The organism is Rhodanobacter sp. Soil_C_14 (genome assembly GCF_057657335.1).
Genome location: NZ_JBDGIQ010000010.1, coordinates 1 through 41,797, shown reverse-complemented (window position 1 = coordinate 41,797; position 41,797 = coordinate 1). Strand labels below are relative to the sequence as shown.

The window sequence follows — 41,797 nt, the reverse complement described above, 5'->3', positions numbered from 1 at the left end:
CGTTTCGTCCTAGGTGAGCCGCCCATTCTACATCGCTTTTCCTCTCCGTCAACACCCTCGTGAAAGCTTTTTTCGAGGTCCCGGCGGTCCGTCTTGCGACGTTGGGCGACTGCGGGCTGCGAATAATACGATGTGTTTTCGGTTTGGCAAGCGCTTCTTCAGAGAAACCTTGCAGATGTTGCGCAAACCGCTGAGCCGACGCGAAATTTAATTTTCGCGTCCACCGAACGCAGCGCTGGAACGACGCCCCGGTCAGCCCTGGACCAATCGCACGCGGGCGAAATTGCGCTTGCCAACCTGCAGTACGCCTTCGAAGCCTGCATGGAAGACCCGCTGCGCATCCTCGACCACCTCGGCATCGATGCGCACCGCACGCTCTTTCAGTTTCCGATTCGCTTCGGAGTTGCTCGCCGTCAGTCCGGCCGCAGTGAGCAAAGCCCCGAGGCGCAGACCCTCGCCGGGCACGACGACATCCGTCTGCGGCAACAGCGAGGTGTCGCCCTCGCCACGCACCACCGCATGCCAACCGGCGATCGCGAGTTCGGCGGTCGCCGCGTCGTGGAAGCGTGTGGCCAGCTCGCGGGCCAGACGCAGCTTGGCGTCGCGTGGATTCAGTGCACCGCTGGCGATGTCCCGCTTCATCTGGGAAAGCTCGTCCAGCGACACCTCGAAGCTGAGCAACTCGAACCAGCGCCACATCAGCTCGTCGCCGATCTTCATCGTCTTGGTGACGATGTCGATGGCCGGCTCGTTGATGCCGATGTAGTTGCCCAGCGACTTGGACATCTTGTTGACGCCGTCCAGCCCCTCCAGCAAGGGCATGGTCAGCACGACCTGCGGCGGCTGGCCGTGGTGCTCCTGCAGCGCACGGCCCATCAGCAGATTGAACTTCTGGTCGGTGCCGCCGAGCTCGACGTCGCACTTCAGGGCCACCGAGTCGTAGCCCTGCACCAGCGGATACAGGAACTCGTGGATCGCGATCGGCTGCTGCGCCGCGTAGCGCTTGGTGAAGTCGTCGCGCTCGAGCATGCGCGCCACGGTGTGCTGCGCCGCGAGCCTGATCATGTCGGCCGCGCTCATCTTGCCGAACCACTCGGAGTTGAAACGCAACTCGGTCTTCTCGCGGTCCAGTACCTTGTAGACCTGTTCCGCGTAGGTCTCGGCGTTGGCCAGCACGTCTTCCCGGGTCAACGGCTTGCGGGTGACGTTCTTGCCGGTCGGATCGCCGATCATGCCGGTGAAGTCACCGATCAGGAAAATCACCTGGTGTCCCAGGTCCTGGAACTGGCGCATCTTGTTCAGCAATACGGTGTGCCCGAGATGCAGATCCGGTGCCGTCGGATCGAAACCCGCCTTGATCCGCAATGGGCGGCCGATCTTCAGGCGCTCGGCCAGGTCTTCCCGCTTGATGATTTCGTCGGCGCCACGGGCAATGGTGGCCAGCGCCTGCTCAAGCTCGCTCATGTGTTTTCTTTCTCTTCTGGTGAAAAGTGGGCCGCGGCAGACAATGTGACCGTGCCGTCAACGTTAATTGTGTGTTAACAAGGAATGTGTTGCAAACCCTTGATGGGAAAGGCATTGACGCCCTTTACACATGACCGTTATGGTACGCGCAGTTTGTACTTTGTAACGCGGGCGATACAGCATGGCAGAAGAAAAGCAGGGGGCGCGGCAAAACCGCAAGCAGGCGATCTGCCGCAAGGCACAGCGCCGACACTCCAACTTTTACGAACGCTGTGCACATTGGTCGTTCAATCGCTCCGGCGAAATCGAACCGATCCGCTGGCATCGCGAACGCCTGGTGTTGGCCGGTACCGCCCTGCTGATTACCGCCCTGTCCGGCTTCATCATGCCCGCATGGGCCAGCGCCATGCGGCCGGCGCCGACACCGGAAGTCCACGCCTTGCTTCCGCTTGCGCTGCCCAAGGCGGTGCCATCCAGCATCACCAGCCCGACCGTGGACGACTGGCAGGTAGTGCGGGTGCAGCCCGGCCAGACGCTCTCCGACATTTTCAACGCACGCGGCCTTGGCATGGCGGACCTGCAACGCGTCATGGACGCTGCCGGTTCGGCGAAGTCCGCATTGCACAGCATCCGTCCGGGGCAGGAGTTCGACTTCCTGCTCGGCAGCGACGGCAGCCTGAAGGGTTTTCGTTTCGACCAGGACCAGGCCAGCCGCGCGATCGTTCGACTCGATGGCGCACAGCCGACGCTGGCGATCCAGCAGCGTGACATGGACCTGCGCGAACAGGTCGCCCATGGCGTCATCCGCAGCAGCCTCTATGCCGCCGGCGACCAGGCGGGCATGGACGCGGCGATGGTGGGCAAGCTTGCCGACCTGTTCAAGTACGACATCGATTTCGTGCAGGACATCCGCGTCGGCGACAGCTTCACGGTGATCTACGACGACATCTACCGCGATGGCGTGCGTTACGGCCAGGGCAACATCATCGCCGCCGAGTTCATCAACCAGGACAAGCGCTATACCGCGTACCGCTTCAAGAAGGCCGACGGCAGCTACGGCTGGTACAGCGAGGACGGCCGGCCGATCCAGAAGTCGTTCCTGCGCATTCCGGTCGACTTCACCCGGATCTCCTCGAAATTCACCACGGCAAGGCTGCACCCGATCCTCGGTCGCATGCGCGCGCACAAGGGCGTCGATTACGCCGCTCCAAGCGGCACGCCGATCCACGCAGCCGGCGATGGCGTCATCAAATATCACGGCTGGGAGCGCGGCTATGGCAACTTCGTGGTGATCCAGCACGACAAGACCATCAGCACTGCGTACGGCCACATGTCGCGTTTCGTGAAGGGCCAGCATGTGGGTGAACGCGTGCGCCAGGGCGAAGTGATCGGCTATGTGGGCATGACAGGGTTGGCCACCGGCCCGCACCTGCACTACGAGTTCCGCGTCAACGGCCAGCAGCGCAATCCGCAGACGGTTACCCTGCCGAAGCCCGAACCGTTGCCCGCCGCGCAAATGGCGCGCTTCAAGGCTGACGTGGTCAAGCCGCAGCTGGCGCGCCTCACCGAACTGGACTCGCGCATCAAGCTGGCTCGCGCCAGCACTCCTGCCAACCACGACAACTGAGCATCCCCATCCGTGGATGACGATGCGTCGGCGACTTATCTCGGGCTGATTTCCGGCACCAGCGCAGACAGCATCGACAGCGTGCTGGTCAGCTTCCACCGCGGCATGCCCCAGTTGCTGGCCAGTCACTCGCACCCCTGGCCCGGCGCGTTGCGCGAGCGGATGCTCGCCCTGGCGCAAGGCGAGAGCGCGCCGGATCTGGACGCGCTGGGACGACTGGACGTGGAGATCGCCCACGGCTTCGCCGAAGCGTCGCTGGAGCTGCTCAAGCGCAGCGGCACGCCGGCGTCGGCTGTCCGCGCGATCGGCTCCCATGGCCAGACCTTGCGTCATCGGCCCGGCGGCGATTATCCGTTCACCCTGCAATTGGGCGACCCCAGCGTCATCGCCGAGCTCTGCGGGATCGATGTGGTGGCGGATTTTCGTCGCGCCGACATCGCCGCCGGCGGGCAGGGCGCACCGCTGCTGCCTGCCGTGCACGCGATGCTGCTGGCCCGACCGGGGCACACGCGGGTCGTGCTGAATCTGGGCGGCATCGCCAACATCACCGTGCTCGGCGCCGATGGCAGCGTGCTCGGTTTCGACACCGGCCCGGCCAATGGCCTGCTCGACGCGTGGTGCCTGCGCCAGCGCGGCGAGTCGTTCGATCGGGATGGCAGGTATGCGGCCAGCGGCCAAGCCGACCAAGCCCTGCTCGCGCAGCTGCTGGACGATCCCTACTTTGCACTGGCGCCACCCAAGAGCACCGGCCGCGAATACTTCCACCTGGACTGGCTCGCAACCCACGCGCGGCTGGCGGCGCTGCAACCGGCCGACGTGCAGGCCACCTTGCTGGAGCTGACCGCGCGCAGTGTCGCCGCGGCGATCACGCAACACGCGCCGGATGCCCGCGAAGTCCTGGCCTGCGGCGGCGGCGTCCACAACGGCGCGCTGATGCGGCGGCTGACGGAGCTGCTGGCGCCCCGGGCGCTTCTCAGCACCTCGCGTTACGGCGTCGACCCCGACTTCCTGGAAGCAACCGCCTTCGCCTGGCTGGCGCGACAGCGGCTGCTGGGATTGCCGAGCAACCTTCCGTCGGTCACCGGCGCACGCGGTCCCCGCGTGCTGGGCGCCATCTATTCCGCGCCGGCGGCCGGTTCGTCGTAACGAATCCGCTCCGGAGCCAGCTGGGTCGGCCGGGTATGCGCCAGCGCGCGCAGGGCTTCCTGGAACACGCCCTGCTCGGCATCTTCCCAGTGCCCGTCGAGACTGCCGAAGGCGTCGGGGTCGCGCTGGCTTTCGCTGAAGTGATGGGCCACCGAGATGCCCAGTCCGCTGCGCAATGCCTGCAGCATCACGTCGTTGATGGAGCAGTGGCGATGTTTGGCCAACGCCCTGATGCGCTCGGTGAGCAGGCTGTCGACGTGCTGCAAGATCATGTCCGGCACAAGCGTCACTCCATGTTACACATGCCCTGTACCACCGATGTTTGCATAGCCATCAGCGGGCAGGGCGCCGGAAGCAGGAATCCGTGGACTGCTTCGCAGTCCGCTTGTGCGCGTTGTCGCGTCCGGGCCCGTGGGACAGGACTTGTCTTCAGTTGCCCGATTCGTTCGCCAGCCGTTCGCGCTCGGCGCCGCGGAAATACCGCCACAGCCACGCGAACAGCATCATCGACGGCAGCACGGCCAGCACGGTGATCACGAAGTAGCCGCCGTATCCGGTGGCGGTGGCGATGCCGCCGGCGAAGAATCCGAGCAGTTTGCCGGGCAGGTTCACCAACGAACTGAGCAGCGCGTACTGGGTCGCCGTGTGCTGCCGGTTGACCAGGGAGGAGAGGAACGCCACGGTCGGAGGACCCAGCATGCCCAGGGTGAGGTTTTCGCCGGAAATCACCAGGGTCAGCACCAGCAGGTTGCCGGGATGGGCGATCAACAGCAGGTACAACAGGTTGCTGCAGCCGCACAGCACGATGGTGACGCCCAGCGGCCGCCAGGCGCCCCAGCGGGCTACCGCGGCGCCGCCGAGGAACACGCCGACAATGCCGATCCAGATGCCGTAGATCTTGGTGATCGTGCCGATCTCGGTCTTGGAGAAACCCATGTCGCGGTAGAACGGGCTCATGATGCCGCCGATGGTCGCCTGCTCCGGCATCTTGAACAGCAGCAGGAACAGCAGCGTCACCAGGGCAAGCACCCAGCCGTAGCGGCGGAAGAAATCGGCGAACGGATCGATCACGCTTTCGCGCATGGCATCGCGCCAGCGCGCGGCACGCACCCGCAGCACCTCGGGTTCGCGCGCCATCAAGGTTGTCGCAACGGGCACCGCCATCGCCAGCGCCATCAGCGCATAGACCGTCCGCCATGGCAGGTGGTCGGCCAGGATCAGCGCCACCGCACCGGCCAGCAGCAGACCGATCCGGTAACCCAGCGAGTAAGTCGCCACCAGCGCGCCCTGCGCCTCGATCGGAGCGATCTCGATCCGGTAAGCATCCACCGCGATGTCCTGGGTGGCGCCGAAGAAGGCCACCACCAGCGTGGCCACCACGAACAGGGGCAGTTGCGCCGGCGTCAACAGCGCCATGGCGAGCAGCCCGATCACCACGCCCAGCTGCGCAAACAACAACCAGCCGCGGCGCTGGCCGAGCCGGGCGAAACCGGGAATCCGGCCATGGTCGAGCAGGGGCGCCCAGACGAACTTGAACGCATAGGTCATGCCCGCGCTGGCGATCATCGTGATGTCCGCCAACTTGATGCCGTTTTCCTTCAGCCAGTACGCCAGCGTGCCGGCCACCAGCAGGAAGGGCAGCCCCGAGGAGAAGCCGAGCAGGAACATCGTCCACGCCGCCGGCTGGGCGAACGCCCGCCAGACCGACGGCTTCGCCGGCTTGGGCGCGCCCGACTCAGTCGGCATAGTCGACGATGTACGGCGCGTGATCGGAGAAGCGCTGGTCGCGATAGATCGAGCACGCCTGCATGCGCTCGCGCAGCGAAGGCGTGCAGACCTGGTAGTCGATCCGCCAACCCACGTTGTTGGCACGCGCCTGGCCGCGGTTCGACCACCAGGTATATTCGACCGCCTCGGGCTTGATCGCGCGAAAACTGTCGACCCAGCCGCGCTGCTGGAACAGCAGGTCCAGCCACGCGCGCTCTTGCGGCAGGCAGCCGGAGTTCTTCTGGTTGGATGCCCAGTTCTTGATGTCGTTCTTCGTGTGCACGATGTTCCAGTCGCCGCAGATCACGTAGTCGCGGCCGCTCTTCAGCCACTGGTCGAAGATCGGCGTGATCCACTCCATCGCCTTGAACTTGAACTGCTGGCGCTCGTCACCGGAGGAACCGGACGGGAAATACAGCGAGACCACGCTGAGGTTGCCAAAGCGCGCCTCGATGTAGCGGCCCTCGTTGTCGAATTCGTCCCAGCCCAGTTCGGTCAGCACCTGGTCGGGCTCGCGCCTGGCATAGATCGCCACGCCGCTGTAGCCCTTCTTGCTGCTGGCGTCGCGGTAGAAGCAGTGATGGCCGTCGGGGCGGAACATCGGGTCGCTCAGCTGGTTTTCCTGCGCCTTGGTTTCCTGCAGGCAGACCACGTCCGCGTCCTGCGTGCGCAGCCAGTCGAACACGCCCTTGGTGGCGGCCGAGCGGATGCCGTTGGCATTGAGGCTGATGATGCGCATGGATGCTCCCGAAGCGGATGGACCATCATAACAAGCCTGTCTTCCGGACTCGCCATCGGCATCACCGGGACACCGGCTGTACCATGGCGCCCGCCACGCGTTCCGCGGTCTGTGGAACGCGCTGCATCGAAACCGACCTGCGCGAGACGACCATGCACGATTACCAACGCGACTTCATCGAACTGGCCTTGCAGCGCGAGGTGCTGCGCTTTGGCGAGTTCACCCTGAAGTCCGGACGCCAGAGCCCGTACTTCTTCAACATGGGCCGGATCGATTCCGGGGCCGCGCTGGCCCAGCTCGGCCGCGCCTACGCTGCCGCGCTGGTGAATGCCGACCTGCCGGTGGACATGCTGTTCGGTCCGGCCTACAAGGGCATCGCGCTGGCCGCCGCCACCGCCATCGCGCTGGCCGAGCAGCATCGGCGCGACCTGCCCTGGGCGTACAACCGCAAGGAGGCCAAGGAGCACGGCGAGGGCGGCGTGCTGGTTGGCGCCCCGCTCCAGGGTCGCGTGCTGATCGTCGATGACGTGATGACCGCCGGCACCGCGGTGCGCGAATCGCTGGCGCTGATCCGCGCCCACGGCGCCACGCCCGCCGGCGTGCTGATCGCGCTGGACCGGCGGGAACGCGGCCTGGGCCAGCGTTCGGCCGCCCAGGAGGTGGCTGCCGATCACGGCATTCCGGTCATCGCGATCACCAGCCTCGACGACGTGCTGGCCTACGCCAGCGAGCACCCGCAACTGACCGCCGAGCACGCCCGACTGCTGGCCTATCGGCAGCAGTACGGGGTTCAGCCTTGAGTTCAGCCCTGGCCCATAGACTGCAACGACACCGGTCACAGTAGTCGCGATTGCCCGTGCATCCCGCCGGGCAGCGGCTAGCCAGTGTGACCGGCGCGGCTATACTGGCCGGCAAGAGGGAAATCCATGCGTAGACCATTGCTCATCATTGCTGCCATCGTGCTGTGCGCGAGCGCTTCGGCGTACGCGCAGAACACCGGCCTTCGCTACAAATGGCACGACGGCCAGGGCCTGGTGCATTTCAGCGACAGCCTCACCACCGAGGCGATGAAGTACGGCTACGAACTGGTCAATGATCGTGGCCTGGTGGTGCAACGCGTGTCGCGCCAGCTGAACGCGCAGGAGCGGGCAGCCGCCAACAAGCTGGCCGCCGAACAGGCCGCGAAGGACCGCGCCATCCAGGAGCGCGCGAACGCCGACGCGCAGATGCTGTCGGCCTATCCCGATGAAGAGTCCTATCAGATCTCGCTGCAGCAGGCGCTGGACACCTACGACCAGCAGATCAACACGACGCGGATCAACCTGCGCAGCCAGGAGAAGGCGCTGACCGACCTGCTCGGCCGCGCCGCCGACATCGAGAACGGCAAGGAAACCGTGCCGAAAACCCTGGTCGACAACATCGCCAGGCAGCGCAACGTGGTGGCCTCGCTGCGCGATACCCTGCAGCGCCAGCAGACGGCGCGTGCGCAGTCCGTACGGCAGCAGACCCAGCTGATGGCGCATTACCGCGAGGTCAAGGCCGCCCAGGACAAGGATCGCTCGGGCGAGTAGGAAGCTCCGGGCCGCACGTTCCACTTCGCGGCATTGCAGTGACCGCTGCCCTACGGGAAGGGCAGCTTCAACCTGGGATCCACCGCGAGCAGCTGCTTGCGGAACACCTGCTGGATGCGAGTCAACGCGGCCGCATTGTCCGCCTCGAAGCGCAATACCAGCGCCGGCGTGGTGTTCGATGCACGCACCAGACCCCAGCCGTCAGACCAGTCGGCGCGCACGCCGTCGATCGTGATCAAGGTGGCGTCCTCGAACGTCGCCTGCTGGCGCAGCTTGTCCATGAATCGGTAGTGCTCGCCTTCGGCCAGCTCGACCTTCAGCTCCGGCGTGGAGACGCTCTTGGGCAAGGTCGCGAAGACCTCTGCGGGGCTGCGCCCCTGCAGGTCGCCGGCAAGGATCTCCAACAATCGCGCGGCGGCGTAGATGCCGTCGTCGAAGCCGTACCAGCGCTCCTTGAAAAAGAAGTGCCCGCTCATCTCGCCGGCCAGCTCCGCCCCGGTCTCGCGCATCTTTGCCTTGATCAGCGAATGACCGGTGCGCCACATCAGCGGACTGCCGCCGGCGTCGAGCACCTGGCCCTTCAGGTGGCTGGTGCATTTCACGTCGTAGATGACGGTGGCGCCGGGCTGGCGCGACAGCACATCGCGCGCGAACAGCATCAACAGGCGATCCGGATAGATGATCTCGCCGGACTGGGAGACCACGCCGAGGCGGTCGCCGTCACCGTCGAACGCCACGCCAAGATCGGCGCCGGTCTGCCTGACGGCGAGTATGAGATCTTCCAGGTTGGCCGGGTCGGACGGGTCCGGATGATGGTTCGGGAAGCTGCCGTCGACATCGCAGTACAGCGGCACCACCTCGCAGCCGATACCTTCCAGCACCTGCGGCGCGATCGCCCCCGGAATGCCGTTGCCGCAATCGACGACGATCTTCAGACGGCGCTCGGCCAGCACGTCGGAGACGATCTTCTCGATGTAATCCGGCGCCACGTCGACCTGGCGCAGCCCACCGGAGCCGCCACTGGCCAGCGCGCCGCTGGCGATGCGCTGGTACAGGTCCTGGATCGCACCCTCGGACAAGGTCTCGCCACCGACCACGATCTTGAAACCGTTGTAGTCCGGCGGGTTGTGGCTGCCGGTGACGGCTACGCCGCAGCCGGTATTGAAGCGATAGGCCGCGTAATACACCACCGGCGTGGGCACCGCGCCAATGTCGATCACGTCGATGCCGGCGTCGCGCAGGCCGTCGGCCAGCGCAGCGGCGAGCTGCGGGCCGGACAGCCGGCCATCGCGGCCAACCACGATTTCGCGCAGGCCCTTCTCGCCCATCAGCGTGCCGATCGACTGACCGAGCAGGCGCGCCACGTCCGCGTCCAAGGTCTTGCCGACCACGCCACGGATGTCATAGGCACGGAAGATGGCGGGGTCCACGCTGGTCGTCGCGGGCACCGGGGCGGCCGCTGGCGGCGGCGACGGAGCTGCCGGCGAAGTGCGGGGCCGCCTCGCCGTTTCCGGGGCGGCAGGCACGGGTGTCGCCAGCGGCAGCTCGTCCTCCTCCGGCTCTGCCAGCACCTGCTGGCGACGCAGACGCAGCCAGCTCAGGTAGCCGCCACCGCCAAGCCCGAGCAGGGCCAGCAGCGCGCTCAAGATCACCGAGCGTGGCAATACGATGAACGCCCGGGGAAGACCGACGCCCACGCTGAAGGCACTGCCGGCGACCGGCTTGCCGGTGGCCTCGATTTCGGCCGAGTTCGAACCGTTGGAAAACAGCTGGATGTAGCCACTGTCGTCGCCCTGGCGCAGCTCCAGCCGGCCACCCTCCGGCGAGATGGCGTCGAAGCGCTGCTTCATCGGCGCGAACGGCAGTTCGACCCAGGCCCACGCCTGGGTCTGTTGCGGCAGACCCAGCGGAATCACCAGGCTCAACCGGCGATCCCCGCTGCCGTAGGAAACACTCTGTGCCGGCGGCACCCCGTCGGCACTCTGCGCCGCCATCAACTGGGCGGCCTTGGCATAACCGAATTCGCGGTAGTTCGCGCGCAACACCTCGGCCAGGTCACCGCTGTACAACTCGAGCTTCCTGGCCTGGGGCAACTGCTGGCGCAGGGCGGCGGCGGATTGCGCCGGATCGCTCATCAGGGTGGCCGGGTCCACCCCGGCCAGTACCTTCTCGATCGAACGGCGCTGGTTGACGATCTCCTCGGACATCGCCCTGACCGCCTGGTCCTGGGCCTGGTGAACCCGATTGATCGCACCACCCTCGTCGGCGATCAGCCAGGTCTGCCAGGCGCAGAACAGGCCCACCAGCAGCAGCACGGTGGCGCCGACGAGCGGCAACAGTGTCGACCAGTCGACCCTGAGGTTGCTCAAGCGCTCTTTTGCGATGTTCAACGCCATTTCCGCCCCCGCGGCTGAAGCTGCAAGCCGGTTCGGTCCATCCCGAACCGACTCGTCGATCTATCGGATACCGGTCGAACCGAAACCGCCCTCGCCACGCTGGCTGGCTGCGAACTCGGTGACCACATGCAGTCGTGCCTGCGCCACCGGCACCAGCAGCAATTGCGCGATGCGATCGCCCACGGCGATGGTGTAGGACTCGCGCCCGCGATTCCAGCAGGAAATCATCAACGGCCCCTGGTAGTCGGCGTCGATCACCCCGACCAGGTTGCCCATCACCAGGCCATGCTTGTGACCCAGCCCCGAGCGCGGCACGATCAGCGCGCACCAGCCGGGGTCATCGATATGGATCGCGATGCCGCTGGGCACCAACGCGCTTTCGCCCGGCGCCAGGGTCAGAGGCTGTTCCAGCGCGGCGCGCAGGTCCATGCCCGCGCTGCCCGCGGTCGCCGCCTGCGGCAGCGGAATGCTGTCGCCCAGGCGCGGATCGAGGATCTTCATCGCCACATCGATGTTCATGCACGGGTGGCCCGGTAACGCTCCGCCACCCGGGCGACCAACTGGCGCGCCAGCTCCGTCTTCGCCGCTCGCGGCAGCTCGATCGAGCCGTCGGCCCAGTAGAGCGTCAACGCATTGTCGGCCGCCTCGAAACCGAGGCCACCGCCCACCTGATTCGCCGCAATCATGTCCAGCCCCTTGTGGCGCAGCTTGCCCTGCGCATACGTGGCCACATCATGCGTCTCCGCGGCAAATCCGACCAGGAACGGGTGCGCGGTTTCCGCCGAAAGGCTGGCCAGGATGTCCGGATTCTCATCGAGATGCAGGACCAGCTCGCCGCCGTCGCGCTTCTTGAGCTTCTGCGCCGACACTTCCTGCGGGCGGTAATCGCCCACCGCGGCCGCACCGATATAGATGTCCGCACGGGTCGCCGCCTCGAGCACCGCCGCATGCATCTGCGCCGCGCTGCGCACATCCACCCGCCGATGCACGCCCGCCGGCGTGGCCAGGCTGACCGGCCCGGCCACCAGGGTCGCCTCGGCGCCGGCCGCGACCGCGGCGGCAGCCACGGCGAAGCCCATCTGGCCCGAACTGCGATTGCCGATGAAACGCACCGGATCGATGTCTTCATAGGTCGGTCCGGCGCTTACGACCACCTTGAGGCCGGCCAGGCAGCGATCGCCGAACGAGGCCAGCAGGGCATCGCGCAGCTCGTGCGGTTCCAGCATGCGCCCGCTACCGATATCGCCGCAGGCCTGGTCGCCCACCGCCGGCCCCAGCACGCGGGCACCGTGCCGGCGCAAGGTGGCCATGTTCGCCTGCACCGCCGGGTGCGCCCACATCTGCTGGTTCATCGCCGGCGCCAGGTACAGCGGCGCGGCGCTGGCCAGGCACAGCGTGGTCAGCAGGTCGTCGGCCATGCCGTGGGCCAGGCGCGCCAGCAGATCGGCACTGGCCGGCGCCACCAGGATGCGTTCGGCCCAGCGCGCCAGCTCGATGTGGCCCATCGCGGCCTCGGCCTGGGCGTCCCACAGGCTCACCCGCACCGGCTGTCCGGACAGCGCCTGGAAGGTGGTCGGACTGACGAAATGCGTGGCGCCCTCGGTCATCACCACGCGCACCTCGGCGTCGAGGTCGCGCAGCCGGCGAACCAGCTCGCAGGACTTGTAGGCGGCGATGCCGCCGGACACTCCCAGCAGGATGCGGCGTTGGGCAAGACTCATATGTAAGGCGGGCCTGACAGTCGGGCAGTGACCTAGCTTACCGGATTCATCCCCGCCCACCGCTGCCTGCTGCAGGCCTGCTCCGGCAACGTCCGTGCATGAGCATTCGCGACTGGCCCGAGGGCGAACGTCCCCGTGAAAAACTGCTGGCGCGCGGCAGCTCCGCGCTGTCCGATGCCGAGCTGCTGGCGGTGCTGCTGGGCAGCGGCAGCCGCGGCAAGGATGCGCTGGCGCTGGGCCGCGAGCTGCTTGCCAACGCGGGCAGCCTGGGCGCGCTGCTGGCACGCCCGGAACAGCAGATCCGGGTCGGCGGACTGGGTCCGGCCAAGCGTTCGCGCATCGCCGCGGCGCTGGAACTGGCCCGGCGCAGCCTGGCCGAACAACTGCAGGACAAGCCCAGCCTGGGCAACCCGCGCGACAGCGGCGACTTCCTGCGCGCGCGCCTGCGCCACCTGCCTTACGAGGTGTTCGGCTGCCTCTATCTGGACAACCGCCACCGCGTACTCGCCTTCGAGGAGTTGTTCCGGGGCACGGTCGACGGCGCCAGCGTGCACCCGCGCGAGGTCGTGCGCGCCTGCCTGCAGCACAACGCCTGCGCCGTGATCTTCGCGCACAACCATCCTTCCGGGGTGGCCGAACCCAGCGCCGCCGATCGGGCCATCACCCATGAATTGCGCAACGCGCTGCAACTCGTCGGCGTGCGGGTGCTCGATCACCTGGTCATCGGCAGCGGCGAACCGGTATCGATGGCCGCCCGCGGCCTGATCTGAACGGGCGCGTCTGCCAGGCATCGGTCCACAAAAAGACGGCGTGGCAAGAGCCACGCCGTGAGGCCGATTGGGGAGTGAGGAGAGAGCGGCATCTCCGTTTGCCAGGATCTGGAGGGGAGGTCATCTCATGGCCTGGCCAGTGTCGCAGCGCCGCATGACAGGTCGATGACGATTCCCCGCCGCAAAGATGCGGCCAAGTTGCCGAAACTTATGCACAAAACGGTGATACCAACCCTTGCCGGGCAAGCTCGCCGATTCACCTGAGTTTTATTCATCAAGCCAATGAAATAATTGAATAATTTCTTGCGACAGCGGAACCGGATGGCGTCAGGGGCCGGCCGCCGTTTGCGGGACGCAGCTTTCCCCACAGACTTATCCACAAGCCGGTTCGCGGCGCCGCAGCAAGACGGGATCAGCAGCCACCGGCTGTCATCGGTGCCCATACGGGCGCGTTTCGCCGCCGTGACGGTCTGTTAGGATTGGCGGTTCCATCACGAAACCGACCCCACCCGTGAAAGAACAGCTGCGCGAACTGGTGCTGCAGGCGATCACGTCCCTGCAAGCCGATGCCATCCTGCCCACCGATCTCGAATTGCCGGGCTTCGTGATCGAACGTGCACGCAGTCGCGAACATGGCGATTTCGCCTGCAATGTGGCGATGCTGCTGGCCAGGGCCGCGCGCGCCAAGCCGCGCGAACTGGCCGAGAAACTCGTGGCCGCACTGCCGGCCAACACGCTGGTGGCGAAAGTCGAGATCGCCGGCCCGGGCTTCATCAATTTCTTCGTGGCTGCCGGCGCCTACCACGCCGAAGTGCGTCGGATCATGACCGAAGGCGACGCCTACGGCCGCAATACCAGCGGTGCCGGCAAGACCGTGGGCGTGGAGTTCGTCTCGGCCAACCCGACCGGCCCGCTGCACGTGGGCCACGGCCGCAATGCCGCGATCGGCGATTGCCTGAGCCGCCTGCTCGACGCCAGCGGCTGGGACGTGAAGCGCGAGTTCTACTACAACGACGCGGGCGTGCAGATCGCCAACCTGGCGATCTCGGTGCAGGCGCGCGCGCGCGGCATCACGCCGGAAGACAGCAACTGGCCCGAGAACGGCTATCGCGGCGACTACATCGCCGAGGTGGCGCGCGCCTATCTCGATCGCGAATCGGTGGTGGCCGACGGCGAAACCGTGGTCGGCGCGGGTGACGTGGACGACCTCGACGCGATCCGCCGCTTCGCGGTGGCCAGCCTGCGTCACGAGCAGGACCTGGACCTGCAGGCGTTCGCCGTGGGCTTCGATACGTACTACCTGGAGTCGTCGCTGTACAGCGACGGCAAGGTCGAGGAGACCGTGCGCGAACTGGTCGCCCACGGCCATACCTACGAGGAAGGCGGCGCATTGTGGCTGCGCACCACCGAGTTCGGTGACGACAAGGACCGCGTGATGCGCAAGTCCGACGGCACCTATACCTATTTCCTGCCCGACGTGGCCTACCACCTGTCGAAATGGCAGCGCGGCTACGGCAAGGCCATCACCGTGCTGGGCTCGGACCACCACGGTTCGCTGGCGCGGGTGAAGGCCGGCCTGCAGGCCCTCGATTGCGGCATCCCGAAAGGCTACCCCGACTACATGCTGTACCAGATGGTGACGGTGATGAAGGGTGGCGAAGAGGTTAAGATCTCCAAGCGCGCCGGCAGTTACGTCACCCTGCGCGACCTGATCGACGAGGTCGGTCGGGATGCCACGCGCTACTTCCTGATCTCGCGCAAGAGCGACTCGCAGCTGGTATTCGACATCGACCTGGCCCGCTCGCAGTCCAACGACAATCCGGTGTACTACATCCAGTACGCGCACGCCCGCGTCTGCAGCGTGCTGCGCCAGGCACCGGAAAAGGGCTTCACGGTGGACGTCGCCGACGGCCTGGCCCACCTCGACCGACTGGACAACGAACACGAACAGATCCTGCTGACCGAGCTGTCGAAGTATCCGGAAGTGGTCGAGGCCGCTGCGGCGAGCCTGGAGCCGCATCTGGTCGCCGCGTGGTTGCGTGAACTGGCCAACGCGTTCCACACCTACTACAACTCGTATCAGTTCCTGGTCGAGGACGCGGACCTGCGCAACGCGCGCCTGGCGCTGGTGGTGGCGACTCGGCAAGTGTTGAAGAATGGTCTGGATTTGCTGGGCCTCGGTGCCCCGGAGAAGATGTAATGGCAGCACGCAAGGGCAAGGGCCGACAGGCCGTGCGCAATGGCAGCAGTGGCTTCCCGGGATGGGGCTACGCCGTCATCGGCCTGCTGGCCGGGGTGATCCTGATGGCGGTGATGATGCGCGGCAGCCTGCTGACCAGCCTGCGCAAGGCCGACGGTCCGCAGGCGAACCCGCAGGCCACCGCCGAGCGCGGCAGCGCGCCGGGCGTGCTCGAATCCGGCGCCAGCGACACGGCGCCGAAGAAACCGCAGTTCGACTTCTACTCGGTGCTGTCGGAAAAGGAAGTGCGCATCCCCGACGCCGAGATCAGCGCGCAAGCGCGCGTCGAGCAGCAGCAGAAGCAGGCGGCCCAGCTGCAGGCGCAACAGGCGGCGCAGGCCGCGGCGCAGGCAAATGCACCCCAGGCGGTCACCCAGAACGTCACCGCGGCGCCGGCCAGCGCCGTGGCGCAGCCCGGTGCCGGCAGCGGTTACCTGCTGCAGGTGGGCGCCTTCCCGAACGCCTCCGATGCGGAAACGCTGAAGGCGAAGCTGGCCTTGCAGGGCTTCGTGGCCAACGTGCAGTCGGTCAGCATCGGCGGGCAGACCTATCACCGGGTTCGGCTGGGGCCGTTCCGTTCGGCCACCGACCTGGAATCGACCAAGCAGCGCCTGGCCGGCGCCGGCATCAACGCGATCGCGCTGAAAGAAGGTCGCTGAGCACTCCCTGGAAACACTGCGCATGACAAGCAAGACCGCATGGATCACCGGCGCCAGTTCCGGCTTTGGCGCCGCCGCCGTGGAACGCTTCGTGGCCGGCGGCTGGCGGGTGATCGCCAGCGGCCGCCGCGCCGAGCGCCTGCAGCAGTTGGTGAACCGGCACGGTGCCGACAAGGTGCACGCGGCGGCCTTCGACATGCGCGACGAGAACGCGATGCGCGCGGCACATGCGGCGCTGCCGCCGGCCTTCGCGGCCATCGATCTGCTGCTCAACAACGCGGGACTGGCGCTGGGTACTTCCCCGGCGCAGCAGGCGGACCTGGCGCAGTGGAAGCAGATGATCGACACCAACGTCACCGCGCTGGTGACGATGACCCACTTGCTGCTGCCGCAGCTGATCGAACGCCGCGGCGCGATCGTCAACATCAGCTCAATCGCGGGCAGCTACGCCTACCGCGGCGGCAACGTGTACGGCGCCAGCAAGGCCTTCGTCACCCAGTTCTCGCAGAACCTGCGCTGCGACCTGCACGGCACCGGCGTGCGGGTCAGCTCGATCGAGCCGGGCATGGCCGAAACCGAATTCACCGTGGTCCGCACCGGCGGCGACCAGGCCGCCTCCGACCAGCTCTACGCCGGCGCCCATCCGATCAGCGCCGGCGACATCGCCGACACCATCTGGTGGATCGCCAACCTGCCGCCACACCTCAACATCAACCGCGTCGAGGTGATGCCGGTCAGCCAGTCGGCCGCGGGCTTGCAGGTCGCGCGCGACCCGTAGAAACCGCGCCGCCGAGTCTGGCGAGCGGTGCCCGCCCTGCGCTCTTGCAAATCAACAGACGAACGTCTGGTCATCCCGGCCTCCAACAGACGAACGTCTGTTCTCCGGCCGTTACTGCATGAACCAGCCGTGGCTGACCACGATCGACTGGCCGGTCAGTGCGGCGGACGGGAAGGTGGCCAGGTACAGCGCGGTCTGGGCGATGTCTTCGAGCGTGGTGAAGGTGGCATCGACGGTGTTCTTCAGCATCACGTTCCTGATCACCTCGTCCTCGCTGATGCCCAGCTCCTGCGCCTGCTCGGGAATCTGCCGCTCGACCAGCGGCGTGCGCACGAAACCCGGGCAGATCACGTGCGAGCGCACGTTGTGCGGCGCGCCTTCCTTCGCCAGCGTGCGGGCCAGGCCGAGCAGGCCGTGCTTGGCGGTGACGTAGGGCGCCTTCAGCATCGAGGCCTCGTGCGAATGCACCGAGCCCATGTAGATCACGATGCCGCCGCGGCTTTGACCGGCGCCGTCGTCCTGGTACATGTGCTTCAGCGCGGCCTTGGTGGTGAGGAACCCGCCGTCCAGGTGGATCGCCAGCATCTTCTTCCAGTCGGCAAAGGCGAGCTGGTCGATCGGGTTGATGATCTGCACGCCGGCGTTGGAGATCAGGATGTCCAGACGGCCAAACGCGGCGACCACCTTGTCGGTGCCGGCGTTGACCGCCTCCTCGTTGCTGACATCCATCGCGATGCCGATCGCCTTGCCGCCGGCGGCGTTGATTTCCGCCGCCACCGCATCGGCGGCCTGCTGGTTGATGTCGGCGATCGCCACGCTGGCGCCGTGCTTCGCGTACAGCTCGGCGATCGCCTTGCCGAGGCCACTGGCTGCGCCGGTGATCAGGGCGACCTTGCCTTCAAGACTGCTCATGCCTTTGCTCCTTCGGGTGGGGAAGGCGCGGCCGCAGGCCGCGCGCATGCCGCAAATTGTAGGCGCCGTTGCGCACGGCGCCATCGGACCTTGGGACAGGACCTCAGCCGACGTCCTCGGCCAGATAGGTGTAGGCAGTGAGGCCGCCGTCGAGCACGCCGTACAGCTGCGCCGCCTCGGCGCCACTCACGCCGGCACTGGCGATGCGTTCGCGGTAACTCTGCCGCAGCGCTTCCAGGTCGTAGCCCACGTAGTCGAGCATCAGGTCGGTGGTGTCGCCGCTGCGCCTGTGCGCGAACACGTAACCGTCGCCATCCACGCGCACGTTCACCGCATCGGTGTCGCCGAACAGGTTGTGGATGTCGCCCAGGGTCTCCTGATAGGCGCCGACCATGAAGATGCCGAGCCGGTAGCTCTCGCCGTCCTTCAACGGGTGCAGCGGCAGGCTGACGTCGACGCCCTCGGCATCGACGTAGTGGTCGATGCGACCGTCCGAATCGCAGGTGAGGTCGACGATGACGCCCCGGCGGGTCGGCTGCTCGTCGAGCCTTGCGATCGGCGCGATCGGGAAGATCTGGCCGATCGCCCACACGTCGGGGATCGACTCGAACACCGAGAAGTTGACGAAATACTTGTCGACCAGTTTCTCGTCCAGCTCGTCCAGCGCGGCGCGATGCGAGCGCTCGGCCGGCAGCAGGCGCGTGCGCACCGCGTTGGCGACGGCATAGAACATCTCGTCCAGGCGGGCGCGGTCGGCCAGCGCCAGCTGGCCCAGCGCGTACAGCGTCTGCCCTTCGCTGAGGTGGTGCTGGGCTTCGTGGAACAGCTCCAGCGCGGGGCGCCGATCCAGCTCCCCGTACGTTTCACGCAGGCGGCGCAGCACCGGCGGCTCGTCCGCGCACGGCGGCGGGATCGCGCCGGCCGGCACTTCCTCGACCTCGGTCACGTTGACCACCATCACCGCGTGGTGCGCGGTCATCGCGCGGCCGGCCTCGGTGAGGATATGCGGCGCGGCCAGGCCTTCGGCGGCCACCGCCTCGGCCAGCGACTGCACGATGGTCGAGGCGTATTGTTCGATGGAATAGTTGATCGAGTTGTGGCTGCGCGAGCGCGAGCCCTCGTAGTCCACGCCGAGGCCGCCGCCGACGTCGACGATCTCCAGCGGCACGTCCATCCGGCGCAGCTCGACGAAGTAACGCGTGGCTTCGCGCATGCCGTTGGCGATGTCGCGCACGTTGGAGATCTGCGAGCCCATGTGGAAGTGCTGCAGCTTCAGCGTGTGCTTGAGGCCGGCCGCGTCGAGCCGTTCGATCAGGGTCAGCACCTGGTTCGGCGACAGTCCGAACTTGCCCTTGTCGCCACCGGTGTTCTGCCACTTTCCGGCGCCGATCGAGGCGAGGCGCACGCGCACGCCGAGCAGCGGCTCCACGTCCAGTGCCTTCGCCTCGCTGAACACGTGCTCCAGCTCGGACAGCTTCTCGATCACGATGTGCACGCGCAGGCCGAGCTTCTTGCCGATCAGCGCCAGGCGGATGTACTCGCGATCCTTGTAGCCGTTGCAGATCACGATGGAGCCGGGCCGCGCCATCGCCAGCACCGCCATCAGCTCGGGTTTCGAGCCCGCCTCCAGGCCGAAGCCGTGGGTGCCCGCGGCTACCAGCTCGCCGGCCACGCCGCGCTGCTGGTTGACCTTGATCGGGTAGATCGCGGTATAGCCGCCGGCGTAGCCGTGTTCGGCGATCGCCTGGGCGAACGCGCCCTGCAGCCGCGCCAGGCGGTCGGCGAGGATGTCGGGAAAGCGCACCAGCAGCGGCAGCCGCAGGCCCTCGGCGCGGGCGCGCTCGACGATCTGCGGCAGTGACAGCGCCGGGCCGTTGACGCCACGCGGGCGCATCACGATGTCGCCGGCACTGTCCACGTCGACATAACCGTCGCCCCAGTGGGGTACGGCGTAGGTGTGGCGGGCAGCGTCGGTGTTCCAGGGGTTCGCCATGGTGAGAGATCTCCTCGATGGAAAAGGATGATGTCGTCGCAGCGGCGAGCCTTGACGTCTTGCTCAACGGTAGGAGCACGAGCCCGAGCGACCGGAAGCCTCGCACGCCGCGGGGCCGATCGGACTGGTCGGCCACCGGCAGGACGCCGGCAGGCCAGTCGCCATTGTAACGGGCGGGTGTGACGATATGCGCAAGACCCGGCCGCCGCTGGCGGGACGTTCACGGCGGTTGTCGCTACAATGGGCAGTCTTGCTATCCCACCACGGTTCGTCAGGAACACCCGCCATGTCGCAGCAGACCACGCCGAATGAAGCCAGCTGGTTCACCGAAGCCCACCAGGCTTCCGGTTCCTCCATCGGTTTCCGCACCGAGCAACTGCTGCACGCGGAGAAGACCCCGTTCCAGACCATCGAGATCCACAAGACCACCGACTGGGGCAACCTGATGGTGATCGATGGCTGCGTGATGCTGACCACCCGCGACAACTTCTTCTATCACGAGATGATGACCCACCCGGCGCTGTTCACCCATGCGCGGGCCAAGCGCGTGGTGATCATCGGCGGCGGTGACTGCGGCACGCTGCGCGAGGTACTCAAGCACGAGGAAGTCGAGTCGGCCGTGCAGGTGGAGATCGACGAGCGCGTGACCCGCCTGGCCGAGCAGTATTTCCCCGAGCTGTGCGAGTCGAACAACGACCCGCGCGCCGAGCTGCTGTTCATCGACGGCATCAAGTACATGGCCGACGCCGAACCCGATTCGCTGGACCTGGTGATCGTCGACTCGACCGACCCGGTGGGTCCGGCCGAAGGTCTGTTCAACGCCGCGTTCTACGCCAGCTGCTTCAAGGCACTGCGTCACGGCGGCCTGCTGGTGCAGCAGAGCGAATCACCGCTGGCCCATCTGGAGCTGATCAAGTCGATGCGCTCGGCGATGCGCACCACCGGCTTCAGCGCGGTGAAGACCCTGCCGTTCCCGCAGCCGTGCTACCCCACCGGCTGGTGGAGCTGCACGATGGCGCGCAAGGGCGGCGACCTGTCCGGCTTCCGCGAGCGCGGCGCGCTGAGCAAGAACTTCCCCACCCGCTACTACAACGCCGAAATCCACAAGGGCGCACTGGCCCAGCCGGAATTCATGCGCGAAGCTTTTGGCGAATAAGCCAAAAGCTTCAAATAGACATGGTACGGATCTCCGAAGCGCGGCTTGGAACAAGCGCGCTCTGGTGGTGCCCAGGCCCACCTCGGGCCAGCAGCTCCGCATTCAAAACATCTTCGAGCGCACCTTCGGCAGCAGCACGATCAGCAAGGTGGCGATCGGCCCCAGCAGCAGCGACAGCAGAAACCACAGCAGGCCGCTGCGGTTCTTGCCCTGTGCCAGCGCGGCATTGATCAGGGCCAGCGTGCCCCAACCGACAAACCAAGGTGCGCCGTCGGCGAATGTCGACAGATGATCCACTACGCGTCTCCCGAACGATAATCATTGGGGGCGCGGCCTTGCGCCGGGGAATGCCCATCCTAGCAAGCTCGGTGAAAACCGCGCATTTTGGCCGACCGCCGAATCAGCCACGCTTAATCTGCGGGCGGTATGCTGCACGCTTTGACTGCGGAAGCACGCCCATGCTGCACGGACTGCGTCACCTCGCCCTGGTTTGCTCGCTGTCGCTGCTGGCCGCACCGGCATTCGCCGCCAAGACCCAACCCGACGCCAAGGCGCACGGCCCCAGCGCCAGTGCCCAGGCCCGCGACAAGGCGCAGCTGGCCTTTCAGCGCGACCTGGTGAGCGTGCTGGCACCCGGTGGCGATCCGAACCGCCTGCTCGGGGCTGCGCTGCTGGCACGTCCACTGTTCAACCAGCCGCCCGCCAACAGCTTCCATCGACTGATCGAACGGGCGGCGATGGCCGAAGGCGCCGGCGCCGCCATCAGCTGGGCCCAGCTGGCCGATTGCGACGCCGAGGCCGATGCGTGTCCGAACAGCGCCGCGTTGGACAAGCTGCTGAGCCAGGCCCCCGACAACGCCGCCGTCTGGCTGGTCAAGCTGGGCGCCGACGCGCGGGGCATGAAGCAGGATGACGCGCGCGACGACCTGGCCAAGGCCGCGGCGGCGAAACTCTACGACGACTACAGCGGCGTCAGCTTGCAGGCGCTGGCTGGCTCAGTCGGCGTGCTGCCGCCGCCGGCCGACACGCTGGACCCCGCCCATGCGGGTGGCGCGGTAGGCATGCAGACCATCCTGGTGTTCGGCCTGGCCAGCAGCCAGCCGCAGCCGAGCCTGCCGCTGATCGCCAAGCTTTGCGAAAACGCCGGCAAGGATGCCTCGATCAAGTCCGACTGCCTGGCACTGGGCAAGACGCTGGAATGGGGCTCCAGCCCGCTGGCCCGATCGCTGGGCCTGCACCTGCGCGAGGTGCTTTCCGACGATCCGGCCGCGCAACAGGAAGCGAAGGACGCCCGCCGCACGCTGATCTGGCAGGTGCAGAACTTCACCCAGCTGCTGGCCCGCGCCCCGGACGATGCCGCGCTGTCGCAGCGCCTGCTGGCGCTGGCCCGCAAGGGCGGCACCCAGATGAGCCTGCAACTGGCTGCGTTGCGCGAGAACAGCATCCCCACCGACCCGCCTGCCGACTGGCAGCCGCGAACCGCGGCGAATCAGGAATAGGGCACAGGGGAAGGGCGGAGCGGAGCGCTTTTCCGCTTCGCGATCGTCCCTGCCCGATTCCCTGCCCAGGCCCATTCCCCTTTCGCGCCTCGCCCGTTAGGCTGGGATCACCTTACGTGGCAGGGGTGATCCGATGCTTACGACGCTGGTGGCAAGCAGCAAGGGTGGTTGCGGCAAGAGCACACTGGTGACGCAACTGGCGTCGCACTGGGCACAGGCGGGGCAGCACACGGCCATCGTCGACGGCGACCGGCAACATTCCAGCTTCCACTGGGCCGAACTGCGGCCGGACAACGTCCCCGGCGTGCTGGCGCTCGAAGGCGGTCGACGCGGCCTGCAGCGGGTGCCGCCGGACACGCAGCAGCTGTTGATCGATACCCCGGCCGGTTCCACCGAGCGTGACCTCGAGCCCTACCTCGAATCGGCCAACGTGCTGCTGGTGCCGGTGCTGCCGTCCTCGTTCGACCTCGACGCCACCCTGCATTTCCTCGACGAGCTGCGCTCGATCAACCGCATCCACCGGGGCAAGCTGCCGGTGGCGCTGGTGGCCAACCGGCTCAAGCCGTGGACCCATGCCAGCCAGGACGCGGTGACCCGGCTCGCCGAGCAATCGCCCTTCCCGATCGCGGCGCAACTGCGCGACAGCCAGGCCTATGTGCTGCTGGCCGGCCTCGGCAAGGGCATCTTCGACTACCAGTCCGAACAGGTCCGCAGTCACCAGCAGGACTGGAAGGCCTTGCTGCGCTGGATCAAGCGCCAGCACTGAAACACGCTCCCTGATGCATCCCGCGCGCCTCGCGCAACCACTGCCGGAGTTCCCCATGCACGAACTGATCCTGTTGCGCCACGCCGAAGCGGTGCCGATAGAAGCCACCGGCGAGGATCGACAACGCCCGCTGAGCAGCCGCGGCGAGCAGGAAGCCCAGGCCGCCGGCCTGTGGCTGGCCTCGCACAAGTTGCGTCCGGACCGGGTGCTCTGCTCGCCCACCTTGCGCACCGACGAAACCACCCGGCTGGCGCTGGCGGCGATCGACAACGCCCCGGTGCCGCAACAGGCCGCCGAGATCTACGACGCCTCGCCCGGCGAGCTGCTGGCCCTGCTCGACCAGCACGACGATGCCGGCACCGTGCTGCTGGTCGGCCACAATCCCGGCATCGAGCGCCTGGTCGCGCTGCTGGTCGAAGGCCGCTCCGACGAATTCCGTGGCATGCCTCCCGGGGCGCTGGCCGTGCTGCATCTGAACGGCTCGCTGGAGCCGGGCAACGCGCGACTGGATGCCTTCTGGTCGCCCTGACCCGCCGCTCCGACCCGCCCGGCGCTTCGCCGGCATCGACGCTTCCCGTACCGTGCTGGCGGCCGTGCAATCACGGCCGCACCGGGCGCAGCACGTATCATCTGCCCATGTCCGTTACCTGCCGATTCCTGCTACCACTGCTGCTGGCGCTGACGCTGCTGCAGGGCTGCACCGTGTCGCGGGCGCAGATCCGCCGCGCCGACGCGGTGGTGGCCGCCACCACCAACCGCAGCAGCAGCTGTGACCAGCCCGACCATTGCGCCACGCCGTCGCCGCTGCGGGCCGCCGCCGTGGCGGCCGTGGCCGCGTCCACGCCGGCGCAGCCGGTGCACGTGGTCACCCTGCTCGACGACAGCGAGCCGGCGCTGGCCGCGCGCATCAACCTGGTGCGGGCGGCGCAGCAGTCCGTCGACGTGCAGACCTTCATCTGGGACCAGGACGACGCCGGCCAGCTGATGCTGGACGAACTGGTGCGCGCGGCCAGACGCGGCGTGCAGGTGCGCATCCTGGCCGACCAGCTGTTCTCGTTTGGCAACGTCGACCTGCTCGACCGGCTGGCCCGGATCAGCCCGAACCTCGAGGTGCGGCTGTACAACCCCACCTTCCACAAGGCGCGCACCCAGCCACTGGAGTTCGCCGCCGGCGTGCTGTGCTGCTTCATGCAGTTCAACCAGCGCATGCACAACAAGCTGCTGCTGGTCGACGGCCTGATCGGCATCACCGGCGGACGCAACTACCAGGACCGCTACTTCAACTGGGACGATGCCTTCGACTACGTCGACCGCGACGTGATGGTGGGCGGCCCGGCCGCCCGCGCCATGGCGGACAGCTTCGACCTGTTCTGGGACCATCCCCGCGCGGCGCCGCTGACCCACCTGCGCGACGTCAACGCGCGCCTGCTGGGCGACACCACGCCACCGGACTGGCCGGCGCCGAAGTACCGACGGCCGCAGCGGGTGGCGCAGCTGCTGCAGGCCGCCGAGGACCCGGCGTGGTTGCAGGCCTGGCTGGTCGATCCCAGCCTGCAGGTGGGCAAGGTCGACTACTTCAGCGACCTGCCGGCCAAGACCGACGAGCCCGACAAGCGGCGCGCGCGGCAGTACACCGGCCACATCATGCGCATGGTCAGCGGCGCGAAGCGCGAGGTCCTGCTGCAGACGCCGTACCTGGTGATGAGCAAGCGCGCGCAGCACATCTTCCGCGTGCTGCATCGCCTTCCCGACCCGCCACGGGTGATCGTGTCGACCAACTCGCTGGCCTCCACCGATGCGTTCGCGGTGTACGCGATGTCGTACAAGCACCGCAAGCGCTACCTCACCAAGTTCGGCTTCGAGATCCACGAGTTCAAGCCGCACGCACCCAGCGCGGCGGTGGACAACGAACTGGCCAACCTGGACACCGACGCCGCCGCGCTGCCGCCGGACCTCGTCAGCCCGGACGGTCCGGCGCGCGCCCGCTTCCACCTGCTGGGCAGCCGCGGCAGCAACAACCGGCCGGCGCCGCTGCACAGCGAAGGCCGGCGCTACGGCCTGCACGCGAAGTCGATCGTGGTCGACGATGCCTTCGCCATGGTCGGCTCGCACAATTTCGACCCGCGCTCGGACCACTACAACACCGAGGCCGGGGTGATCGTCTACGACCACGCGTTCGCCGACCAGCTGCGCCACAGCATCATGCGCAGCGTGCAGCCGGAGAACGCCTGGGTGGTCGCCCCGCGACAGTCGAAGGTGCCGGTGCTGACCGACATCAACCGGGCCATCGGCACGGTGTCGGAAAGCCTGCCGCTGTTCGACCTGTGGCCGTTCCGCTACGCCACCAGCTACGACCTCAAGCCCGGCTGCCAGCCGATGCGCGCCACCGATCCGGACTTCTACGCCTGCTACCAGCCGGTCGGCGACTTCCCCGACGTGGCGCTGTCGCCGAAGCTGATCATCACCCGGCTGGTCACCGCGTTCGGGGTGGGCGCCAAGGGCGTGCTGTAGGGGCAGGCTTCGCCTGTCTTGCGCAACGGCAGCAGTCGCCGTTACGGGACACGGGCGATGCGGTCGCCCTGCGAGGAGTAGCGCATCGGCAGTTCGCCGCTGAGGCCGTCCGGATGATCGGCCGGCACGGCGAAGCGCCAGCCGCGCACGCTGCGCAAGGCGTGCTCGTCGAGGACCGGGTCGCCGCTGGACTGGATCAGGCTGGCGACGCTGACCTGGCCCTGGCCATTGATGTCGAGGTGGAGCAGGACGCGGCCATCGAGGTGGCCACGCAGTTGCTCCCACGACTGCGAGGTGTCGGCGGGTGTCGTCAGCGGCACCAGGGCCGGCGCGGGTGCGGGCACGAAGGCGGCCTGCACCTCGTCGGCGACGATCCGCGGCGGCTGGGCGCGGCGCGTCGGCACCACGCGCGGCCGAACGTGCGGACGACGCGGCGCCGGGCGGGCACGCACGGCGGTGGGCGTGTCGACCGTGGCGGCATAGCGCGCTGGCGGGCCGGTCCAGACGCCGGTCTGCGTGCTGAGCCAGCCGGTGCCGGCCGTGCCGACGAGCAGGGCCAGCAGGCTGAGTGTGGAGGTGGTGCGCAGGCGAAACATGGCGGCCTTTATGCACCCGCCCGGGCGAATCGCGGCTGAAGCCGCGACCCGCTCACCGTTCGAGGATGGCGGTGACGCCCATGCCGCCGGCGGTGCAGATCGAGATCAGGCCGCGGCCCGAGCCCTTCTGTTCGAGCATCTTCGCCAGGGTGGCCACGATGCGCGCGCCGGTGGCGGCGAACGGATGACCCACCGCCAGGCTGGAGCCGTGCACGTTGAGCCTGGCCGGGTCGATCGAACCCAGCGGCGCATCCAGGCCCAGGCGCTGCTTGCAGTAATCCGCCGACTCCCACGCGCGCAGCGTGCACAGCACCTGCGCCGCGAACGCTTCGTGGATCTCGTAGAAATCGAAATCCTGCAGGCTCAGGCCGTTGCGGGCCAGCATCCGCGGCACGGCGATGGTCGGCGCCATCAGCAGGCCCTCGCCGTGGACGAAGTCGACCGCGGCCACCTCCGCGTCGCGCAGGTACGCCTGCACGGTCAGCCCGCGCTGCGCCGCCCAGGCGTCGCTGCCCAGCAGCACCGCGGCCGCGCCGTCGGACAGGCCGGTGGAGTTGCCGGCGGTCAGCGTGCCGTGGCCGGAGCGCTTGTCGAACGCCGGCTTCAGCGAAGCCAGTTTCTCCATGCTCGAATCGGGCCGCAGGAAACCGTCGCGCTTGAGGCCACGGAACGGCACCAGCAGGTCGTCGAAGAAACCCTCGGCATAGGCGGCCGCCAGCTTGTGATGGCTGTCCAGCGCCAGCTGGTCCTGCGCCTCGCGGCCGACATGCCACTCGCGCGCCATCTGCTCGCAGTGGTCGCCCATCGACTTGCCGGTGCGCGGCTCGGCCACGCCGGGGAACGAGGGCTTCAGTTCACTGAAGGAGAACCCGCGCAGCGCGACCTTCAGCTTGTCCATCGGCGTCTTCGCGCGGTTCATCGCCAGCAGGCGCTTGCGCAGGCGGGTGCCGTAGACGATCGGCACGTCCGAGGTGGTGTCCGAGCCGCCGGCGATGCCGGCCTCGATCTGCCCGGCGGCGATCTTGTTGGCGATGATGATGGTGTTGTCCAGCGAAGTACCGCAGGCACGGGCGGTGGTGATGCCCGGCGTGGTCGGCGCCAGCCCGGAGCTGAGCAGCGACTCGCGCGCCAGGTTCCAGTCCGACGCGTGCTTGATCACCGCGCCCATCGCCACTTCGCCCAGTTCCACGCCATGCAGGCCGAAGCGTTCGACCAGTGCGCCCAGCACCTTCACCGACATGCCGAAGTTGCCGACGTCGGCATAGGCGGTGTTGTTGCGGCAGAACGGAATGCGTACCCCGCCGATGATGCCGACGCGCCTCTGCGTGTTTTCCATGCTCAAAACAGTCCACCACTCAAGTTGGGTCAAGGCTAACCCGCCATGCCGTGCGGCGGAAGCCCAAAACGCTGAATGGTAGAATTGTGCATCTTTGTCCGTGGATGCAAACCCCGTGGAAGCGCAAACGCTGATCGCCCTGCCCATCGTGCTGGCCCTGGAACCGGTCGCGGGCGAGCCGCCGGCGCGCCTGACCCTGAGCCGCGACGAAGCCGCCGAACTGGCCGCCCTGGTCGCCACCGACCTGCATGCGCTGGTGCCGCAGGTCGACGCGGCCCGGCTCGCACTGGCCGGTGCGCTGTTCGATCAGGTCGAATTGCTGCGTCCCGGCTTCCCGGTGTGGAGCACGCTGGACGAGCTGGCCCGGCGCGTGCCGCGCGGGCACCTGGAGAACGTGGTGGCCTTCGGCAGCCACGAGGGCCACATGCCGGCGCAGCCGCTGGAACCCTCGACCCTCTACGCCGAAGGCCCGATGCGGCTGCTGCCGATGAGCCTGCTGGCCCCGGCGGAACTCGCCGAAGAACTTTCCGACCAGCTGGAGATCCAGCTGGTCGGCCGCGGCGAGACGGGCGCGCTGACCGCCGACTGGCTGATGCGCACGCTGGGCATCCGGCTGGAACACGTGCGTTACCTCAGCCGCAACGACCTGCTGGCGCTGACCTGCGTGCAGTACGAACACGTCAACCTGGCGCCGCTGTGGTCGCTGCTGGAAACCGCGCTGCTGACGCCGTATCGCGAGGAATCCACGATGAGCGCGCGCGGCCTGGCGCTGCGCTACGCGGACGGCAAGGTGCTGGCGCAGTCGCCGTCGCAGTGGCTGGCCGGGCAGGGCGGCGACACGGCCGAGCGGGCGCACGCGCTGGCCGGCATCGTGTTCGAGCTGCGCCAGTACGCGGCCCTGCTCGACGCCCACCAGCTGCCGTTGCAGTTGCAGCCGGCGCCGACGCTGGTGGTCGAGGCCGGTGACGGCTACCTGCTGGAAACCCTGGCCGCGGCGGACGCCCGTTACGACCCGCCCACCCTGTTTGCGCACGAGGCTCCCGGCCTGGGCGTGGTGGCGATCACCGTCAGCCAGCGTGGCGAGCAGGGCCAGTCGCGGGTGCTGGCGCACGCCTGGCCGCTGAAGCCGCAGGCACTGGGCAGCCTGCTGGCCCTGCTGACCGATCGCCACGGCAGCGCCGGCGAGCTGCATGCGCTGGGCCGGATCATGCTGGACGAGCACGGCCAACTGGCGGCGCCGGCCACGATCCTCCACTAGCGGGCGGATCGTTCGCCCCCCGTCTGTGCAAACGCCGGAACTCGGCGCATGATGATCCGGCGCCACAGGGGGCGCCACGCTGACGGAAGCACCATGCGGCCGCACAAGTCTGCCGAGGTATTGCCTTCGCTCGCAAGCCGGCCGGACTGGTCGGAAAAGATGCTGCGCGGCACCCCGGTGCTGCTGGCTTATCTCGACCACGAGCAGCGTTTCCGCTATGCCAACGAAACCCATCGGCACTGGCTGGGTCTCGATCCCGAGCGGCTGATCGGCCGGCACCTGATCGAGGTGATCGGCGAGCGCAACCACCGGCTGGCCGGCACGGCGCTGGCCCAGGCCTACGCGGGCACCGCGGCCAGCTACGAGGGCGAGCTGTTCAACGGCAACGAGCGCCGCTACGCGCACGGCAATTTCCAGCCCGACTTCGACCCGGACGGCCACGTCTGCGGCATCTTCACCGCGCTGATCGACATCACCGAACGGCGCACCCTGGAACTGCAGCTGCACGAAAGCGAGCAGCGCTTCTTCAGCGCGTTCCAGCACGCGGCGATCGGCATGGCGCTGACCAAGCCGGACGGCCAGTTCCTGCGGGTCAACGCGGCGGTCTGCCAGATGCTGGGCTATTCGGAGCAGGAGCTGCTGCAGCAGGACATCGGCCGGCTGAGCCATCCCGAGGACGTCGCCGCCGACCAGGCACTGATGGCCCAGTTGCTGGCCGGCGAGCGCGATTCCTACCAGCTGGAGAAACGCAACTTCCACAAGCTCGGCCACGTGGTGCACATCCTGCTCAGCGTGTCGCTGGTGCGCGATGCGGCCGGGGCGCCGCTGTATTTCGTTTCCCAGGTGCAGAACATCAGCCAGCGCAAGGCCTTCGAGGACGCGCTGCACCGCGAGCGCGAGCTGGCCGAGGTGACCCTGCGCTCGATCGGCGACGCGGTGATCACCACCGACCCGCAGGTCCGCGTCACCTCGCTCAACCCCATCGCCGAGGCGATGACCGGCTGGAGCAGCGCCGAGGCGAACGGTCGGCCGATCGAGGAGATCTTCCAGCTGTTCGACGCCCAGGGCGGCCTCGCCGTGGCCAACCCGCTGCGCTCGGCGATCGAGCAGAACCTCATCGTCGACCTGGCCGGCAAGACCCTGCTGCGCCATCGCCACGGCTTCGACACGCCGGTGGAGGATTCCTCCGCGCCGATCCATGACCACGCCGGCAACGTGATCGGCGGCGTGCTGGTGTTCCATGACGTCAGCGAGAACCGGGCGCTGGCGCTGAAGATGATCCACCTGACCCAGCACGACACGCTGACCGGCCTGCCCAACCGCAGCCAGCTGCCCGGCCACATCAACCGGGCGATCGACAGCGCCAGCCGGCGCCGGCAACGCGCCGCGGTGCTGTACATCGACATCGACAACTTCAAGCAGGTCAACGAGCTGGTCGGCCACACCGCGGGCGACCAGGTGCTGCGCTCGTTCATCAGCCAGCTGCAGCGCTGCCTGCCCGGCGACGAATTGCTCAGCCGCTACGGCGGCGACGAATTCGTGGTGGTGCTGCCGCACGTGGACAGCGCGGGCGAGGCGGCGAGCCTGTGCCGGGACCTGATCACTCACGGCGAACAGACCCGCATCGCGGGCCAGCCGGAGCTGTCGCTGCACCTGAGCATCGGCATCAGCATCTATCCGGACGACGCCACCAGCGCCGACGAGCTGGTGCAGCATGCCGAGACCGCGCTGGTGGCGGCGAAGGCCCAGGGCCAGCACGGCTATCGCTTCTTCACCGCGTCGATGAACGAGCGCGCGCGCGCGCAGCGACGGATCGAGACGGGCCTGCGCCAGGCCTTGCCGGGCAATCAGCTGAAGCTGCACTACCAGCCGAAGGTCGACGCGCACAGCGGCCGCATCGTCGGGGCCGAGGCCTTGCTGCGCTGGCAGCTCAACGGGCGCGATCTGTACAAGCCGGACCAGTTCATCCCGGTGGCCGAGGATTCCGGGCTGATCCTGCCGATCGGCGCCTGGGTGCTGCGCCAGGCCTGCCGCCAGGCGCGGATGTGGCAGCAGGCCGGGCACGAGATCCCGATTTCGGTGAACGTGTCGCCGCTGCAGTTCCAGCACGCGGATTTCTACACCTGGCTGGACGACGTGCTGGAGGAGGCCGGGCTGGATTCGCGCCTGCTGGAGCTGGAACTGACCGAACGCATGGTGATGTCCGGCGGCGAAGCCACCACCGGCCTGCTGCAGCGGATCAAGCGTCGCGGCGTGCGGCTGTCACTGGACGATTTCGGCACCGGCTATTGCAGCCTGTCCTACCTGAAGCATTTCCCCATCGACGCACTGAAGATCGACCGCGTGTTCGTGCGCGACATCACCAGCGATCACGATACCGCCACCATCACCAGCGCGATCATCGCGATGGCGCGCAGCCTCAACAAGGACGTGATCGCCGAAGGCGTGGAAACGCGCGAGCAGGGCAGTTTCCTGCGCCACGCCGGCTGCTCGCAGCTGCAGGGTTTCCTGTACGGCATGCCGATGCCGGCAAGCGAACTGCAGAAGCTGCTCGCCGAACCGGTGACTGCGCCGTAGGCGGACAACGTCCGCCTACGAATCAGCGGTCAGCGGCATCTCGTACATGAAATAGTGGCAGCGCTGCATGCCCAGGCCTGCGTAGGTGGCCTGGGCGTGGCGGTTTTCGGTTTCCACGTACAGCCGCAGGCCCACCGCGCCGGCCGCCGCCGCGAGCCGTTCCACTTCCGCGTACAAGGCGCGGAAGACCCCGCCGCGGCGCGCGGCGGGAATCACGTAGACGCTCTGGATCCACCAGAAATCGCCGTTGCGCCAGTCGCTCCATTCGCGCGTCACCAGCAGGCTGGCGACCGCCGTGCCGTCGCGTTCGGCGACCAGGTAGAAGCCGCGCTGCGGCTGCTCGAACACGCCGGCCACGCCGCGCGCCAGGATCGCCGGGTCGAGCCGCTTCTGCTCGGTTTCCCAGGCCATCGCCGCGTTCCACTGGACCAGGCTGGCGAGATCGGCGGGTTCGGCGGCACGAATCTGCAGTGGCACGGCATGACTCCCATCGGTGGTGAGGCCACATCCTAGCCTGCGTGGCCTTCACATGCCGCCGCGTAGTTTCTGCGCCGGGGCCGCGCCCGGCGAATGGCCCTTCGCCTGCACGCCGCGCCACGGCCGCCGGGTCCCCCGCGTTGTCCGTCATCCCCCACCGGCAAGCCACAAGGATGCCCCGTTTGAACATCGGCACTCTCCTCGACCTGCTGAAGCTGCGCCGGTTGAACGCGTTCCGGCGCCGGCGCGCCGCCGCCCGCACCCGGCCCGAGCAGGAGCCCGCGCTGCGCGCCGAACTGTTCAGCGCCGAACAGATGGAGCGGCACGGGCGGGCGCTGGCGAGCCAGCACCGGCTCAGCGCGCGGCGCAACGCCGACCTGCTGTTGGCGCGGCTGGCCGACAACGAGGCGGTGCTGACCCACACCTGCGAACGGCTGACCCACGCCACCCGCAAGCGCCTGCGCATCACCCCGGCCGGCGAATGGCTGCTGGACAACTTCTATCTGGTCGAGGAACAGATCCGCATCGCCCGGCGGCACCTGCCCAAGGGTTACAGCCGCGAACTGTCGCGCCTGGCCCAGGGCCCGTCCGCCGGCCTGCCGCGCGTCTACGACATCGCGCTGGAGATCATTTCGCACGGCGACGGCCGCGTCGATGCGAACAGCCTGCAGCGTTTCATCCAGGCCTATCAGGAGGTGTCGCCGCTGAAGCTGGGCGAGTTGTGGGCGATCCCGATCATGCTGCGGCTGGCCTTGATCGAGAACCTGCGCCGGGTGGCCGCGCGGGTGATGGCCGACTGGCGCTACCGCGGCCGCGCCGCGCGCTGGGCCGACAACCTGATCGCCACCACCGAAACCGATCCGAACTCGGTGGTGCTGGTGGTGGCCGACATGGCCCGCTCGGACCCGCCGATGAACGGCCCGTTCGTGGCCGAGATGGCGCGCCGGCTGCAGGGCCAGAGCCCGGCGCTGGCGCTGCCGTTGAGCTGGATCGAGCAACGCCTGGCCGCATCGGGGCAGAGCGTCGAACACCTGGTGCAGGTCGAGGCGCAGCAGCAGGCCACCAACCAGGTCACCATCAGCAACAGCATCGGCAGCCTGCGCACGCTGGCGGCGATCGACTGGCGCGATTTCACCGAGCACTGCAGCCTGGTCGAGCGCTGCCTGCGCGACGATCCGGCCGGCATCTACGCCGCGATGGATTTCGCCACCCGCGACCGCTACCGCCACGTGGTGGAATCGATCGCCCGCCAGCACAAGCTGACCGAACTGGCGGTGGCGGATGCCGCGATCGAGCTGAGCGCCGCCGCGGTCGCCGCCGGAGGCGACACGCTGGCGCAACACGTGGGCTATTACCTGGTCGACCGGGGCCGTGTCGCGCTGGAGCGCCACCTGGGCATCCACCCGCGGCTGGCCGTAGTGCTGCGCCGGGCGTTCGACCGGGCGCCGTTGCCGATCTACCTGGGCACGCTGGCCGTGCTCACGTTCGCCTTCGCCCAACCGCTGGTCGCGGCCGCGGCCCATGACGGCTTGCCGCCGTGGGCGCTGATCGCGATCGCGGTGCCGGCCGTGATCCTGGCCAGCCAGCTCGGGCTGAGCCTGCTCAACTGGCTGGCCACGCTGTCCATCGCGCCGCAGCAGTTGCCGCGGATGGACTATTCGCGCGGCATCCCCGCGCACGCGCGCACGCTGGTGGCGATCCCCAGCCTGTTCGCCAGCGAACAGGACGTCGAGGACCTGGTCGAGGCGCTGGAAGTGCGCTTCCTCGGCAATCGCAACGAGCACCTGCACTTCGCCCTGCTCACCGACTTCGCCGACGCCGACCGCGAAACCCTGCCCGGCGACGAGCACCTGCTGCGGCTGGCGCAGCGGCGCATCGAGGCGCTCAACGACCGCTACGCCAGCGCCGCGGCCGACCGCTTCTTCCTGTTCCATCGCCCGCGTCGCTGGAATGCCGCCGAGCAGTGCTGGATGGGTCACGAGCGCAAGCGCGGCAAGCTGGCTGACCTCAACGCGCTGCTGCGCGGCGGCGGCGGCGCGGCCTTCATGCGCGTGGTGGGCGACATCGCGTCGCTGCCGCCGGTGCAGTACGTGATCACGCTCGACACCGACACCGAGCTGCCGCGCGATGCGGCGCAGGCGTTCGTGGGCGCCATCGATCATCCGCTGAACCGCGCGGTGTACGACCCCGAACGGCGCCGCGTGGTCAGCGGCTACGCGATCCTGCAACCGCGCGTGGGGATCAGCCTGCCCAGCACGGCGCGTTCGCGCTACGCCCAGCTGTACGGCAGCGACGCCGGCATCGATCCGTACACGCAGATGGTTTCGGACGTCTATCAGGACGTGTTCGGCGAAGGCTCGTTCATCGGCAAGGGCATCTACGCGGTCGACGCCTTCGAACGCACCCTGGATGGCCGCTTCCCGGAAAACCGCATCCTCAGCCATGACCTGGTCGAGGGCTGCCATGCGCGCTCTGGCCTGCTCAGCGACACGCAGCTGTTCGAAGCCTGGCCCGCCCGTTACGGCGCCGATGTCAGGCGCCGCCATCGCTGGATTCGCGGCGACTGGCAGCTGCTGCCGTGGCTGCTGCCGTGGGCGCCGACCGCGCACGACGGCTGGCGGCGCAACGCGCTGACCGCGTTGTCGCGCTGGAAGATCCTCGACAACCTGCGCCGCTCGCTGGTGCCTGCCGCGCTGCTGGCGCTGCTGCTGGTCGGCTGGCTGGTGATCTCGCCGGTGCTGTCATGGACCCTGGCGGTGCTGGCGATGGTGCTGGTGCCGCCGCTGCTGTCGGCTCTGCTGGACCTGGTGCAGAAGCCGCGCGACGTGGAACTCGACCAGCACCTGCGCGCCGGCCTGCACGACGGCGTGCAGCACTTCGTGCGGATGGGGTTGGGGCTGGCGTGGCTGCCGCACGAAGCGCACTACCATCTCGACGCGATCGTGCGCACACTGTGGCGGATGGCGGTCAGCCGCCGGCACCTGCTGCAATGGCAGACCTCCAGCGAGGTCGAGCGGCGCAGCAGCAACGCGGCCTCGGCGATGTGGCGGCTGATGTGGATCGGCCCCGCGCTGGCGCTGCTGATGATCGTGCTGCTGGCGCTGCAACGACCGCTGGCGTTGTGGCTGGCCGCGCCGCTGCTGCTGTTGTGGCTGGCCTCGCCGCTGCTGGCGTGGTGGATCAGCCAGCCGCGCACGCAGGACAGCTTCGTGCCGGATGCGCGGCAGCAGCGCTTCCTGCGCACGCTGGCGCGCCAGACCTGGGCGTTCTTCGACGTGCACGTCAACGCCGCCGAGCACTGGCTGCCGCCGGACAACCTGCAGGAGCAGCCCGGCCCGGTGGTCGCCCATCGCACCTCGCCCACCAACATCGGCATGGCCTTGCTGGCGGGCCTGGCCGCGCACGACTTCGGCTTCCTCGGCACGGCGCGCCTGCTCGAACGCACCCGGCTGACCCTGGACACCATGCAGCGCCTGCCGCGCCACCGCGGCCACTTCTACAACTGGTACGACACCCAGACCCTGCAGCCGCTGGCGCCGATGTACGTGTCGGCGGTGGACAGCGGCAACCTGGCCGGCCACCTGCTGACCCTGTGCCCCGGCCTGCTCGAGCTGATCGACGCGCCGGTGTTCGGCGCGCACCTGCTGCAGGGCCTGCTCGACACGCTGGAACTGCTGCACGACGCACTCGAGCGCGACGCCGCATCGCAGCTGGTGCCGCTGCGACGCCTGCTGCACGAGGCCATTGCCACGCCGCCGGCATCCACCGGCGCCACGGTGCTGCTGCTCACCGAACTGCGCCGGCACGCCCATGCGCTGGCCGCGGCGGCGGACGCGCCGGCCGTCGGCGACGCGCGCTTCTGGCTGGATGCCCTGCGCGGGCAGATCGACGAACTGCATGCCGACGCCGTGCTGCTCGAACTCGATGCGCCGCCGGACGAAGCCGTGGGCTTCAGTGGCATTCCCACCCTGCATCAGCTGGCGCGCATCGAACCGCTGTGCTGGCCGGACGCCGCCGACGCCGAAGGCGTGCGCGAGCGCGCGTCCGCCCGGATCGCCCTGATCGAACAGCTGACCCATCTCGCCGAGCAACTGGCGCAGATGGACTACCGCTTCCTCTACGACAGCACGCGCGACCTGCTGGCGATCGGCTACAACGTCGACCAGCACCGGCTGGACGCCAGCTACTACGACCTGCTGGCGTCCGAAGCGCGGCTGGCCAGCTTCGTGGCGATCGCCCAGGGCCAGCTGCCCAAGGACAACTGGTTCGCGCTGGGCCGGCTGCTGACCACGGTGGGCGGCGAACCGGTGTTGCTGTCGTGGACCGGCTCGATGTTCGAATACCTGATGCCGACCCTGGTGATGCCCGGCTTCGAGGGCACCCTGCTGGAGCAGACCTGTCGCGCCGCGGTGGCCCGGCAGATCGAATACGGCAACCAGCTGGGCATCCCGTGGGGCGTTTCCGAATCGGGCTACAACACGCTCGATGCGCACTTCACCTACCAGTACCGCGCGTTCGGCGTGCCGGGTCTGGGCCTGAAGCGCGGCCTGGGCGACGACGTGGTGATCGCGCCGTACGCCAGCGCGCTGGCGATGATGGTGGCGCCCGCGGCGGCCACCCGGAACCTGCAGCGCCTGGCCGGCATCGGGGCGCGCGGCCTGTACGGCCTGTACGAAGCGATCGACTACACGCCGGCGCGCCTGCCGCTGGGCCAGGACGCGGCGATCGTGCGGCAGTTCATGGCGCATCACCAGGGCATGACCCTGCTGGCGCTGGACTACGCCCTGCTGGAGCGACCGATGCAGCGCCGCTTCGAATCGCACCCGCAGTTCCAGGCCAGCAGCCTGCTGCTGCAGGAGCGCGTGCCGAAGACCGCCGCCGAATACCTGCACGCCACCGGCTTCCCCGAGCGCGCCGGCGGCGTGCGCCCGGAGGCGCGGCTGCGCGTGTTCGCCGATCCCGACCGGGCGCTGCCGGCGGTGCAGCTGCTTTCCAACGGGCGCTACCACATCATGCTCAGCAGCGGCGGCGGCGGCTACAGCCGGCGCGGCGAACTGGCGCTGACCCGCTGGCACGAAGACATCACCCGCGATCACTGGGGCAGCTTCTGCTACGTGCGCGAGGTCGCCAGCAACGCCTGCTGGTCCACCGCCTACCAGCCCACCTGCCGCAAGACCGAGCAGTTCGAGGCGATCTTCTCCGAGGCGCGCGCCGAGTTCCGCGTGCGCGAACGCGAGTTCGACGCGCATACCGAGATCGTGGTGTCGCCGGAAGACGACATCGAGCTGCGCCGCACCCACCTCACCAACCGGGGTCGCACGCGGCGCACGATCGAGCTGACCAGCTACGCCGAAGTGGTGCTGGCGCCGCCGATCGCCGACGCGCTGCACCCGGCCTTCAGCAAGCTGTTCGTGCAGACCGAGCTGGTGCCCGAGCTGCAGGCGATCGTCTGCACCCGTCGCCCCCGCGCGGCCGGCGAGCACATGCCGTGGATGTTCCACCTGCTGGCCGTGCACGACGCCGACATCGTGGAGATCTCCTACGAAACCGATCGCGCGCGCTTCATCGGCCGCGGCCGCAGCACGGCCGATCCGCAAGTGTTTGATCGCGGGCAGGCGCAGTTGTCCAACAGCGACGGCTCGGTGCTCGATCCGATCATGGCGATCCGCTGCCGGATCACGCTGGAACCGGACCAGACCGCCACCATCGACTTCGTCAGCGGGATCGCCGAGCAGCGCGATGGCTGCATTCAGCTGATCGGCAAGTACCGCGACCGCCACCTCGCCGACCGCGTGTTCGACCTGGCCTGGACGCACAGCCAGGTGCTGCTGCGCCAGCTCAACGCCAGTCTCGCCGATGCCCAGCTGTACGAGCACATGGCCACCAGCATCCTGTATCCCAACGCCAGCCTGCGCGCCCAGCCCGCCGTGCTGCGGGCCAACCGGCGCGGCCAGTCCGGCCTGTGGGGACAATCCATTTCCGGCGACCTGCCGATCGTGCTGCTGACGATCACCAGCCCCGCGCGGATCGAGCTGGTGCGCCAGCTGGTGCAGGCGCACGCGTACTGGCGGCTGAAGGGACTGGCGGTGGACCTGGTGATCTGGAACGAGGACCGCGCCGGCTACCGGCAGGAACTGCAGGACCAGATCATGGGCCTGATCGCCTCGGGCAGCGAGGCGAGCCTGCTCGACCGGCCCGGCGGCATCTTCGTGCGCCCGTCGCAGCAGTTGTCCGGCGAGGATCGCGTGGTGATGCTGGCCAGCGCGCGACTGATCCTCGGCGATGCGCGGGGCAGCCTGGCCGAACAGATCGGACGACGGCAACCGGCCGTGCATGCACCGCGCTTCGAGCCCAGCCGTCCGCTGCGCAGCGACGGCGACCCGGGCGCGGCGGAAGTCCCGGCGCCGGCGTCGCTGCAACTGGCCAACCCGCACGGCGGCTTCAGCGCCGATGGCCGCGAGTACGTCATCGTGCAGCAGGGCGGGCAGGGCACGCCGGCGCCGTGGTGCAACGTGCTGGCCAATCCGCACTTCGGCACGGTGATCTCCGACTGCGGCAGCGCCTACACCTGGGCCGAGAACGCCCACGAATTCCGCCTCACGCCCTGGCACAACGACCCGGTCAGCGACGGCGGCGGCGAGGCGCTGTACCTGCGCGACGAGGACACCGGCCAGGTGTGGTCACCGACCCCGCTGCCGCGTCGCGGTCGCGGCAGCTACACCACCCGCCACGGCTTCGGCTACAGCGTGTTCGAGCACGTGGAGGACGGCATCCGCTCCGAGCTGTGGATCTACGTGGCACTGGATGCCTCGGTGAAGTTCTCGGTGCTGAAGCTGCGCAACAGCTCGGGCCGCACGCGCCGAATCAGCGTCACCGCCTACGTCGAGTGGCTGCTCGGCGACCTGCGCGCGAAGACCGCGATGCACGTGGTGACCGAATCCGACCCGGCCAGCGGCGCACTGTTCGCCCGCAACGCGTACAACACCGAGTTCCCCGATCGGGTGGCCTTCCTTGACGTGGACGACCCGGCCCGCGGCATCGATGGCGACCGCAGCGAATTCCTGGGCCGCAACGGCAGCATGCACGCGCCGGCCGCCCTGGCCCGCGCCCACCTCTCCGGCCGGCTGGGCGCGGGGCTGGACCCCTGCGCCGCACTGCAGTCGCAACTCACGCTCGACGACGGCGCCGAACGCCAGCTGATCTTCCGGCTCGGCCTGGGTCGCAACGGCGCGGACGCCGCCGCGCTGGTGCAGCGCTTCCGCGGCAACGGCAGCGCCGCCGACGCGCTGGACAAGGTGTGTGCGCACTGGGCGCGCACGCTGGGCGCTGTGCAGGTGCGCACGCCCGAGCCCGCGCTGGACGTGCTCGCCAACGGCTGGCTGCTGTACCAGACCATCGCCTGCCGGATCTGGGCGCGCAGCGGCTACTACCAGTCCGGCGGCGCGTTCGGCTTCCGCGACCAGCTGCAGGATTCGATGGCCACCCTGCACGCGGCCCCCGCGATCGCGCGGGCGCAGCTGCTGCTGTGCGCCGCGCACCAGTTCGTCGAGGGCGACGTGCAGCACTGGTGGCATCCGCCGCTGGACCGCGGCGTGCGCACCACCTGTTCGGACGACTACCTGTGGCTGCCGCTGGCCACCGCCCGCTACGTGCTGGCCAGCGGCGATCGCGGCGTCCTCGACGAGACCGCCGGCTACCTCGACGGCCGCCCGCTGCATCCGGGCGAGGAGTCGTACTACGACCTGCCGCAACCCGCCGGCCTGCGCGAGACGCTGTACCGGCACTGCGTGCGCGCGATCGAGCACGGCCTGGGCCAGCGCGGCGTGCATGGCCTGCCGCTGATCGGCGGCGGCGACTGGAACGACGGCATGAACCGCGTCGGCGAAGCCGGCCGCGGCGAAAGCGTGTGGCTGGGCTTCTTCTCCGGCGAGGTACTGACCCGCTTCGCCGAGGTGGCGCGGCTGCATGGCGACGAAGTCTTCGCCCAGCGCTGCGAAAGCGAGGTCACGCGCCTGCACCTGGCGCTGGAGCAACACGGCTGGGACGGCGCCTGGTATCGCCGCGCCTACTTCGACGACGGCACGCCGCTGGGCTCGGCCGGCAACGACGAATGCCGCATCGACTCGATCGCTCAAAGCTGGTCGGTGCTCTCCGGCATGGCGCCCGCCCAGCGGCAGCAGCAGGCGATGGAGTCGCTGAACCGGCACCTGGTGCGACGCGACGCCGGCCTGATCCAGCTGCTCGATCCGCCATTCGACCAGTCGCCGCTGGACCCCGGCTACATCAAGGGCTACGTGCCCGGCGTGCGCGAGAACGGCGGCCAGTACACGCACGCGGCGATCTGGGCCACGATGGCCTTCGCCGAGCTGGGCGACCACGAGCGCGCATGGGAACTGCTGCGCATGATCAACCCGGTCAGCCACGGCAGCGACGCGAATCAAATGGACGTCTACAAGGTCGAACCCTACGTGGTCAGCGCCGACGTCTACGCCGTCGCCCCGCACGTCGGCCGCGGCGGCTGGAGCTGGTACACCGGTTCGGCCGGCTGGATGTACCGGCTGATCGTCGAATCCCTGCTCGGCCTGCGCCTGGAAGCCGGCAGGCTGCGCTTCGCGCCCGTGCTGCCGGCAAAGTGGGACGGCTTCCGCCTGGACTACCGCCACCACGACACGCTGTACCGGATCGACCTGCGGCAAAGCGAACCCGGCACCATGCCCGCACTGTGGCTGGATGGCGAACCGCAGCCCGACGGACAAATCACGCTGGCCGACGACGGCGTGCAGCACGAAGTGGAACTCAACTGGCCCAGGGCAGGCTGATCGCGCGCCGAAGCTCTCCCCAGGCGATCAACGATCCAGCGGACTCAGCACGCCATGCCCGCCCCGATTGAGCACATGCGTATAGATCTGGGTCGTCGCCACGTCCTTGTGGCCGAGCAGTTCCTGCACCGTGCGAATGTCGTAGCCGGATTCCAGCAGATGCGTGGCGAACGAATGACGCAGCGTATGGGCACTCACCGGTTTGGCAATGCCCACAGCGCGACACGCTGCCTTCAATGCGCGCGACAGCACCGCATCACCGAAATGATGTCGGCGCTCGATGCCGTCCATCGGATCAATCGAGCGCTCCGCCGCCGGGAATACATACTGCCAGCCGATTTCGCGCGGTGCGCCCGGATACTTCCGGGCCAGCGCCTGCGGCAACCACACCGCGCCGAACCCCGACGCCAAATCGGCCTCATGCAACAGGCGGGCGCGTTCCATTTCACGCAGCAAGGGCTCAGCCAGTGACCGCGGCAACATGGTGTGCCGATCCTTGCCGCCCTTGCCATCACGCACGGCGATTTCATTACGGGCAAAATCCACGTCCTTGATCCGCAGCCGCAACACTTCCATCAGGCGCATGCCCGTACCGTACAACAGGCTGGCCAACAGCCAGGGACGTCCATCCATCCTTGCCAGCACGCGGGTGACCTCATCACGAGAAAGTACGACCGGCACACGCTGTGGCCGCTTCGCACGCACGACACCCTCCATCCATGGCAGCTCGATATTCAGCACCTGCTTGTACAAAAACAGCAACGCCGCCAGTGCCTGATTCTGGGTGGCCGCAGCGACCTTGCCCTGCACCGCCAACGCCGACAGAAACGCTTCGACCTCGGCTTCGCCCATTTCACGCGGATGCCGCTTGCCATTGGCCAGTATGAAGCGGCGAATCCATCCGACATACGCCTCCTCGGTGCGAATGCTGTAGTGCTTCAGCCGCAACACGCGCCGCACCTCATCCATCAAACGCGGCGCCGAAGGGCCGCTGACCATACGGTTTATTCCTGCGTTTGC

At 68.2% G+C, this 41,797-nt stretch carries 30 protein-coding genes; 16 read left to right on the top strand and 14 right to left on the bottom strand.

The genetic code is table 11. The features are described from left to right. Nucleotides 1–252: 252 nt before the first annotated feature. Nucleotides 253–1,464: a tyrosine--tRNA ligase gene (tyrS, locus tag AC3A56_RS17470; protein ID WP_487771205.1), complete on the bottom strand. Its 1,212-nt coding sequence runs from the start codon at nt 1,462–1,464 to the stop codon at nt 253–255. 181 nt (nt 1,465–1,645) lie between these two features. On the opposite strand from tyrS, the gene AC3A56_RS17465 reads away from it, so the two are divergent. Both AC3A56_RS17465 and AC3A56_RS17460 read left to right on the top strand, forming a co-directional pair. Beyond that, on the top strand, nt 1,646–3,091 hold the full coding sequence (locus tag AC3A56_RS17465) for an OapA family protein (protein ID WP_487771204.1): 1,446 nt from the start codon (nt 1,646–1,648) through the stop codon (nt 3,089–3,091). Between the two features lie 12 nt (nt 3,092–3,103). Continuing rightward, complete coding sequence (locus AC3A56_RS17460) at nt 3,104–4,237, top strand: anhydro-N-acetylmuramic acid kinase (RefSeq protein ID WP_487771203.1); 1,134 nt, start codon at nt 3,104–3,106, stop codon at nt 4,235–4,237. On the opposite strand, the gene AC3A56_RS17455 is transcribed toward AC3A56_RS17460, so the two are convergent. From AC3A56_RS17455 to AC3A56_RS17445, 3 genes are all read right to left on the bottom strand, one after another. After that, complete coding sequence (locus AC3A56_RS17455; RefSeq protein WP_235577737.1) at nt 4,207–4,509, bottom strand: hypothetical protein; 303 nt, start codon at nt 4,507–4,509, stop codon at nt 4,207–4,209. The genes AC3A56_RS17460 and AC3A56_RS17455 overlap by 31 nt on opposite strands. A gap of 157 nt (nt 4,510–4,666) precedes the next feature. Further along, complete coding sequence (locus AC3A56_RS17450) at nt 4,667–5,983, bottom strand: AmpG family muropeptide MFS transporter (RefSeq protein ID WP_487771202.1); 1,317 nt, start codon at nt 5,981–5,983, stop codon at nt 4,667–4,669. Beyond that, nucleotides 5,973–6,743 (bottom strand): exodeoxyribonuclease III, encoded by a 771-nt coding sequence (locus tag AC3A56_RS17445; RefSeq protein ID WP_204109965.1) that lies wholly within the window; start codon nt 6,741–6,743, stop codon nt 5,973–5,975. The genes AC3A56_RS17450 and AC3A56_RS17445 overlap by 11 nt, the downstream gene beginning before the upstream one ends. A 152-nt stretch (nt 6,744–6,895) precedes the next feature. Between AC3A56_RS17445 and pyrE the strand changes: the two genes are divergently transcribed. Both pyrE and AC3A56_RS17435 read left to right on the top strand, forming a co-directional pair. Continuing rightward, nucleotides 6,896–7,543, top strand: a complete 648-nt coding sequence (gene pyrE / locus AC3A56_RS17440; protein ID WP_487771201.1) for an orotate phosphoribosyltransferase — start codon at nt 6,896–6,898, stop codon at nt 7,541–7,543. Nucleotides 7,544–7,669: 126 nt separating this feature from the next. Continuing rightward, nucleotides 7,670–8,314: a DUF4124 domain-containing protein gene (locus AC3A56_RS17435; protein ID WP_487771200.1), complete on the top strand. Its 645-nt coding sequence runs from the start codon at nt 7,670–7,672 to the stop codon at nt 8,312–8,314. 50 nt (nt 8,315–8,364) lie between these two features. On the opposite strand, the gene AC3A56_RS17430 is transcribed toward AC3A56_RS17435, so the two are convergent. Genes AC3A56_RS17430 through coaBC form a run of 3 tightly spaced genes read right to left on the bottom strand, consistent with a single transcriptional unit; the run spans nt 8,365 to nt 12,431 of the window. Then, the gene (locus tag AC3A56_RS17430; protein WP_487771199.1) at nt 8,365–10,710 is read right to left on the bottom strand and encodes a phosphomannomutase/phosphoglucomutase; all 2,346 of its coding nucleotides are present in this window, start codon (nt 10,708–10,710) and stop codon (nt 8,365–8,367) included. A gap of 60 nt (nt 10,711–10,770) precedes the next feature. Further along, nucleotides 10,771–11,229, bottom strand: coding sequence for a dUTP diphosphatase (dut, locus tag AC3A56_RS17425; protein WP_056715797.1), 459 nt, complete (start codon nt 11,227–11,229; stop codon nt 10,771–10,773). Further along, nucleotides 11,226–12,431 carry a bifunctional phosphopantothenoylcysteine decarboxylase/phosphopantothenate--cysteine ligase CoaBC gene (gene coaBC / locus AC3A56_RS17420; protein WP_487771198.1) on the bottom strand — a complete coding sequence of 402 codons (1,206 nt, stop codon included), beginning with the start codon at nt 12,429–12,431 and terminating at the stop codon, nt 11,226–11,228. Before coaBC ends, dut begins: the two co-directional genes overlap by 4 nt. Nucleotides 12,432–12,529: 98 nt before the next feature. Between coaBC and radC the strand changes: the two genes are divergently transcribed. The 4 genes from radC to AC3A56_RS17400 all read left to right on the top strand — a co-directional run bounded on the left by radC (nt 12,530) and on the right by AC3A56_RS17400 (nt 16,877). After that, a complete protein-coding gene (radC, locus tag AC3A56_RS17415) occupies nt 12,530–13,201 on the top strand; it encodes a RadC family protein (RefSeq protein ID WP_056715803.1) in 672 nt (223 codons plus the stop codon). 511 nt (nt 13,202–13,712) lie between these two features. Then, entirely contained in the window at nt 13,713–15,401 is a 1,689-nt protein-coding gene (gene argS, locus AC3A56_RS17410) for an arginine--tRNA ligase (protein ID WP_056764541.1), read from the top strand. Next, nucleotides 15,401–16,099, top strand: a complete 699-nt coding sequence (locus tag AC3A56_RS17405) for an SPOR domain-containing protein (RefSeq protein WP_007810527.1) — start codon at nt 15,401–15,403, stop codon at nt 16,097–16,099. The genes argS and AC3A56_RS17405 overlap by 1 nt, the downstream gene beginning before the upstream one ends. Before the next feature lie 22 nt (nt 16,100–16,121). Continuing rightward, complete coding sequence (locus AC3A56_RS17400; protein ID WP_487771197.1) at nt 16,122–16,877, top strand: SDR family NAD(P)-dependent oxidoreductase; 756 nt, start codon at nt 16,122–16,124, stop codon at nt 16,875–16,877. A 111-nt stretch (nt 16,878–16,988) separates the two neighbouring features. Here the strand turns inward: AC3A56_RS17400 and AC3A56_RS17395 are convergent, their stop codons facing one another. Together AC3A56_RS17395 and speA are read right to left on the bottom strand one after the other, a co-directional pair. Next, nucleotides 16,989–17,789 (bottom strand): 3-hydroxybutyrate dehydrogenase, encoded by an 801-nt coding sequence (locus AC3A56_RS17395; RefSeq protein WP_487771196.1) that lies wholly within the window; start codon nt 17,787–17,789, stop codon nt 16,989–16,991. 103 nt (nt 17,790–17,892) lie between these two features. Then, the gene (speA, locus tag AC3A56_RS17390) at nt 17,893–19,782 is read right to left on the bottom strand and encodes an arginine decarboxylase (RefSeq protein WP_487771195.1); all 1,890 of its coding nucleotides are present in this window, start codon (nt 19,780–19,782) and stop codon (nt 17,893–17,895) included. A gap of 286 nt (nt 19,783–20,068) precedes the next feature. On the opposite strand from speA, the gene speE reads away from it, so the two are divergent. Beyond that, on the top strand, nt 20,069–20,938 hold the full coding sequence (speE, locus tag AC3A56_RS17385; RefSeq protein ID WP_056715821.1) for a polyamine aminopropyltransferase: 870 nt from the start codon (nt 20,069–20,071) through the stop codon (nt 20,936–20,938). 102 nt (nt 20,939–21,040) lie between these two features. Here the strand turns inward: speE and AC3A56_RS17380 are convergent, their stop codons facing one another. Next, complete coding sequence (locus AC3A56_RS17380) at nt 21,041–21,235, bottom strand: hypothetical protein (protein WP_056715824.1); 195 nt, start codon at nt 21,233–21,235, stop codon at nt 21,041–21,043. Between the two features lie 161 nt (nt 21,236–21,396). On the opposite strand from AC3A56_RS17380, the gene AC3A56_RS17375 reads away from it, so the two are divergent. From AC3A56_RS17375 to AC3A56_RS17360, 4 genes are all read left to right on the top strand, one after another. Continuing rightward, nucleotides 21,397–22,437 (top strand): hypothetical protein, encoded by a 1,041-nt coding sequence (locus AC3A56_RS17375; protein WP_487771194.1) that lies wholly within the window; start codon nt 21,397–21,399, stop codon nt 22,435–22,437. Between the two features lie 133 nt (nt 22,438–22,570). Next, on the top strand, nt 22,571–23,203 hold the full coding sequence (locus AC3A56_RS17370) for a ParA family protein (RefSeq protein ID WP_204109976.1): 633 nt from the start codon (nt 22,571–22,573) through the stop codon (nt 23,201–23,203). 55 nt (nt 23,204–23,258) lie between these two features. Next, complete coding sequence (locus AC3A56_RS17365) at nt 23,259–23,732, top strand: SixA phosphatase family protein (RefSeq protein ID WP_487771193.1); 474 nt, start codon at nt 23,259–23,261, stop codon at nt 23,730–23,732. Nucleotides 23,733–23,839: 107 nt separating this feature from the next. Next, on the top strand, nt 23,840–25,714 hold the full coding sequence (locus AC3A56_RS17360; protein WP_056715835.1) for a phospholipase D-like domain-containing protein: 1,875 nt from the start codon (nt 23,840–23,842) through the stop codon (nt 25,712–25,714). Nucleotides 25,715–25,755: 41 nt separating this feature from the next. On the opposite strand, the gene AC3A56_RS17355 is transcribed toward AC3A56_RS17360, so the two are convergent. Together AC3A56_RS17355 and AC3A56_RS17350 are read right to left on the bottom strand one after the other, a co-directional pair. Then, complete coding sequence (locus AC3A56_RS17355) at nt 25,756–26,310, bottom strand: energy transducer TonB (protein WP_487771192.1); 555 nt, start codon at nt 26,308–26,310, stop codon at nt 25,756–25,758. 52 nt (nt 26,311–26,362) lie between these two features. After that, entirely contained in the window at nt 26,363–27,646 is a 1,284-nt protein-coding gene (locus AC3A56_RS17350; protein ID WP_056764528.1) for an acetyl-CoA C-acetyltransferase, read from the bottom strand. Nucleotides 27,647–27,761: 115 nt separating this feature from the next. Between AC3A56_RS17350 and AC3A56_RS17345 the strand changes: the two genes are divergently transcribed. Together AC3A56_RS17345 and AC3A56_RS17340 are read left to right on the top strand one after the other, a co-directional pair. Continuing rightward, nucleotides 27,762–28,904 (top strand): hypothetical protein, encoded by a 1,143-nt coding sequence (locus AC3A56_RS17345; RefSeq protein WP_487771191.1) that lies wholly within the window; start codon nt 27,762–27,764, stop codon nt 28,902–28,904. Between the two features lie 93 nt (nt 28,905–28,997). Next, entirely contained in the window at nt 28,998–31,481 is a 2,484-nt protein-coding gene (locus AC3A56_RS17340; protein ID WP_056764524.1) for a sensor domain-containing protein, read from the top strand. Nucleotides 31,482–31,496: 15 nt separating this feature from the next. Here the strand turns inward: AC3A56_RS17340 and AC3A56_RS17335 are convergent, their stop codons facing one another. Next, nucleotides 31,497–31,958 carry an N-acetyltransferase family protein gene (locus AC3A56_RS17335; RefSeq protein ID WP_487771190.1) on the bottom strand — a complete coding sequence of 154 codons (462 nt, stop codon included), beginning with the start codon at nt 31,956–31,958 and terminating at the stop codon, nt 31,497–31,499. A gap of 182 nt (nt 31,959–32,140) precedes the next feature. Between AC3A56_RS17335 and AC3A56_RS17330 the strand changes: the two genes are divergently transcribed. Further along, nucleotides 32,141–40,777: a glycoside hydrolase family 94 protein gene (locus AC3A56_RS17330; protein ID WP_487771189.1), complete on the top strand. Its 8,637-nt coding sequence runs from the start codon at nt 32,141–32,143 to the stop codon at nt 40,775–40,777. Between the two features lie 27 nt (nt 40,778–40,804). On the opposite strand, the gene AC3A56_RS17325 is transcribed toward AC3A56_RS17330, so the two are convergent. After that, entirely contained in the window at nt 40,805–41,776 is a 972-nt protein-coding gene (locus AC3A56_RS17325) for an integron integrase (RefSeq protein ID WP_056715857.1), read from the bottom strand. Between the last annotated feature and the right edge of the window lie 21 nt (nt 41,777–41,797).

What these genes read in the sequence shown, in the direction of transcription:
- tyrS (WP_487771205.1), bottom strand. Translation starts at nt 1,464, where the DNA reads ATGAGCGAGCTTGAGCAGGCGCTGGCCACCATTGCCCGTGGCGCCGAC.
- AC3A56_RS17465 (WP_487771204.1), top strand. Translation starts at nt 1,646, where the DNA reads ATGGCAGAAGAAAAGCAGGGGGCGCGGCAAAACCGCAAGCAGGCGATC.
- AC3A56_RS17455 (WP_235577737.1), bottom strand. Translation starts at nt 4,509, where the DNA reads ATGATCTTGCAGCACGTCGACAGCCTGCTCACCGAGCGCATCAGGGCG.
- AC3A56_RS17450 (WP_487771202.1), bottom strand. Translation starts at nt 5,983, where the DNA reads ATGCCGACTGAGTCGGGCGCGCCCAAGCCGGCGAAGCCGTCGGTCTGG.
- AC3A56_RS17445 (WP_204109965.1), bottom strand. Translation starts at nt 6,743, where the DNA reads ATGCGCATCATCAGCCTCAATGCCAACGGCATCCGCTCGGCCGCCACC.
- pyrE (WP_487771201.1), top strand. Translation starts at nt 6,896, where the DNA reads ATGCACGATTACCAACGCGACTTCATCGAACTGGCCTTGCAGCGCGAG.
- AC3A56_RS17435 (WP_487771200.1), top strand. Translation starts at nt 7,670, where the DNA reads ATGCGTAGACCATTGCTCATCATTGCTGCCATCGTGCTGTGCGCGAGC.
- AC3A56_RS17430 (WP_487771199.1), bottom strand. Translation starts at nt 10,710, where the DNA reads ATGGCGTTGAACATCGCAAAAGAGCGCTTGAGCAACCTCAGGGTCGAC.
- dut (WP_056715797.1), bottom strand. Translation starts at nt 11,229, where the DNA reads ATGAACATCGATGTGGCGATGAAGATCCTCGATCCGCGCCTGGGCGAC.
- coaBC (WP_487771198.1), bottom strand. Translation starts at nt 12,431, where the DNA reads ATGAGTCTTGCCCAACGCCGCATCCTGCTGGGAGTGTCCGGCGGCATC.
- radC (WP_056715803.1), top strand. Translation starts at nt 12,530, where the DNA reads ATGAGCATTCGCGACTGGCCCGAGGGCGAACGTCCCCGTGAAAAACTG.
- AC3A56_RS17405 (WP_007810527.1), top strand. Translation starts at nt 15,401, where the DNA reads ATGGCAGCACGCAAGGGCAAGGGCCGACAGGCCGTGCGCAATGGCAGC.
- AC3A56_RS17400 (WP_487771197.1), top strand. Translation starts at nt 16,122, where the DNA reads ATGACAAGCAAGACCGCATGGATCACCGGCGCCAGTTCCGGCTTTGGC.
- AC3A56_RS17395 (WP_487771196.1), bottom strand. Translation starts at nt 17,789, where the DNA reads ATGAGCAGTCTTGAAGGCAAGGTCGCCCTGATCACCGGCGCAGCCAGT.
- speA (WP_487771195.1), bottom strand. Translation starts at nt 19,782, where the DNA reads ATGGCGAACCCCTGGAACACCGACGCTGCCCGCCACACCTACGCCGTA.
- speE (WP_056715821.1), top strand. Translation starts at nt 20,069, where the DNA reads ATGTCGCAGCAGACCACGCCGAATGAAGCCAGCTGGTTCACCGAAGCC.
- AC3A56_RS17375 (WP_487771194.1), top strand. Translation starts at nt 21,397, where the DNA reads ATGCTGCACGGACTGCGTCACCTCGCCCTGGTTTGCTCGCTGTCGCTG.
- AC3A56_RS17370 (WP_204109976.1), top strand. Translation starts at nt 22,571, where the DNA reads ATGCTTACGACGCTGGTGGCAAGCAGCAAGGGTGGTTGCGGCAAGAGC.
- AC3A56_RS17365 (WP_487771193.1), top strand. Translation starts at nt 23,259, where the DNA reads ATGCACGAACTGATCCTGTTGCGCCACGCCGAAGCGGTGCCGATAGAA.
- AC3A56_RS17360 (WP_056715835.1), top strand. Translation starts at nt 23,840, where the DNA reads ATGTCCGTTACCTGCCGATTCCTGCTACCACTGCTGCTGGCGCTGACG.
- AC3A56_RS17355 (WP_487771192.1), bottom strand. Translation starts at nt 26,310, where the DNA reads ATGTTTCGCCTGCGCACCACCTCCACACTCAGCCTGCTGGCCCTGCTC.
- AC3A56_RS17350 (WP_056764528.1), bottom strand. Translation starts at nt 27,646, where the DNA reads ATGGAAAACACGCAGAGGCGCGTCGGCATCATCGGCGGGGTACGCATT.
- AC3A56_RS17340 (WP_056764524.1), top strand. Translation starts at nt 28,998, where the DNA reads ATGCGGCCGCACAAGTCTGCCGAGGTATTGCCTTCGCTCGCAAGCCGG.
- AC3A56_RS17325 (WP_056715857.1), bottom strand. Translation starts at nt 41,776, where the DNA reads ATGGTCAGCGGCCCTTCGGCGCCGCGTTTGATGGATGAGGTGCGGCGC.